46 protein-coding genes and 1 tRNA gene (2 of these 47 running past the window's edge) are annotated in these 57,671 nt (G+C 74.8%); 16 read left to right on the top strand and 31 right to left on the bottom strand.

The window, feature by feature from the left end; all coding sequences use genetic code 11:
- Window positions 1-247: the end of a LacI family DNA-binding transcriptional regulator gene (locus tag ACFVVU_RS13235; protein ID WP_355363843.1), read on the top strand. 767 nt of this gene lie to the left of the window's left edge; 247 of the gene's 1,014 nt are visible here — the last part of the coding sequence; its start codon lies off the left edge, out of view; its stop codon occupies window positions 245-247.
- A 76-nt stretch (window positions 248-323) separates the two neighbouring features.
- Here ACFVVU_RS13235 and def read toward each other — a convergent pair whose 3' ends face one another.
- From def to ACFVVU_RS13195, 8 genes are all read right to left on the bottom strand, one after another.
- The gene (gene def / locus ACFVVU_RS13230; protein ID WP_380681858.1) at window positions 324-935 is read right to left on the bottom strand and encodes a peptide deformylase; all 612 of its coding nucleotides are present in this window, start codon (window positions 933-935) and stop codon (window positions 324-326) included.
- Between the two features lie 51 nt (window positions 936-986).
- Window positions 987-1,976 (bottom strand): tetratricopeptide repeat protein, encoded by a 990-nt coding sequence (locus ACFVVU_RS13225; RefSeq protein WP_380681859.1) that lies wholly within the window; start codon window positions 1,974-1,976, stop codon window positions 987-989.
- A 259-nt stretch (window positions 1,977-2,235) separates the two neighbouring features.
- Window positions 2,236-3,525, bottom strand: a complete 1,290-nt coding sequence (locus ACFVVU_RS13220; RefSeq protein ID WP_387789829.1) for an HD-GYP domain-containing protein — start codon at window positions 3,523-3,525, stop codon at window positions 2,236-2,238.
- 143 nt (window positions 3,526-3,668) lie between these two features.
- A complete protein-coding gene (locus ACFVVU_RS13215; protein ID WP_387789828.1) occupies window positions 3,669-5,129 on the bottom strand; it encodes an HD-GYP domain-containing protein in 1,461 nt (486 codons plus the stop codon).
- Window positions 5,130-5,462: 333 nt separating this feature from the next.
- Window positions 5,463-5,834: a mycothiol system anti-sigma-R factor gene (gene rsrA, locus ACFVVU_RS13210; protein ID WP_355363828.1), complete on the bottom strand. Its 372-nt coding sequence runs from the start codon at window positions 5,832-5,834 to the stop codon at window positions 5,463-5,465.
- Complete coding sequence (locus ACFVVU_RS13205) at window positions 5,831-6,574, bottom strand: sigma-70 family RNA polymerase sigma factor (RefSeq protein ID WP_355364035.1); 744 nt, start codon at window positions 6,572-6,574, stop codon at window positions 5,831-5,833. Before ACFVVU_RS13205 ends, rsrA begins: the two co-directional genes overlap by 4 nt.
- Before the next feature lie 239 nt (window positions 6,575-6,813).
- Window positions 6,814-7,473: an alpha/beta family hydrolase gene (locus tag ACFVVU_RS13200; protein ID WP_387789783.1), complete on the bottom strand. Its 660-nt coding sequence runs from the start codon at window positions 7,471-7,473 to the stop codon at window positions 6,814-6,816.
- Window positions 7,474-7,509: 36 nt separating this feature from the next.
- A complete protein-coding gene (locus ACFVVU_RS13195) occupies window positions 7,510-8,268 on the bottom strand; it encodes an SOS response-associated peptidase (protein ID WP_387789781.1) in 759 nt (252 codons plus the stop codon).
- 134 nt (window positions 8,269-8,402) lie between these two features.
- Here ACFVVU_RS13195 and ACFVVU_RS13190 point away from each other — a divergent pair, with 134 nt between their 5' ends.
- The 5 genes from ACFVVU_RS13190 to hisN all read left to right on the top strand — a co-directional run bounded on the left by ACFVVU_RS13190 (window position 8,403) and on the right by hisN (window position 12,865).
- Entirely contained in the window at window positions 8,403-9,119 is a 717-nt protein-coding gene (locus tag ACFVVU_RS13190) for a M50 family metallopeptidase (protein ID WP_380687008.1), read from the top strand.
- Between the two features lie 79 nt (window positions 9,120-9,198).
- Complete coding sequence (gene aroA, locus ACFVVU_RS13185) at window positions 9,199-10,530, top strand: 3-phosphoshikimate 1-carboxyvinyltransferase (RefSeq protein ID WP_380687010.1); 1,332 nt, start codon at window positions 9,199-9,201, stop codon at window positions 10,528-10,530.
- Between the two features lie 16 nt (window positions 10,531-10,546).
- Complete coding sequence (gene rsgA, locus ACFVVU_RS13180; RefSeq protein WP_387789778.1) at window positions 10,547-11,602, top strand: ribosome small subunit-dependent GTPase A; 1,056 nt, start codon at window positions 10,547-10,549, stop codon at window positions 11,600-11,602.
- 114 nt (window positions 11,603-11,716) lie between these two features.
- Window positions 11,717-12,040 (top strand): DMT family transporter, encoded by a 324-nt coding sequence (locus tag ACFVVU_RS13175; protein ID WP_380687014.1) that lies wholly within the window; start codon window positions 11,717-11,719, stop codon window positions 12,038-12,040.
- A 27-nt stretch (window positions 12,041-12,067) separates the two neighbouring features.
- A complete protein-coding gene (gene hisN, locus ACFVVU_RS13170; RefSeq protein ID WP_380687016.1) occupies window positions 12,068-12,865 on the top strand; it encodes a histidinol-phosphatase in 798 nt (265 codons plus the stop codon).
- Between the two features lie 139 nt (window positions 12,866-13,004).
- Here hisN and ACFVVU_RS13165 read toward each other — a convergent pair whose 3' ends face one another.
- A complete protein-coding gene (locus ACFVVU_RS13165; RefSeq protein ID WP_380689158.1) occupies window positions 13,005-14,483 on the bottom strand; it encodes a catalase in 1,479 nt (492 codons plus the stop codon).
- Window positions 14,484-14,588: 105 nt separating this feature from the next.
- Here ACFVVU_RS13165 and ACFVVU_RS13160 point away from each other — a divergent pair, with 105 nt between their 5' ends.
- Window positions 14,589-15,011: a Fur family transcriptional regulator gene (locus ACFVVU_RS13160; protein ID WP_380689156.1), complete on the top strand. Its 423-nt coding sequence runs from the start codon at window positions 14,589-14,591 to the stop codon at window positions 15,009-15,011.
- Between the two features lie 112 nt (window positions 15,012-15,123).
- Here ACFVVU_RS13160 and ACFVVU_RS13155 read toward each other — a convergent pair whose 3' ends face one another.
- From ACFVVU_RS13155 to ACFVVU_RS13145, 3 genes are all read right to left on the bottom strand, one after another.
- Window positions 15,124-17,094, bottom strand: coding sequence for a sel1 repeat family protein (locus tag ACFVVU_RS13155; RefSeq protein ID WP_387789775.1), 1,971 nt, complete (start codon window positions 17,092-17,094; stop codon window positions 15,124-15,126).
- 357 nt (window positions 17,095-17,451) lie between these two features.
- A tRNA-Met gene (locus tag ACFVVU_RS13150) sits at window positions 17,452-17,525 on the bottom strand.
- Window positions 17,526-17,592: 67 nt separating this feature from the next.
- Complete coding sequence (locus tag ACFVVU_RS13145) at window positions 17,593-20,598, bottom strand: UPF0182 family protein (protein WP_387789825.1); 3,006 nt, start codon at window positions 20,596-20,598, stop codon at window positions 17,593-17,595.
- A 283-nt stretch (window positions 20,599-20,881) separates the two neighbouring features.
- On the opposite strand from ACFVVU_RS13145, the gene ACFVVU_RS13140 reads away from it, so the two are divergent.
- Complete coding sequence (locus tag ACFVVU_RS13140) at window positions 20,882-21,445, top strand: PPA1309 family protein (RefSeq protein WP_380687826.1); 564 nt, start codon at window positions 20,882-20,884, stop codon at window positions 21,443-21,445.
- A gap of 85 nt (window positions 21,446-21,530) precedes the next feature.
- On the opposite strand, the gene ACFVVU_RS13135 is transcribed toward ACFVVU_RS13140, so the two are convergent.
- The 4 genes from ACFVVU_RS13135 to ACFVVU_RS13120 all read right to left on the bottom strand — a co-directional run bounded on the left by ACFVVU_RS13135 (window position 21,531) and on the right by ACFVVU_RS13120 (window position 24,772).
- Window positions 21,531-22,607, bottom strand: coding sequence for a PDZ domain-containing protein (locus ACFVVU_RS13135; RefSeq protein WP_380687823.1), 1,077 nt, complete (start codon window positions 22,605-22,607; stop codon window positions 21,531-21,533).
- 66 nt (window positions 22,608-22,673) lie between these two features.
- Complete coding sequence (locus ACFVVU_RS13130) at window positions 22,674-22,862, bottom strand: hypothetical protein (RefSeq protein WP_380687821.1); 189 nt, start codon at window positions 22,860-22,862, stop codon at window positions 22,674-22,676.
- A gap of 184 nt (window positions 22,863-23,046) precedes the next feature.
- On the bottom strand, window positions 23,047-23,487 hold the full coding sequence (locus ACFVVU_RS13125) for a molybdenum cofactor biosynthesis protein MoaE (protein WP_380687820.1): 441 nt from the start codon (window positions 23,485-23,487) through the stop codon (window positions 23,047-23,049).
- 136 nt (window positions 23,488-23,623) lie between these two features.
- Entirely contained in the window at window positions 23,624-24,772 is a 1,149-nt protein-coding gene (locus tag ACFVVU_RS13120) for an NAD-dependent epimerase/dehydratase family protein (RefSeq protein WP_380690249.1), read from the bottom strand.
- 209 nt (window positions 24,773-24,981) lie between these two features.
- Here ACFVVU_RS13120 and ACFVVU_RS13115 point away from each other — a divergent pair, with 209 nt between their 5' ends.
- Together ACFVVU_RS13115 and ACFVVU_RS13110 are read left to right on the top strand one after the other, a co-directional pair.
- Window positions 24,982-26,532: a zinc-dependent metalloprotease gene (locus tag ACFVVU_RS13115; protein WP_387789771.1), complete on the top strand. Its 1,551-nt coding sequence runs from the start codon at window positions 24,982-24,984 to the stop codon at window positions 26,530-26,532.
- Window positions 26,529-27,119, top strand: a complete 591-nt coding sequence (locus ACFVVU_RS13110; RefSeq protein WP_380689052.1) for an NUDIX hydrolase — start codon at window positions 26,529-26,531, stop codon at window positions 27,117-27,119. Before ACFVVU_RS13115 ends, ACFVVU_RS13110 begins: the two co-directional genes overlap by 4 nt.
- A 170-nt stretch (window positions 27,120-27,289) precedes the next feature.
- Here ACFVVU_RS13110 and ACFVVU_RS13105 read toward each other — a convergent pair whose 3' ends face one another.
- Window positions 27,290-27,949, bottom strand: a complete 660-nt coding sequence (locus tag ACFVVU_RS13105; RefSeq protein WP_380689050.1) for a M48 family metallopeptidase — start codon at window positions 27,947-27,949, stop codon at window positions 27,290-27,292.
- A 324-nt stretch (window positions 27,950-28,273) separates the two neighbouring features.
- Here ACFVVU_RS13105 and ACFVVU_RS13100 point away from each other — a divergent pair, with 324 nt between their 5' ends.
- The 3 genes from ACFVVU_RS13100 (at window position 28,274) to ACFVVU_RS13090 (ending at window position 33,005) form a co-directional block, all read left to right on the top strand.
- Window positions 28,274-29,362 (top strand): ThiF family adenylyltransferase, encoded by a 1,089-nt coding sequence (locus ACFVVU_RS13100; protein ID WP_380689048.1) that lies wholly within the window; start codon window positions 28,274-28,276, stop codon window positions 29,360-29,362.
- 418 nt (window positions 29,363-29,780) lie between these two features.
- Window positions 29,781-31,325 carry an FAD-binding oxidoreductase gene (locus tag ACFVVU_RS13095; RefSeq protein ID WP_387789768.1) on the top strand — a complete coding sequence of 515 codons (1,545 nt, stop codon included), beginning with the start codon at window positions 29,781-29,783 and terminating at the stop codon, window positions 31,323-31,325.
- A gap of 141 nt (window positions 31,326-31,466) precedes the next feature.
- Window positions 31,467-33,005 (top strand): ABC1 kinase family protein, encoded by a 1,539-nt coding sequence (locus ACFVVU_RS13090; RefSeq protein ID WP_387789766.1) that lies wholly within the window; start codon window positions 31,467-31,469, stop codon window positions 33,003-33,005.
- Window positions 33,006-33,152: 147 nt separating this feature from the next.
- On the opposite strand, the gene ACFVVU_RS13085 is transcribed toward ACFVVU_RS13090, so the two are convergent.
- The 4 genes from ACFVVU_RS13085 to ACFVVU_RS13070 form a co-directional block, all read right to left on the bottom strand.
- Window positions 33,153-33,398: a hypothetical protein gene (locus ACFVVU_RS13085; protein WP_376092170.1), complete on the bottom strand. Its 246-nt coding sequence runs from the start codon at window positions 33,396-33,398 to the stop codon at window positions 33,153-33,155.
- A gap of 149 nt (window positions 33,399-33,547) precedes the next feature.
- On the bottom strand, window positions 33,548-33,913 hold the full coding sequence (locus ACFVVU_RS13080; protein ID WP_355363765.1) for a WhiB family transcriptional regulator: 366 nt from the start codon (window positions 33,911-33,913) through the stop codon (window positions 33,548-33,550).
- Between the two features lie 168 nt (window positions 33,914-34,081).
- Entirely contained in the window at window positions 34,082-34,558 is a 477-nt protein-coding gene (locus ACFVVU_RS13075) for a hypothetical protein (protein WP_380686441.1), read from the bottom strand.
- A gap of 288 nt (window positions 34,559-34,846) precedes the next feature.
- Window positions 34,847-37,114: an ATP-dependent DNA helicase UvrD2 gene (locus tag ACFVVU_RS13070; protein ID WP_380686439.1), complete on the bottom strand. Its 2,268-nt coding sequence runs from the start codon at window positions 37,112-37,114 to the stop codon at window positions 34,847-34,849.
- Window positions 37,115-37,377: 263 nt separating this feature from the next.
- On the opposite strand from ACFVVU_RS13070, the gene ACFVVU_RS13065 reads away from it, so the two are divergent.
- Window positions 37,378-37,635 (top strand): mycoredoxin, encoded by a 258-nt coding sequence (locus ACFVVU_RS13065; RefSeq protein WP_344345785.1) that lies wholly within the window; start codon window positions 37,378-37,380, stop codon window positions 37,633-37,635.
- Between the two features lie 91 nt (window positions 37,636-37,726).
- Here the strand turns inward: ACFVVU_RS13065 and ACFVVU_RS13060 are convergent, their stop codons facing one another.
- The 6 genes from ACFVVU_RS13060 to ACFVVU_RS13035 all read right to left on the bottom strand — a co-directional run bounded on the left by ACFVVU_RS13060 (window position 37,727) and on the right by ACFVVU_RS13035 (window position 45,916).
- The gene (locus ACFVVU_RS13060; protein WP_355363756.1) at window positions 37,727-38,581 is read right to left on the bottom strand and encodes a GntR family transcriptional regulator; all 855 of its coding nucleotides are present in this window, start codon (window positions 38,579-38,581) and stop codon (window positions 37,727-37,729) included.
- Between the two features lie 222 nt (window positions 38,582-38,803).
- A complete protein-coding gene (gene nudC, locus ACFVVU_RS13055; protein WP_380686437.1) occupies window positions 38,804-39,754 on the bottom strand; it encodes an NAD(+) diphosphatase in 951 nt (316 codons plus the stop codon).
- 102 nt (window positions 39,755-39,856) lie between these two features.
- Window positions 39,857-41,269: a dipeptidase gene (locus ACFVVU_RS13050; RefSeq protein WP_387789761.1), complete on the bottom strand. Its 1,413-nt coding sequence runs from the start codon at window positions 41,267-41,269 to the stop codon at window positions 39,857-39,859.
- Between the two features lie 214 nt (window positions 41,270-41,483).
- Complete coding sequence (locus tag ACFVVU_RS13045) at window positions 41,484-44,372, bottom strand: FtsX-like permease family protein (protein WP_387789759.1); 2,889 nt, start codon at window positions 44,370-44,372, stop codon at window positions 41,484-41,486.
- Window positions 44,369-45,142: an ABC transporter ATP-binding protein gene (locus tag ACFVVU_RS13040; RefSeq protein WP_387789757.1), complete on the bottom strand. Its 774-nt coding sequence runs from the start codon at window positions 45,140-45,142 to the stop codon at window positions 44,369-44,371. Before ACFVVU_RS13040 ends, ACFVVU_RS13045 begins: the two co-directional genes overlap by 4 nt.
- Before the next feature lie 135 nt (window positions 45,143-45,277).
- On the bottom strand, window positions 45,278-45,916 hold the full coding sequence (locus tag ACFVVU_RS13035; protein WP_380680587.1) for a PadR family transcriptional regulator: 639 nt from the start codon (window positions 45,914-45,916) through the stop codon (window positions 45,278-45,280).
- Between the two features lie 128 nt (window positions 45,917-46,044).
- Here ACFVVU_RS13035 and ACFVVU_RS13030 point away from each other — a divergent pair, with 128 nt between their 5' ends.
- Window positions 46,045-47,016, top strand: a complete 972-nt coding sequence (locus ACFVVU_RS13030) for an endonuclease/exonuclease/phosphatase family protein (RefSeq protein WP_387789755.1) — start codon at window positions 46,045-46,047, stop codon at window positions 47,014-47,016.
- 13 nt (window positions 47,017-47,029) lie between these two features.
- Here the strand turns inward: ACFVVU_RS13030 and ACFVVU_RS13025 are convergent, their stop codons facing one another.
- The 4 genes from ACFVVU_RS13025 to ACFVVU_RS13010 form a co-directional block, all read right to left on the bottom strand.
- Window positions 47,030-48,298, bottom strand: coding sequence for a PP2C family protein-serine/threonine phosphatase (locus tag ACFVVU_RS13025; protein WP_380680581.1), 1,269 nt, complete (start codon window positions 48,296-48,298; stop codon window positions 47,030-47,032).
- Window positions 48,299-48,489: 191 nt separating this feature from the next.
- The gene (locus tag ACFVVU_RS13020) at window positions 48,490-51,702 is read right to left on the bottom strand and encodes a UvrD-helicase domain-containing protein (RefSeq protein WP_387789752.1); all 3,213 of its coding nucleotides are present in this window, start codon (window positions 51,700-51,702) and stop codon (window positions 48,490-48,492) included.
- Window positions 51,703-51,797: 95 nt separating this feature from the next.
- Window positions 51,798-55,259, bottom strand: coding sequence for an ATP-dependent helicase (locus tag ACFVVU_RS13015; RefSeq protein ID WP_387789750.1), 3,462 nt, complete (start codon window positions 55,257-55,259; stop codon window positions 51,798-51,800).
- A gap of 125 nt (window positions 55,260-55,384) precedes the next feature.
- Complete coding sequence (locus tag ACFVVU_RS13010; RefSeq protein ID WP_380680572.1) at window positions 55,385-55,741, bottom strand: MGMT family protein; 357 nt, start codon at window positions 55,739-55,741, stop codon at window positions 55,385-55,387.
- Between the two features lie 134 nt (window positions 55,742-55,875).
- Here ACFVVU_RS13010 and ACFVVU_RS13005 point away from each other — a divergent pair, with 134 nt between their 5' ends.
- Window positions 55,876-57,671, top strand: partial view of a flippase-like domain-containing protein gene (locus ACFVVU_RS13005; RefSeq protein ID WP_387789748.1) — the 5' portion only. The gene runs 1,024 nt beyond the window's last position; only the first 1,796 of its 2,820 coding nucleotides appear in the window; it begins with the start codon at window positions 55,876-55,878; the stop codon falls past the right edge of the window.

Here is a 57,671-nt window from a genome sequence, read left to right as displayed (position 1 = left end):
CCAGGCCGCCCGCGAGGCCGGCCGCAGCGTCCCCGGCGACCTCTCGGTGATCGGCTACGACGACTGCTACCTCGCCGCCCACAGCAACCCGCCGCTCACCACCGTCCGCCAGCCGATCGACGAGATGGGCGCCGCCGTCGCCGACGCGCTCTGGCGCCAGCTGGAGGGCCACGGCGGCCGGGCCCGGGACTACCTGTTCACCCCCGTCCTGGTCGCCCGGGACTCCACCGCCCGCTCCCGCGGCTGACCCCGGACACCCGCCGGACACGCCGGAGGGCCGGTGAGCTGCTGCTCACCGGCCCTCCGTCGGCTTCCGGGCGGCGTCAGTCGTTCGGGACGGTCGCGTAGCGCGCGGTGCCCTCGGCCATCTGCCGCAGGGCGTCCTTGCGGTCCCGCTTCGACAGCTTGTCGATGTAGAGGAAGCCGAACAGGTGGTCGGTCTCGTGCTGCAGGCAGCGGGCGAAGAAGCCGGTGCCCTCGACCCGGACCGGGTTGCCGTCCTTGTCCTGGCCGGTCACCGCCGCGTAGTCCGGGCGGGGCAGCTCGGCGTAGGCGGTCGGCACCGACAGGCAGCCCTCGTTGCCGTCGTCCAGCACCCGCTTGCGGTCCTTCGGGAACTCCTCCAGCACCGGGTTGACCACGTGGCCGATGTGCCGCACGCCCTCGTCGTCCGGGCAGTCGTAGACGAAGACCTTGAGGTCCACGCCGATCTGGTTGGCGGCCAGGCCCACGCCCTCCGCCGCGTACATCGACTGGAACATGTCGTCGATCAGCGCGGACAGCTCGCCGTCGAAGGCCGTCACGTCCTTCACCTCGCGGTGCAGCACGGGGTTGCCGTAGACGGTGATCGGGCGCGCCGTGCCCTTGGAGAGGTCCGGCTGCTCGCCGACCACCTTCGGGGTCTCGTCGTGCTCGTGCTGGTCCTGCTCCGCCATGTCTTCCGCTTCCATAGGCCTACGCGTACCGCACCAGGGTACTCAGCGCGCTCAGCAGACCTCTTCGAGATCCCGGTAGGCCCGGCTTCCCGGCGACGCGGCGGCCCAGCGGTCCAGCAGTACCCGCACCAGGTGCGCCGGGGCGGCGATCCCGCACTCGCGCTCGGCCAGCCAGGACATCCCGCCCGCGCCGGGGCTCAGGTGGCTGAGGTGGCCGGGGTGCGCGGCGTCCCCGTCGTCGTGCGGGTCGTGGTGGGCGGTGTGCCCGTCGTCGGAGGCCATCCGGCTCTCCGAGCAGGCCCGGCACAGCAGCCGGACCGAGGACGTCCAGTCCTCCGCCGCGTAGCCGGCGTCGGCGACCAGCCGCTCCAGCGCGTCCCGGTCCGCCTCGGTCGCCGCCTGCAACAGCACCACGTACGTCGGCACCGGGGACGGCGCCCACAGCTCGATCTCGTCGAACACCGGGTAGGCGACCCCGTCGGTGACCCGCTCGCCGTGCGGGGCGCCGTCGTGCAGCACCACCTCGCCCCAGCGTCTGCCGGAGGACGGCAGCGGGATCGACAGCACCTCGATCCGGGCCGGGTCGAGCCGGCGGCCCCACACCACCTCGGACTCGCCGTCCGGGGAGAGCCGCACCGGGGTGGTCCCGAGGTCCAGGCTGACCGGCCCCTCCTCGCGCCCGCCCGGGCCGCCGGGCAGCTTCAGCCCGTACGCCTGCCAGGCCCGGCGGGCCAGCGGCCAGTCCTGCAGCGCGGTCGCGGTGATGCCGAGGTTCCACCAGTCCGGGGCGCCCTGCTCGCGGTCCAACAGCGCCACCGCCCGCAGCCCGGCCGCCCGGGCCTGCTCCCAGTCGCGCCGGAACTTGTGCAGCAGTGCCAGGTTGAACCACGAGTCCGACAGCCACGGCTCCAGGTCGGCCGCCATCACCAGCAGGGCGCCGGCGTCCTCGTAGCGGCCGTCGCCGATCAGCGTGAAAGCCCGGTCGGTCGTCTGCCGCCAGGTGGCGGACGGCCGGTGCCGTGCCCGGTGGAAGATCCTCACGTTCGTCCCTGCCGTCGTCGTCCGCTCAAGTCCCGCGACCGCTCCCGCGTCACGGGCCCGGTGTCCCGGGTCGGTTTTCCACGCTACGACCGCATCCAACCACGACGGCCGCCGCCCGCGCTCCCCACCGCCGGGGTTGCCCGGTTCCGTCCCGGCCCGTTTCCGGCCCCTCCCCCAGCCTGCCCGTCCGGTCCCGGCGCCTCAACCCCGGACGGCCCCGGCCCGGCCCGTCCGCGGGCGCCGGAGCCGCGGGGCGCGCTCAGCCGCGCACCCGCACCAGCGCGTCCACCACCCTCGCGTCGTACACCCGTCCCCGCTCCAGCCGCAGCGCCTCCAGCACCTCCAGCCGGCCCACCGCCTCCCCCACGCCGCGCCCCCGGGCCGCCGTGAGCAGGTCGTCGTGCGCGTTCGCCACCCGGATGATCCGCGCCGCCAGCGGCACCGGGCGCCCGCCGCCGTCCGGCCCGGGGAACGGGTCGGCCAGCCGGGCGACCTGCTCGGCCACCCGCCGCGGCACCCCGGTGCGCCGGATCACCTCGCTGCCCAGCCGGGCGATCCGCTGCTGCTCCTGGTCCGGCAGCAGCGCCGTCGCCCCGTCCGGCACCGGCTCCACCAGCGACAGCTGCCCGACGTCGTGCATCAGCGCCGCGTACTCCAGCAGCGCCAGCTCACGGGTGCCGAGACCCAGCTCGCGGCCGACCGCGCACGCCGTGTCGGCGACCCGCCGGGCGTGCCCCGGCGGCGTGTACCCGGCCACCTCGGTGGCCTTGGCCAGGCTGGCGATGGTCTGCCCGGTGGTGGCCCGCACCGCCGCCGCCCGCCGGAACGACACCTGGGCCAGCAGCAGCGGCGCGCAGAACAGCGGCAGCGCCCACAGCCCGACCTCCCCCGCGGCCAGGCTCACCAGCATGCCGGTGGCGGCGATCGCCGTGCCGACCCCGAACAGCGAGCGCAGCTCGTCCTCCAGCGCCGCCGGGAACCGCAGCCCGCCGCGGGCCCGCCGCAGCAGCGCCGCCAGCACCGCGTCGCAGAGCGCGGCCAGCGCGGCCACCGCCGTCAGGAACGCGCCGTACGCCGGGCCGTCGGCGGAGAACCGGTCGACCACGCCGCTGTTGTAGAGCGGCTGGAACACGGCGGCCGCGAAGCCCGCCCCGAGCAGCCGGCGCGCCGCACCGTCCCGCCGGGCCCACTCGTGCCACGGCGCCGGCCCGGACCGTCCGGCCCCGGGCGCACCGGCCGCCGACCGTCCCACCGCCCGGCCCGCCGCCGCCGGCAGCAGTGCCAGCAGCAGGCCGACGCCGGTCACGGCCACCACCTGGAGCACCCCGGGCCCGGCCGGCAGCCCGCGCAGCGGCCCGAGCAGCGCGTACGCCAGCGCGCCCGCCGCCCCGATCGGCGCCTGCTCGCGGTCGCCCGGAAGAGTGATCCGCACACACTCGCCGAGGGCGATCAGCGCGGTGAAGGCCAGCGCCACGCCCGGTTCGGCCGGACCACGCACCGCCACCGCCCCGAGGGACGCCGCCAGCAGCGCGAGCGCCGCACCGTGCACAGCGCACACCGCGCCGGCGCACCCAAGCCGCGCACCCGCACGCCCGGCGCCCGACTGCCGGCGCGCGCCTCCCGGTACGGCCGACGCGCCCGGCTTCGCGCCCCCCGGGCGCCCATCGCCCGGCCGCTCACCGTGCCGGGTGCTCATGAGGGCCCGGTCGTCGGCACGCCGCCACCCTGGGCGGGCACCCCGCGCGGCGCCGCCCGGGGCGCCGGTTCGGGCACGCCGAGCGGGATGTCCGGCACCGCCTTGATGCAGTCCGGGGGCGGCAGCACCGGCTGCCAGTCGTGCACGGCCAGCGCGTCCACCAGCGCCCGCACCATCACCGGGTCGAACTGGCTGCCCGAGCAGCGCTCCAGCTCGGCGACCGCCTCGGTGACCGGCCGGCCGCGCCGGTAGGACCGGGTGGAGGTCATCGAGTCGAAGGCGTCGGCGACCGAGATGATCCGGGCGAACTCGGGGATCTGCTCGCCGGCCAGCCCGGCCGGGTAGCCGCGGCCGTCCATCCGCTCGTGGTGGTGCAGGATCCCGGCGTGCGCCTCGCCGAGGAAGGCGATCCCACGCACCAGCTCGTACCCGTGCACCGGGTGCACCTCGACGGCCCGGCGCTCCGCCTCGGTCAGGGGACCGTTTCTGCGCAGCAGCTCGGTGGCGACGCCGAGTTTGCCGACGTCGTGCAGGATGCCCGCGTAACGCAGGGTGCGCAGCCGCTCGGCCTCCATGCCCAGCTGATCGGCGATCAGCACCGCCGCCCGGCCGACCCGTTCGCTGTGGCCCCGGGTGTAGGCGTCCTTGATCTCCACCGCCTGGACCAGCGCCCGGACGGTCGCCTGGTGGGCGTCGCGCTCCCGGTGCCCCTGGGCGAACACCCACGCCGAGACGGACAGCGGCAGCAGGGCCAGCAGCGCCGCGAACGCGCCGTACGGGCCCTGCCACAGCACGGCGAGCATCAGCCCGCCCGCCGCGTGCAGCAGCACCGGCACCCATGCGGCGGCGGACGCGTCGCGCAGCAGCTCGGCCGGTCGCCGGCCCTCCGCCAGCACCCGCATGCCGCCCACCAGAACACCGTTGACCAGGCAGAACGCCCCGAGCGCGGCAAACGCGGGCAGCAGCGCGGCCGGGAAGCGGGAGCCGAGCAGCAGCTGCGGACCGGCCAGCAGGTGGAACACCGCCGAGGCCGTGAAGGCGGACAGCGCGAGCTGCGCGCCGTTCCACGCCTGGCGCCGCGGGCCCTCCGACTCGGCGGCCCCGAGCAGCGCGGCCGGGACGGCCACCAGCCCGGCGGCGGCCGGCGGCAGCATCAGCACCCCGGCGAACAGCACCGGGAAGAAGGCGTTGACGCCGGGCCGCACCGGCCTGCGCGGTCGCAGCGGCGGACGGCGCAGCAGCAGCCGGGCCAACCGCAGGCAGGGCGTCGACAGGCCCTGGGCGAGCGACTCCCAGCAGGTGTGCAGGAAGGCCAGCAGCCCGACCTTCGGCCAGTCCACCGGGGCGCCCAGCCAGTGCGCCCGGGGCACCGGGGCGGGTAACGGCAGCAGCGGCAGCAGGCAGCACAGCGCCACCGCCGGCACGGCCACCAGGTAGCGCGCCGCGCCCGGCGGCAGGTCCGCGTCTCCACTGTCGGTAGCGATGGTGAAATCGACCTCCCCGCGTGCCGGCCCGCGTCGCCCTGGCCCGCCGTCCCGGGCCGCCGGCCGCCCGCGCTCGCCGAGGCGGCGGCGCACGGGCGGCGGTGAGCGTCCGTCAGGAGGATAGGGCGCCGCTCCCGCGCCGGGACGCGTGATCGCGCAATGCCGCTGCTGGCACGCCGCCAACTCACCCGAACGAGTGACGGCACGCCAGGGCCTCGGGGGACGCGGACGGACGACGGCCCCGGGAGCATCCGCTCCCGGGGCCGCTCACATCCGCATCGTCCGGCGTGCGCCGTCCGCCACGCCTCAGGTCCCGGCCGCCGCCTCCGCGGCGCGGCCCGGACCGGCCGGCTCACCGGCGGACTCGGCGTGCACCTCGACCGTCGTCTCGACCGCGACCACCACCGCCTCGCCCGACCGCTGCCCCGCCCGGATCGAGTCGATCCGGGCCAGCACCTTGCCGCGCAGGTCGGCCGGGGTGTCGTCGCAGCCGCAGGAACGCTTGATCAGCGCCTTGATCGCCTGCTCCAGCCCGTACTGCTTCAGGCAGGGCGAGCACTCCTCGAAGTGCACGCGCAGCTTGACGCAGTCGCCCTCGGCCATCTCGTTGTCGAGGAATTCGTAGAGGTGGTCGAGGACCTCGCCACACTCGGTGTCGTGCGGATCGCCGCAGCTCATGAGCCCGAGCCCTTCGCTTCCTGCCCTGCCCCGCTGCCGGCCGGGACCAGCCCGCGCTCGCGGGCGTAATCCTCCAGCATGCCGCGCAACTGACGGCGGCCGCGGTGCAGCCGGGACATCACCGTACCGATGGGAGTACCCATGATGTCCGCGATCTCCTTGTACGCAAAGCCCTCGACGTCCGCGAGATAGACGGCGATGCGGAACTCCTCCGGAATGGCCTGGAGGGCGTCCTTCACATCGCTGTCCGGGAGGTGGTCCAGCGCCTGGGTCTCCGCCGAGCGCAGACCCGTCGACATGTGCGACTCGGCCCGGGCCAGCTGCCAGTCCTCGATCTCCTCGGCGGCGGTGCGCTGCGGCTCCCGCTGCTTCTTGCGGTACGAGTTGATGAAGGTGTTGGTGAGGATGCGGTACAGCCACGCCTTGAGGTTGGTGCCCTCGCGGAACTGGTGGAACGACGCGTACGCCTTCGCGAACGCCTCCTGCAGGAGGTCCTCCGCGTCGGCCGGGTTGCGGGTCATCCGCAGGGCGGCCGAGTACATCGGGTCCAGGTAGCCCAGGGCGTCACGCTCGAAGCGCTCCCGCCGGGCCTCCTCGCTCTCCTCCGCCGACACCCGGAAGGTGTCCTCACCGATCGCCTCGGCCAGCTCCTCACCGGTGAGCGCCTCGCCCGCGGGCCGGCCCTCCTCCGGGCCCCGGCCCGGCTCGGCCTCGTGCTCGGTCCCGACGACCGGACCCACCTCCTCGGCATGACGGACACGGCCCACCGCGGGCCGTCCCGAAAGCGAGGATATCGGGCCGACGGGCTTCTCGCCCGCCGCCGGCCACTCCGGCCAGGACAGCGCGAAGGCCTCGCGCTCGTCCGGCCGCTCGGGGCACGCGATCGAACGCATCTGCCCTGCCTTCCACCGGGACGCCAACTGACGACCGTCACAACCACGCGGGTCCCGCCCGCATTCCCGGGCCCCGGTGACCGGTCTCACACCACCCGCAGCACCCAGTCACCGACCGCCGAGACGATCAGGTCCAGCAGCTCCCGCTGCCCCACCGCCGCCCGCTTCGGCACCTCGAACCCGTGGTTGCCGACCGGCAGCGCCACCAGCTCGTGCGAGTCCGGCAGCTCCGGGAACTCCGCGGGCCCGCCGAACGGATCCGCCGCCCCCTGCACCACCAGCGTCGGCAGCCCCGACCCCAGCAGTTCCTCGGCCCGGCTGCGCTCCGGCCGGCCCGGCGGGTGCAGCGGGAACGCCAGCGCCACCACGCCCACCGCCCCGCTCCGCGCCCCGGTCCGGCAGGCCACCCGCGCCCCGGCGCTGCGCCCGCCCACCAGCAGCGGCAGACCCGCCCCGGCCAGCCGCCCGGCCACCGTCTCCCAGCCCGCGTCCAGGGTCTTCGGCGCCGGCGCCACCTTCTTCCCCGCCACCCGCCAGGGCTGCTCGACCAGCGCCACCGACACCCCGCGGGCCGGCAGGGCGGCGGCCAGCGCGGCCAGGTCGCGGGCCTCGATCCCGCCGCCAGCGCCGTGCCCCAGGGCCAGCACCGCCCGTGGCGCGGACGCCGGGTGCAGGGTGATCCGGGCCTCCCCGGCGGGCGTGGTCACCGACTCGGTGGTCACGGGGGCCGATTTCGCGGCGGTCACGGCGGTGTTCCTCTCGGTGGTGCGCGACGGCGGTCGTCAGAACAGGGTGGTCTCGTACTCGGTCTCGGTGTACGGCGCGGTCAGCCCGGCGTGGTCGTTGCGGATGCTGCCGACGTCCGGCGACACCGGCGTCACCCGCAGCGCGCCCGGCGGCGGCGGTACCAGCAGCCGCCGCAGTTCCTCGGACCCGCCGTCGTCCAGCCGCGGGTCCAGCCAGGCGTCGAACGACCCCGGGTCCAGGAACAGCGGCATCCGCTCGTGGATCGGCGCCAGCAGCTCCTCGGCCTCGGTCGTCACGATCGTGAACGTCACCAGCCAGCCCTCCGGGTGGTCCGGGGGCACCGCCCGGTTGCGCCAGAACTCGTACAGGCCCGCCAGCGCCAGCGGAGCGCCGTCCGCCCGGGAGACGAAGAACGGCTTCTTGCGCGCCCGGCCCCGCTCCCCCGGCACGGTCTGCCACTCGTAGTAGCCGTCCACCGGCACGACGCAGCGGCGCGCGGCGAACGCCTGCCGGTACGACGGCTTCTCGTGCACCGTGTCCGCCCGGGCGTTGATCATCTTCACCGCCGCCTCCGGCGAGCCGGCCCACTGCGGCACCAGCCCCCAGCGCAGCACCCGCAGCTGGCGCACCGGCGCGGGCGCCCCCTTCGCCAGGCGCTCCAGAATCACGAAGGCGCTCTGCGTCGGCGCGACGTTCCAGCTCGGGTCCAGCGTCTCGGCCGGGTCCCACTGCTCGACGCCGAACATCTCGACGACGGACTCGGGCCGGGTACTCGCGGCGAAGCGACCACACATACCGTCAGCTTGCCACGGCCCCGCCCGCCCCCGTGCCCCCGCCCGCCCGCAGAACCACCCGCCCCCGGCCCGCCGTCCTCCCCGTGGCAGGCTGCCGTGCGCAGGAAGCGGCCGAACCGAGGCGGAGGAGAACCATGGACGCCAGGACCCTCGACGAGCTGTGGACCGCCGTCACCGGCACCCAGCCCGACCCGCCCGGCTGGCTCGCCCTCGCCACCGGCGCCGCCGCCCTGCTCACCGTCCTCGCCCGCCCGCTGTGGCGGATCGCCCGGGGCGCCGTCACCATCGCCCACGAGGGCGGCCACGGCCTCGCCGCCCGCGCCACCGGCCGCCGGCTCGCCGGCATCCGGCTGCACTCCGACACCTCCGGCCTCACCCTCTCCTACGGCCGCGCCACCGGCCCCGGCATGCTGCTCACCCTCGCCGCCGGGTACACCACCCCGGCCCTGCTCGGCCTCGGCTGCGCCGCCCTGCTCGCCGCCGACCGGATCACCCTGCTGCTCTGGCTCGCCATCGCCCTGCTGCTCGCCCTGCTCGTGCGGATCCGCAACGCCTACGGCCTGTTCAGCGTGCTGCTCACCGGCGGCGCCTTCTTCCTGGTCTCCTGGTTCGGCTCCCCCGGGGTCCAGGCCGGCTTCGCCTACCTCGGCACCTGGTTCCTGCTGTTCGGCGCCGTGCGCCCGGTCCTCGAACTCCAGCGCCAGCGCCGGCACGGCGAGGGCCAGGACTCCGACGCCGACCAGCTCGCCCGCCTCACCGGCGTCCCCGGCCTCGCCTGGATCACGCTCTTCCTGACCACCGCCCTGGTCTGCCTCGCCCTCGGCGCGAGCTGGCTGCTGAGCCCGCTGTGACCGGCCGGGGCCGCCCGGAGCCGGCCGACCACCCCCTCGGGTCACCGGACGGTTCCCGTACGGCCCCTAGACTTGGCCCATGACCGAGACCCTGTGGCCCGCCCCCGTCGCGACCACCCCCGTGGACGCCACCGTCACCATCCCCGGCTCCAAGTCGGTCACCAACCGCGCCCTGCTGCTGGCGGCACTCGCCGACGGTCCCGGCTGGGTGCGCCGCCCGCTGCGCAGCCGCGACTCCCAGCTGATGGCCGACGGCCTGCGCGCCCTCGGCGTCACCATCGAGGAGCAGGTCAACAACGACACCGGCGGCACCGGCGGCGGCGAGGCCTGGCGGGTCATCCCCGCCCCCGCGCTGCGAGGCCCCGCCTCGGTCGACGTCGGCAACGCCGGCACGGTCATGCGCTTCCTGCCCCCGCTCGCCGTCCTCGCCGACGGCCCGGTCCACTTCGACGGCGACCCGCGCAGCCACGAGCGCCCCCAGCACGGCGTCATCGACGCCCTGCGCGCGCTCGGCGCCCGGATCGAGGACGGCGGTCGCGGCACCTTCCCGCTCACCGTGCACGGCACCGGCGCCCTCGACGGCGGCACCGTCGAGCTCGACGCCTCCGCCTCCTCCCAGTTCGTCTCCGCGCTGCTGCTCTCCGGCGCCCGCTACAACAACGGCGTCGAGGTCCGGCACGTCGGCGGCCCGGTCCCCTCGCTGCCGCACATCCGGATGACCGTCGACATGCTGCGCCTGGCCGGCGTCCAGGTCGACGCCCCCGAGGACGGCGGGGAGAAGGACGTCTGGCGGGTCACCCCCGGCGCCCTGCTCGGCCGCGACCTGGTCGTCGAGCCCGACCTTTCCAACGCCGCGCCGTTCTTCGCCGCCGCCCTGGTCTCCGGCGGCCGGGTCACCGTCCGCGACTGGCCGAAGCACACCACCCAGCCCGGCGACCAGCTGCGCGACCTCTACACCCGGATGGGCGGCGGCTGCGCCTTCACCGACGAGGGCCTGCGCTTCACCGGCACCGGCCGGATCCACGGCATCGAGGCCGACCTGCACGACGTCGGCGAGCTCACCCCGGTGATCGCCGCGGTCGCCGCCCTCGCCGACTCCGAGTCCCACCTCTACGGCATCGCCCACCTGCGGCTGCACGAGACCGACCGGCTGGCCGCCCTCGCCAAGGAGATCAACGGCCTCGGCGGTGACGTCAGCGAGACCGAGGACGGCCTGCGGATCCGCCCGCGCAAGCTCACCGGCGGCGTCTTCCACACCTACGAGGACCACCGGCTGGCCACCGCCGCCGCGGTGATCGGCCTCGCCGTGCCCGGCGTCCAGGTGGAGAACGTGGCCACCACTGCCAAGACCCTGCCGGACTTCCCCGCCATGTGGGACGAATTGCTCGCCGGACCGGTGGCGGGCGGCTGAGCGGGGGACTGGGCACATGCGCCGCTACGGCAAGGACGCCGACGAGGACGACATCCGCAACCGCCCCGCGCGCCGGGGTTCCCGGCCGCGGACCCGGATCCGGCCCAAGCACGAGGACGCCGCCGAGGCGATGGTGCTCACCGTCGACCGCGGCCGGCTGACCTGCCTGGTCGACCCGGGCACCAGGCAGGAGCACGAGGTCGTCGCCATGAAGGCCCGCGAGCTGGGCCGCAAGGGCGTGGTCGTCGGCGACACCGTCTCCCTGGTCGGCGACCTCTCCGGGGACGCCGACACCCTGGCCCGGATCGTCCGGGTCGAGGAGCGCACCTCGGTGCTGCGGCGCACCGCGGACGACGACGACCCCTACGAGCGGATCGTCGTCGCCAACGCCGAGCAGCTCGCCATCGTCACCGCGCTGGCCGACCCCGAGCCGCGGCCCCGGCTGATCGACCGCTGCCTGGTCGCCGCCTACGACGCGGGCATGGAGCCGCTGCTCGTCCTCACCAAGGCCGACCTGGCCCCGGCCGGACCGCTGCTGGAGTCCTACGCGCCGCTGGGCATCCAGTACGTCGTCACCCGCCGCGACGAGCTGGAGACCACCGGCGCCGAGGCCGTCCGCGCGCACCTGCGCGGTCTGCGCACCGTGTTCATCGGCCACTCCGGCGTCGGCAAGACCACCCTGGTCAACGCCCTCGTCCCGGAGCGGCAGCGGACCACCGGCCGGGTCAACGCCGTCACCGGCCGCGGCCGGCACACCACCGTCTCCGCGCTCGCGCTGCGACTGCCGCCGCCGCCCGGCGCCAAGCCCGGCTCGAAGAAGGCCCTGGACGCGGGCTGGGTGATCGACACGCCCGGCTTCCGCTCCTTCGGCCTGTCCCACATCGACCCGTCCCGGGTCATCCACGCCTTCCCCGACCTGGAGCCCGGCACCGAGGACTGCCCGCGCGCGTGCAGCCACGACGAGCCGGACTGCGCGCTGGACGCCTGGGTGGCCGACGGGCACGCCGACCCCGCCCGGCTCTACTCGCTGCGCCGCCTGCTGGCCAGCAAGGAGGCCCGCGAGGGCGACTGACGGCCGGCGCCGGCGGTTTCCGCATTCGAGGTGTCACGGCGCCCTCTCCCGGTGATCATAGGAAAGTCGGGCCGGATCACGGCCCGGCCGGCCGACCGACAGGGAGAGCACGCGATGGCATGGGCCCTGGTGATCCTGGCCGGTTTCCTGGAGACCGGCTTCGCGATCAACCTCAAGCTCAGCGAGGGCTTCACCAAGCTCTGGCCCACCATCAGCTTCTGCGTCTTCGCCCTCGGCAGCTTCGGCCTGCTGACCCTCTCCCTGAAGACCCTCCCGGTCGGCCCCGCCTACGCGGTGTGGACCGGCATCGGCGCGGCCGGCACCGCCATCTACGGCATGATCTTCCTCGACGAGTCCACCTCGGTGCTCAAACTCGTCTCGATCTCCCTGGTCATCACCGGGGTCATCGGCCTCCAGCTCAGCGGATCCGCGCACTGACGGAGGCGGAACGCTAGGGTTTCGACCATGGCCGACTACCACGACGACCTCCGACTCGCCCATGTCCTCGCCGACTCGGCCGACTCGGTCACCCTGGACCGCTTCCGCGCGCTCGACCTGCGGATCGAGACCAAGCCCGACCTGACCCCCGTCAGCGACGCCGACAAGGCCGCCGAGGAGATGGTGCGCGGCGTCCTGCAGCGGGCCCGCCCGCGCGACGCGGTGCTCGGCGAGGAGTTCGGCCTGCAGGGCTCCGGCCCGCGCCGCTGGGTGATCGACCCGATCGACGGCACCAAGAACTACATCCGCGGCGTCCCGGTCTGGGCCACCCTGGTCGCGCTGCTGGAGGACGGCCCGGACGGCGTGGAGCGCCCCGTCGTCGGCATCGTCTCCGCCCCGGCGCTGAACCGCCGCTGGTGGGCGGCCAAGGACCTCGGCGCCTTCGCCGGCCGCAGCCTCGCCAAGGCGAGCCGGATCCACGTCTCCGGCGTCTCGCGGATCGAGGACGCGTCCTTCTCCTACTCCTCGCTCACCGGCTGGGAGGAGCGCGGCCGCCTCGACCCGTTCCTCGACCTCACCCGGGCCTGCTGGCGCACCCGCGCCTACGGCGACTTCTGGTCGTACATGATGGTCGCCGAGGGCGCGGTGGACATCGCCGCCGAGCCGGAGCTGTCGCTCTGGGACATGGCGGCGAACTGCGTCATCGTCGAGGAGGCCGGCGGGCGCTTCACCGGCCTGGACGGCATCCCGGGCCCGGGCGGCGCCGACGCCGTCGCCTCCAACGGCCTGCTCCACGAGGAGGCGCTGCGCCGCCTGAGCGTCTGACCTTTTTGGCGTTCGACGTGCATGGGGACTCTTCGAGGAATCCCCATCACATGGTGCGGGCCCCGGGTGCCGGTTCTCCTTCGGCACTCGGGGCCCGCCGCTCGGCGGGGCCCCTCACCGGGCCCCGCGCCGGGGTGCGTCAGCGCTGCTTGCGCAGCTCCCGCACCGCCGTCTCCAGCCGCTGACCGAAGTCGGCGTCGGCCTTGCGGAAGTTGCCCACCGCCCGCTCGACGATGTCCTCGCGGTCCGCGGAGACCTTGGCGATGAAGCCGGACAGGTTGCCGATCAGCCGCTGCTTCTCGTCCTCGCCCATCAGCCGGTAGAGGTTGCCGGCCTGCACGAAGTCGTTGTCCTCGGCGTGCGAGGGGGCCTCGTGGTTGCCGGTGGCGCCGTCGACCGGCAGCGGCGCCCACAGCGGGCGGCCGGTCTGCACCGGACCGCCGAAGCTGTTCGGCTCGTAGTTCTTGCGGCGCCCGTGACGGCCGTCGTACAGGTGGCCGTCCCGGTGGTTGGTGAGCGCCTCGGTGGCGTGCGGGCGGTTCACCGGCAGGTGGTCGGCGTTGACGCCGACGCGGTAGCGGTGGGCGTCCGCGTAGGCGAACAGGCGGCCCTGCAGCATCTTGTCCGGGGACGGGCCGATGCCGGGCACGAAGTGCGACGGCGAGAATATCGACTGCTCGACCTCGGCGAAGATGTTGTCGGGGTTGCGGTTCAGCTCCAGCTTGCCGAACTCGACCAGCGGGTAGTCGGCGTGCGGCCAGACCTTGGTCAGGTCGAACGGGTTGAAGCGGTAGTTCGCCGCATCCGTCGCCGGCATGATCTGGACGCTGACCGTCCAGGTCGGGAACTCGCCGCGCTCGATGGCCTCGCGCAGGTCGCGCTGGTGGCTGTCCGGGTCCTCGCCGGCGAGCTTGTTGGCCTCGTCCTGGGTGAGGCTCTTGACGCCCTGGTCGGTCTTGAAGTGGTACTTCACCCAGAAGTACTCGCCGGCCTCGTTCTGCCACTGGTAGGTGTGCGAGCCGAAGCCGTCCATGTGCCGGTACGAGGCCGGGATGCCGCGGTCGCCGAACAGCCAGGTCACCTGGTGGGTGGCCTCGGGCGACAGGCCCCAGAAGTCCCAGACGTTGTCCGCCTCCTGCGAGCCGGTGTACGGGTCCCGCTTCTGGGTGTGGATGAAGTCGGGGAACTTGCTGGCGTCCTTGATGAAGAACACCGGGGTGTTGTTGCCGACGAGGTCGTAGTTGCCCTCCTCGGTGTAGAACTTCAGCGCGAAGCCGCGCGGGTCGCGCACCGCGTCCGCCGCGCCGAGGTTGCCGGCGACGGTGGAGAAGCGCAGGAAGGTCTCGGTCTGCTTGCCGACCTCGGAGAGGAAGGCGGCCCGGGTGTACGCGGTGACGTCCGCGGTCACCGTGAAGGTGCCGTAGGCGCCGGCGCCGCGGGCGTGCACCACGCGCTCCGGGATGCGCTCGCGGTTGAAGTGCGCGAGCTTCTCGAACAGCTGCTGGTCCTGGATCAGCGCCGGACCGCCGACACCGGCGGTCTCGGTGTTCTGGTTGTCGGCGACGGGGGCACCCGCCTCCGTGGTGAGGGTGGGGCGCAGCTCGTCCTGGGTAGTCATGTGAGGGGGCCTCCGCGTGATCAGGTCGTGACGAACCGATCCTAACTTGGACTTTGTCTAAGTCAACACTGGAACCAAACTCGGAGTGTCACTTACCCTGAGTCCATGAGTGACCTGCTGGAGAGACTGCGCGGACGTGGATGGCGGCTGACTTCGCAGCGCCGGGTCGTGGCCGAGGTCCTCGACGGCGAGCACGTCCACCTGACCGCCGACGAGGTGCACGCCCGCGCGGTCGAGCGGCTGCCCGAGATCAGCCGGGCCACCGTGTACAACACCCTCGGCGAACTCGTCGGCCTGGGCGAGGTGTTGGAGGTCGCCACCGACGGCCGCGCCAAGCGCTACGACCCCAACGCCCACCACGCGCACCAGCACCTGGTCTGCTACGGCTGCGGCGCCATCCGCGACGTCCACCCGCAGGGCGACCCGCTGGCCGCGCTGCCCGCCGCCGAGCGGTTCGGCTTCACCGTCTCCGGCGCCGAGATCACCTACCGCGGCCTGTGTCCGGACTGCTCCGCCGCCACGCACTGAAGCACGGCCGCACCCCGAACCACCGCCGTGCCCTTGACCGCCCCCGCGCGCACGGCGCCCCCGCCGGAGCACACGCCTCCGCACCAGCCCCCGGGTCCGGCCGCGCGCCCGGCTACGCGCTCAGCTCCGCGTGCAGCGCGCCCAACAGCCGGCCCGCCCGCTCGGCCACCTCCGCCGGACCGTAGTCCGCGGCCCGCCGGCACCAGCCCTCCGCCAGCACCGGCTCGCCCCGGCGCAGCGCCAGCAGCGCCAGGCGCAGCGCCGCCCGCCCGTGCCCGGCGTCCGCCGCCCGGGTGTACCAGAGCATCGCCTCGGCCTCGCGGTCCTGCCGGGCCAGCAGCAGCCCCAGGTTGAACGCCGCGCTGCGGCTGCCCGCCTCCGCGGCCCGCCGGTACCAGCTCTCCGCGATCTCCGGCGCGCCCCGCTCGGCCGCCCGCACGCCCATCCGCACCTGCGCCCGGCGGTGCCCGGCGTCCGCCGCCAGCGCGTACCAGTGCTCGGCCTCCGCGTCCGCTTCCCCGCGCCGGTCCAGCACCGAGGCCAACCGGAACGCGCCCTCCACCGAACCGCCCGCCGCCGCCTGCCGGTAGCGCTCCAGCGCGCCCGCCGCGTTGCCGCGCTGCTCCTGCACCACCGCCAGCTGCAGCGCCGCCTCGCCGTGCCCCTCCGCCGCGGCGCGCGCGTACCACTCCTGCGCCTGCCGGTGCTCCCCGCGCCCGGCGTGCAGCACGCCCAGGTTGAACGCGCCGTCCACGCTGCCCGCCTCGGCGGCCTTGGAGAACCACGGCTCGGCGCCCGACTCGTCGCCGCGCTGCAGCAGCACCACGGCCAGCGCGTTGCACGCCTCCCGGTGCCCGGCGTACGCGGCCCGCCGGTACCACTGCTCGGCCTGCTGGGCCCGGCCCGCCCCCGCGCACAGCAGGCCCAGGTTGAACGCGCCGTTCTGGTCGCCGGCCTCCAGTGCGCTGCGGTACCAGTGCTCCGCCCGGGCGGCCTCGCCGCGCGAGGCGTGCAGCGCGCCCAAGGCGTTGGCCGCGTTGCCGTCCCCGGCCTCGGCGGCCTCCTGCCACCACTCGGCGGCCGCGACGAGGTCCCCGCCGTCGCGCAGCAGGTAGCCCAGCGCGCACGCGGCCCGCGGCTCGCCGTTCTGCGCCGACTGCCGGTACCAGCGGGCCGCCTCGTCCAGCAGCGACTGCTCGCCGCCGGCCCGGTCCTCCAGCAGCACACCCAGGCGCAGCGCGGCGCGGGCGTGGCTGCGGGCGGCCGCGATCCGGTACCAGGCCTCGGCGGTCTCCTTGTCCCCGGCCGCCTCGCGCATCCGGGCCAGCCGGTAGGCGGCCTCCCGGTGCCCGGCGTCCGCGGACACCTTGAACCAGCGCTCGGCGCGCACGTCCCGGCGGTGCTCCATGAGGTCGCCGAGCGCGTAGGCGCCCAGCGGGTGGCCGTGGTCGGCGGCGAAGTGCAGCCAGTACTCGGCGGCCTCCTCCTCGCCCTGGTCGCGCAGTTGCAGGCCGAGCGCGTGGGCGGCGGGCGCGCTGCCGGCCACCGCCGCCTGCCGCCACCACTGGGCGGCCTCGGCCCGGTGGCCGCGCTGGTGCAGCAGCACGCCGAGGTTGTTGGCGGCGGCGCGCAGCCCGGCGGCGGCCGCGGCGCGCAGGTACGGTTCGGCGTCCTCCAGGTCGCCGCGGCGCAGCAGCAGGGTGCCGAGGCGGGCGGCGGCGTCCGGGTCGCCGTCGTCGGCGGCGCGCCGGTGCCGGGACTCCAGGGCGGCCTGCTCGCGGGCGGCGAGCGCGGTCTCGAAGCTCGCCGAGTCGAAGCCGGTGTCGCCCTCGACGCCAGCGACGGCGGGGGCGTCGGCCGGTGCGCCGCGCGGGCCCAGGGCGGCGGCGAGGCCGCCGGCCGGGACGTGCACCAGGGAGTCCGGGCCCCAGCCGCCCGCGGGGCGGCGCTCGGCCAGGCCGCTGGTGCGCTGGGCGGGCAGGGCGCCGGGCTGCCGTTCGGGACTCTCCGCCCAGGCCTCGGTGTCCGCCTCGGTGGTCGCCGCCGGCTTCGCCCCTGCCCCGTTCCTGCCGATCAGCCTCATGCCGACTCCCACTCCCCCCGAGTGTCGCGGCGCCGTCCTCCGGCCCGGGGCCGGAGGGACCCCACGGGGAGCGCGCGGACCCGACGGCCGGTCAGCAACCGGGCAGCGTCCCCCGTGTGTCCCATCGTCGCATCACCCGCAACCCGCGTACACCTGCCCCGGCCGATTTCGGCGGAGCGGACCCGAAGCCGACGAAATTGCTTCGGCGCTTTGTCGATTTCCCGACACTTGGCCCCCACAAACCCCGCTGCCGTCGTCCTTGGCGACGCTCGATGGTACCGGAGCGCCCCGGCCCGTCCGCGCGCGCAAACGCCGGAGGCCCGGAGGAAGAATCCTCCGGGCCTCCGGGCTACTGAGTAGCGGGGACAGGATTTGAACCTGCGACCTCTGGGTTATGAGCCCAGCGAGCTACCGAGCTGCTCCACCCCGCGTCGGTGGTTGAACCATAGCACGGGCGCGGGGTGGAGCCGAAATCGGTTACCGCGGGATCGTCGCAGCTCAGGGGCCGCTGCTCGGGGCGGGTGAGGCCGGCGGGGTGGCCGGGGCGGTCGCCGGCGGGGTGGCCGGCGCCGTGCCGGTCGCCGTCGGGGCCGGGGTGATCCCGGCCTTCTGCTCGGCCGCCTCGACCGCCTTGAGCGCGTCGTTGAGCGCCTTCTGGGCCTGGCCCCAGGCCACCCAGTCGCCGTTCTTGAACGCGGTCTGGCTGTCGTTGTTGGCCTTCACCGCGTCGGAGATCGCCTTCTGCAGCTCCGGCGTCACGGCGCCGCCCGGCGTCGGCGCGGTCGGGGTCGGGGTCGTCGGACTGGTGGGCGTCGTCGGCGCGGTCGGGCTGGTCGGCGTGGTGCCGGGCGCGGTGGGCGTGACCGGCGCACCGGTCACCGCGCCGCCGAGCACCTTGGCCAGCGCCTTCTCCAGGTTGTCCTCCACCGCGACGACCGCGTTCTCGTTCCCGTACGTCGCCAGCACCTTCTTCAGCACCGGCACCTTGGCGCTGCGGCCGATGAGGTAGACCGGCTCGACGTTCAGCAGGCCGCCGCCGACCGGCAGGGTCAGCAGGTTGCCGTACTCGATGTCGGAGTCGGTACCGGTCTTCAGCAGGGTCAGCTGGTTGGCGACCAGCGGGTCCGAGTTGAACTTCGCCTGCACCTGCTTGGGGCCCAACGCCCCCGCACCGGTCGGGATCTTGGCGATCCGGATCTTCCCGTAGTCCGGCCCCGGGTCGGCGCTGACCGACATGAACGCGGCCAGGTTGTCCCGGCCCTGCGGCGCGAAGGTCGTGGTGAGCGAGAACGTCGCGTCCTGCGCGTCCGGCATCCGGACGGTCAGGTAGTACGGCGGCTGCACCTCGTTGGTGTTGGTCGTCGGGTCGGTCGGCACCTGCCAGATGTCCGTGCCGTTGAAGAAGCCGCCGGCGTCGGTCATGTGGTACTCGGCGAGCAGGTCGCGCTGCACCTTGAACATGTCCTGCGGGTAGCGCAGGTGGGGCGCCAGCCCGGACGGGATGTCGGCCTTCGCCTTGACCGTGCCCGGGAACGCCTTCATCCAGGTCTTCAGCACCGGGTCGTTCTCGTCCCACTGGTAGAGCGTCACCTCGCCGGTGTACGCGTCCACGGTGGCCTTGACCGAGTTGCGGATGTAGTTGACCTGGTTCGCGGCGGTCAGCAGCTCACCGCGCTGGTTGGTCAGCGAGTCCTTGGTGGCGTCGCCCAGGGTCGTCTTCGAGGAGAACGGGTAGCCGTCCGAGGTGGTGTAGCCGTCCAGCACCCACACCACGCGGCCGTTCTCGACCACCGGGTACGGGTCGGCGTCGATCGACAGCCACGGCGCGACCTTCTCGACCCGCTCCTTGGGCGTGCGGTCGTAGATGATCTTCGCGCCGTCCCGGATCGCGCTGGAGTAGAGGATCTGCGGCTCGGCGAACTTCACCGCGTAGGCGGCGCGGGTCAGCGGGTTGTCCAGTCCGACGCCGCTGCCGCCCTCGTAGGTGGAGTGCACCGGGGTGCCGTCCTCGGCGGTGTAGTCGATGTCCTGGTAGCCGCCGCCGACGATCGAGTACGTCGACGTCTTCTCGCCGTAGTAGATCCGCTGCTGGTAGTCGCCGAACGCGCCCTTCGTCGGCAGCGCCGACTCGGTGTAGACCGGGTTGCCGTTGGCGTCCACCTGGTTGCCCTTGGCCGCGATCACGCCGTAGCCGTGGGTGTAGTTGAAGTGGTCGTTGATCCAGTTGCGCTGGATGCCGTTCAGGTCCAGCTCGCGCACGCCCAGCACGGTGTCCTGGTCGCCGTACCGGTCGACGTCCAGCGACTTGGGGAACGCGTAGTACTTGCGCAGCGCCTCGTTCTGCTGGAACGTCGGGCCGACCACGTTGGGGTCCAGCAGGCGGATGTCCGAGATGGTCTGCGCGTCCGGCTTCAGCGCGTCCGCGTTGGTGCCGTTCGCCGGTTCGTACTGGACGACCTGGCTGTCGGCGATCCCGTACGCCTCACGCGTCGCGTCGATGTTCTTCTGGATGTACGGCGTCTCCTTGGCCTGCTCGTTCGGCTTGACCTGGAACTGCTGCACGATCGCCGGGTACACCCCGCCGATCAGCACCGCCGACAGCACCATCAGGCCCAGGCCGATCAGGGCCGGCGCCCAGGTGCGGCGCACCGGGGTCAGGAAGAACAGCACCGCGCAGATCACCGCGACGAAGAACAGGATCGTCTTCGCCGGCAGGAACGCGTTCGCGTCCACGTACCGCAGGCCCGTCCAGCCGGACACGCCCTTGTACGTACCGGTCTTCACCGCCAGTGCGTACCGGTCCAGCCAGTACGCCACCGCCTTCAGCAGCACGAACACGCCCAGCAGCACCGCCAGGTGCCCCTGCGCGCCCACGCTCGCCCGCCGGCCCGGCCCCTGCAGCCGCAGCCCGCCGTACAGGTAGTGCACCAGCGCCGAGGTCAGCAGCGAGACGATCACCGCGCTGAACGCGAAGCCCAGCAGGAACTCGTAGAACGGCAGGTCGAAGGCGTAGAACGAGACGTCCTTGCCGAACTGCGGGTCCTTGGTGCCGAACGACGTCCCGTTCGTCCACAGCAGCCAGGTCCGCCACTGGCCGGAGGCCGCGGCGCCCGCCACCAGCCCGATCACCAGCGAGATCCCGAGCAGCGCCCAGCGCTTGAACGGCGCCAGGCCGGAGCGGTAGCGGTCCAGGCTCTGCTGCTCCACCGACATCGCCGACAGCGGCGGCCGGAGCCGGTGCGCCAGCCACACGTTGAAGCCGACGATCACCGCCATCAGCACGCCGAACACCGCGAACAGGCCGATCTTCGTCCACAGCTGGGTGGTGAAGACCGACGAGTAGTGCACCGACCTGAACCAGAGCCAGTCCGTCCAGAAGCCGGCGAACATGACGAACAGCAGGAACAGCACCGCGAGTACGCCCAGGGTCAGCAGGAGCACCCGCGCCCGCCGGGAGGGTGGTCCTACTCTTCGCCGGAACCCCGGTCCTGAGCGTTCCGGCATCTGGAATACCACGGTGGCACCTCAGCTGTGTCGTCTTGGGTCAGTCGGTCTCCAGTGCAACTTAACCAGTCTTTGGCCGAGTTCCCACCGTTAGCAGACGGTTACGACAACCCCTCCCCCCGGGCCCTGCGACAACCCCTCCGGCAACCCCTCCCGGGGCCCTTCCCGCGGCCCCTCGCGCGGGCCGTCCCACCGGCCGTTCCGCCGGCCGTTCCGCCGGCCGTTCCGCCGGCCCGAGCGCCGGGCGCCACGCAGCGGGCGCCCGGCGTGTGAGGATTGAGGCATGTCCGATGGATCCAACCTCCCCGACGACGTCTCCACCCTCCCGGCCGGCAGCCCGCTGACCCGGGCCGCGCTGGAGATCGACGAGTACGCCGCCACCCTCGGCTGGGACCTCCCGGCCCGCCTCTTCGCCCTGGTGGACAGCGCCGCCCTGCGCAAGGCCGACCCCCGCATCGCCGAGCAGCTCGGCCTCGCCGACAGCAACGAGCCCGGCCTCACCCCGGTCGAGCAGGACGAACTGCCCGCCGGCATGGAGCTGGACAAGTTCCTCGGCACCATCGCCTGGCCCGGCGCGGTGGCCGGCTGCGCCCTGGTCGTCGAGCGCCTGATGCTGCCACCGGGCGCCGAGCAGTCCCGCCCGCGCAACGCCAGCGACGCCCAGCTCGCCGAGTGGGTGGCCAACCACCCCAAGCGCGAGGAGGTGCGGATCACCGCCGCCGTGCTGCGCGACGGCAGCAAGGAGATCGCGCTGCGGCTGCGCTCCAAGGACACCGCCCGCGAGGTGCTGACCGGCCCCGAGCTGGTGCCGGGCCTGACCGAGGCCCTGCTGGCGACCTTCGCCTGAGGCGCCCGCACGGCCCACGGGGTCCGGGCCCACGGGGTCCGGGCCTTGCGGGTACGGGCCTTGCGGGTACGGGCCTGCTCCGGGCCTACGAGGTGCAGGACGGCAGCGCGGAGGTCTGCCCGGAGCGGATCTGGTCCAGTGCCTTCAGCGCGCCGTCCAGCGTCTCCACCTTGATCAGCTTCAGCCCGGACGGGGTGTTCTTGCCGGCCTCGGCGCAGTTCGAGGCCGGGGCGAAGAAGTACTCGGCCCCCGCGTCCCGGGCGGCGATCAGCTTCATCGCTATGCCGCCGATCGGACCGACCTCGCCCTCGTCGGTGATGGTGCCGGTGCCGGCCACGAACTTGCCGCCGGTCAGGTCGCCCGGGGTCAGCTTGTCGATGATGCCGAGCGAGAACATCAGGCCCGCGCTGGGCCCGCCGACGTCCTGCAGCCCGATGTCGATCCGGAACGGGTAGGTGTGCCGCAGGCCCGGGCGGATGCCGACCATCGCGGCGCCGGTGTCCGGCGACTTCACGGTCGGGACGGCGATGTCGGTGCGCACCCCCGGCTCGGCGGAGCCCTCCTTGACCCGCGGCACCACGGTGAAGACCGCCTCCTCGCCGGGCTGGTGCCGGGTGACCGCCTTGGCGACCGCCTCCGCGTCGGCGACCGGGGTGCCGTCGACCGCGACGATCTGGTCCCCGGCGTGCAGCCGGCCCTCCGCCGGGGCGCCGGCGGTGACGCTCTGGACGATCAGCTCGCTGCCCATTGGGATGCCGAGCTGGCTCAGCGCCGCGGTGCGGGCGTGGTCCTCGGAGAGCGCGAACTCCTCGGCGTTCTGCCGCTTCGCGTCGGCGTCGGTCTGGCCCTTCGGGTAGACGTTGTCGTGCGGCACCACCAGCACGTCGTCGCGCAGCCAGCCGACCACCGCGTTGACCAGGCTCGGCTCGTACTTGGCGCCGGTGACCTGGACGGTCGTCATGTTGAGGTTCCCGCTCGCCGGGAAGGACTCGTGGCCGGTGATGGTGATCACCGGGGTCCCCGTCTTCTCCTGCACCCCGAGCGTGTTGTACGTCGGGCCCGGGCTCATCTCGGTGTACGGCACCTTCATCAGCACCGAGGCGCAGAGCAGCGCTATGAGCAGCAGGGTGGCGGCGAGCATCGTCGCAGAGCGGCGTGGCATGCCTCGACAGTACGGGACGCGCGTGACGGCGCGCCCGGCGGCCCGGGCCCCACCGGCCCGCGGCCGCTACCGCTCGCGGTGCTCGCGCGGGTCGCCGCCCGCGGTGGTGCGTTCCATCGCGGCCATGAACCGCTGGTGCTCGGCCAGCGAGGCCGGGTCCCCCGTCGCCTTCGGGGCCCGTTGGGCCCAGACCGCCCACACGGTGGCCAGCGCCCCGGCGACGCAGGGAATGCTCAACCAGGCGAGTACAGCCATCTCGGTACTCCCAGTTCGTCGTGTCTATGAGCAGATTAACCAGTCCGGCGGACAACGCCGCGGGCGCCGTCCGGGTTACGGCGCCGCCGATCGGCTCACTTCCAGGGAGTATCCGGCGCAGTGGCCCACACCCGTTCGTGTGAGCGACCGGCGCGCCTGCACGACACGGGGTTCCGGCGGGTGCTCAGCAGTCGCCGGCGCCGACCCACTCCTCGCCGCCGTCCGCGAACACCTGGTGCTTCCAGATCGGCACCTCGTGCTTGAGGTCGTCGATCAGCCGGCGGGCGGCGGCGAAGGCCTCGCCGCGGTGCGCGCACGACACCGCGACGATCACCGCCTTGTCGGTGATCCCCAGCCGGCCCACCCGGTGCACCGCGGCCAGCGCCCGGACCGGGAAGTCGGCGACGACCTTCTCGGCGACCCGGCGCAGCTCCCGCTCCGCCGACGGGTGGCAGCTGTACTCCAGCACCGAGACCGGCCGGCCGCCGTCGTGGTCGCGGACCGTGCCGACGAAGACCGTCGTCCCGCCGGCCGCGTCGTCGCCCACCGCCTCGTACACCTCGTCGAGCGAGAGCGGGGTGTCGCGGATCGCGAGCAGGCGGATCGGACCGTGGTTCTCGGACATGCCCCCATGATTGCCCATCCCTCCCGGGCCGGGACACACCCCCACCGCCCCACGACGACGGGCCCCCGCCGTGGCGGGGGCCCGCTCAGGACCGGGGCCGGCTCAGGACCCGGGCCGGCTCAGGGCCCGGGCCGGCTCAGAACCGGCGCCGCCTGCGCGCCCGCCGCACCAGCGCCGCCGTACCCACCAGCGCCACCGTCGCCCCCGCCGCGCCCAGACTGGTCGCCGCCTCCTTGCCGCCCAGGCGCCGGCCGGCCACCGCGTGCTTGCCCTCCACCTGCGCCAGCAGCTCCGCCAGCACCTCCTCGTTGGTGTGCGCCGGACGCCAGCCCGCCTCGTGCAGCCGGCTCCCCGACACCACCCACGGGTACATCGTGTACGCCAGGTCCCCGGCCGGCGCCGGCGTCAGCCCCAGCCGGTGCAGCCGTGCCGCCGTTCCCAGCGCCAGCGAGGCCGGCAGCTCCATCCGCCGGATCCCCGACAGCCGCTCCACGTCCTCCTGCTCCAGCCAGCCGTCACAGCCGACCGTCACCTCGCCCTCGACCAGGCCCAGCGCCGCGTACTCCAGCGCCGCCGCCAGATCGTCCACGTGGCAGAACTGCCAGCACGGGCGCGAACCCGCCACCACCAGCAGCCGCGGCGCCTCGAAGTGCCGCGTCAGCACCGTGTCCACCCCGGGGCCCACCACCACCGCCGGCCGCAGCACCGTGACCTGCAGCCCCGGGTGCGCCCGCGGCGCCCGCCGGGCCAGCCGCTCGATCTCCAGCAGGTCCCCGACCAGCGAGGCCTCCTCGGTCGCCCGCAGCTCCGAGTCCTCCGCCAGCGGCACCTCGTTGTCCGCCAGCGCGCCGTAGACCATCGCCGAGGTGCACAGCACCACCCGGTGCACCCCGGCCGCCGCGGCCGCCGTCAGCACCGTCTGGGCGCCCCGCACGTTGTAGGCGCTGCGCGCCCGCGGGTCCGACTCCATGCCCAGGTCCATCGCCAGGTGGACCACCACGTCCACCCCGGCCAGCCGCTCGGCGACCGCAGGGTCCCGGACGTCCAGGACCCGCCACTGCACCCCCGGCACCTCACCGCGCCGGTCGTCGACCGCCAGGACCCGCTTCACCCCCGGCGAGGCCACCAGCCGGGCCGCGACCCGTTCGCCGAGCACCCCGGCGGCGCCGGTCACCGCCACGGTCAGCGGTCTTCCGGCATAGGCTGGAGGCGGCGACGCCGTGATGTCCGGGGCGTCCTCTCCTCCGGTCAGCCCAGAGCGAACGTCCGAGGGCGGGGAACTCACCGGCCATCCTCCACGGTTAGCTTATGTGCGTACGTACGTGTGTCACGTACGTCCATCCTGCCCGAGGCGAAGGCCCGGCGGTGCACCCGGCGCGGGCCAGCCGCGCGGGAGCCGCCCGCCGGCCGGGAGTCCCCCACTCCACCGACCGCCCCGGGCACGCAGACTTCACCGCCACCACCCGTATGACGGCCGACCGGATCGAGGACCCCGTGAGCGACCTTCCCTTCGGATTCGGCGTTCCGCCCGAGGAGCCCGAGGACGGCAAGGCCAAGCCCGACGACGACCAGAAGAAGAAGGACGAGGGCGCCGACGCGCAGTCCGGCGGCCCGCAGCCCTTCGGCTTCTCCGGCGGCAACCCGCTCGGCGCCCTGTTCGGCATGGGCCTGCCCGGCATGCCCGGCACCCCGGGCGCGGGCGGTCCCGGCGCCGGCGACAACCCCTTCGCCGCGATGTTCGGCGGCCTCAACCCCAACGACCTCGGCGCCGCCTTCCAGCAGCTCGGCCAGATGCTCTCCTTCGAGGGCGGCCCGGTCAACTGGGACCTCGCCAAGGACATCGCCCGGCAGACCGTCGTCGCCGAGCCCGCCGAGGGCAAGAGCAAGGACCGCTCCGTCGGCGCCGCCGAGCGCTCCGCCGTCGCCGAGGCCGTCCGCCTCGCCGACCTGTGGCTCGACGGCGTCACCACCTTCCCCTCCGGCGCCGGCACCGCCGTCGCCTGGAGCCGCGCCGAGTGGATCGAGGCCACCCTCCCGGTCTGGAAGGACCTCGTCGACCCGGTCGCCGAACGCGTCGGCAACGCCATGGGCGGCGTGCTGCCCGAGGAGATGCAGGCCATGGCCGGCCCGCTGCTCGGCATGATGCGCTCCATGGGCGGCGCCATGTTCGGCACCCAGATCGGCCAGGCGCTCGGCGCCCTCGCCGCCGAGGTCGTCGGCTCCACCGACGTCGGCCTGCCGCTCGCCCCCGCCGGCAAGGCCGCGCTGCTGCCGCAGAACGTCGCCGAGTTCGGCGAGGGCCTCAGCGTGCCCGCCGAGGAGGTCCGCCTCTACCTCGCCCTGCGCGAGGCCGCCCACCAGCGGCTCTTCGCCCACGTGCCGTGGCTGCGCGCCCACCTGCTCGGCGCCGTCGAGGCCTACGCCCGTGGCATCAAGGTCGACAGCTCCCGCATGGAGGAGCTCGTCGGCCAGCTCGACCCGGGCAACCCCGAGGCGCTCCAGGAGGCGCTCGCCGGCGGTCTGCTCCAGCCCGAGGACACCCCCGAGCAGAAGGCCGCGCTCGCCCGCCTGGAGACCGCGCTCGCCCTCGTCGAGGGCTGGGTCGACGCGGTCGTGCACGCCGCCGCCGAACCCCACCTGCCGCAGGCCGGCGCGCTGCGCGAGACCGTCCGGCGCCGCCGCGCCGCCGGCGGGCCCGCCGAGCAGACCTTCGCCACCCTCGTCGGCCTCGAACTGCGCCCGCGCCGGCTGCGCGACGCCGCCCGCCTCTGGGCGCTGCTCGCCGACGCCCGCGGCACCGAGGGCCGCGACGACCTCTGGCAGCACCCGGACATGCTCCCCACCGCCGCCGACCTCGACGACCCCGACGCCTTCGTGCACCGGGGCAACGGCGACGACCTGGAGGGCGGCATCGACTTCGACGCGCTCGACAAGCTGCTCGGCGAGGCCGCCGCGGGCGGCGCCCCGGGCACCGGGAAGCCCGACCTGACGAAGAACGACGACGACCGCGGCGACGACCAGGGGAAGGGCGAGCCCACCGCATGACGGCCACCGAGACGGACCGCGCCGGAGCCCTGCACGCCGACGCGGTCCGCGCCCTGGGCGACTGGCGGGGCACCGACCCCGAGCAGGAACAGCTGCGCCTCGCCTACCTGCGGCACCTCGCCGAGCAGCCCGAGGGCCTGTTCCGCTCCTGCCTGCCCGCCCACATCACCGCCAGCGCCGCCGTCGTCGACCCCGCCGCCGGCCGCGTCCTGCTGACCCTGCACCCCAAGGTCGGCCGGTGGCTCCAGATGGGCGGCCACTGCGAGCCCGGTGACCGCGACCTCGCCTCGGCCGCCCTGCGGGAGGCCACCGAGGAGTCCGGCATCCCCGACCTCGCCCTGCTCACCCGCGACGGCGCGCCCGTGCCCGTCAAGCTCGACCGCCACCAGGTCCGCTGCACCGGCAAGGACCGTCCCGAGAACACCCACCTCGACGTCCAGTACGTCGCGGTGGCCCCGCCCGGCGCCCAGGCGCTGATCAGCGAGGAGTCGCTCGACCTGCGCTGGTTCGACTACGACCGCCTGCCCGAGCTCACCGACCGCTCCGTGCGCGACCTCGTGGCGCGCGCCCGGGAACTCACCGGCTGAAGCACTCCGGAGCGCCCGGACGACGGGAGGGGCACGGACCGATGTGGTCCGCGCCCCTCCCGTCGTCCGTTCCGTGCCTGCTCTGTGTGAGCTCCGCGCGTGCTCCGGGTGTGTTCCTGTGTGTTCCACCCGGGTGCCGCCGTGCTCCGCGCGGCCCGCCCGGCGACCGCTCAGCCGCAGGACTCCGCCGGACCGGCCTCCGACGGGGCCTCGTGCCGGGCCCCGGGGATGTGCGGCAGCCGGGCCGCCGACACCACGCCCTCCAGGTAGCCGCGCGCCCGCTCGGTCCGCGGATACGCCTCCAGCAGCGCCCAGAAGTCCGGCCCGTGGTCCGGCACCAGCAGGTGCGCCAGCTCGTGCAGCAGCACGTAGTCGACCACGTACTCCGGCATCCCCTGCAGGCGGTGCGAGAGCCGGATCGTCCGCTCGCTCGGGGTGCACGAGCCCCAGCGCGAATTCTGATTGGTCACCCAGCGGACCTGGGCGGGCCGGGCGCGACCGCCCAGGTAGGCCGCCGAGAGCTCGCGGGCCCGGGCCACCAGCGCATCGTCACCAAGCACCCGGCGGCTCTCCTGCGCGGCCAGCTTCTCCAGCATCTGGGCGACCCAGCGCTGCTCCTCCGCGTGCGACATCCGGGCCGGGATCAGCACGATCGTGCGATCGCCCTCGCGGTAGGCGGACACCGTCCGGCTGCGGCGGGCACTGCGCCGCACCTCCACCCGGGACCGGTCGACCGGCTCGCGCGCGGCCGTCGTCGGCGAGTCCGGGCGCTGTTCGGACCCCTGGTCGGGACGCTGCTCCGGACGCCCACGCGTACTCGGCGCCGCCACACGCGACCCGGACGCTGCACGGGCACGCCGAGGCGACGCCGAGGGATGGGAGTCCCGTTCGGCTGCCATGGCACACGACGTTACCCGCTCCCCCTGGCAGAAGTCCGCTGCCATGGCCGAAATGTTTCGTGGAGCGGTCGGGAACGAAAGGCCGACGGGAGGTGTCCGGAATCCGACTTCACGCCGGACGCCAAGTTATCCACAGGGTGTGCGAACGGATCATCTGATCATGTGCCCGTCCCTGTGGACAACACGCCGCACCCCGTCGCCCCGATCGGGCATGCTGCCGTCAGCCGTCCGGAAACCGTCGGAAGGAAGACCGCCGTGCGCCTCGCCCTCAAGCCCGCCCTCTCCCGCAGCTGGCGGGACTCGGACACCCTCCAGTTCGGCACCATCCCGCAGCACGCGGGGGTTCTCGGCCATGCCGCCGACGAAGCCCTGCGCACGTTCCTCGGCCTCGTCGACGGGACGCGCGACCGGCCCGCCCTGCTCGCCGAGGGCGAGCGGATCGGCTTCGGGCGCGACCCCGCCGACTCCCTGCTCGACCTGCTGGAGGAGGCCGGGGTGCTCGACGACGCCGAGGCCTCGGACGAGGCCCTGGCCCGCTTCCCGCAGCCGCACCGCGAGTTGCTCGGACCCGACCTCGCCTCACTGTCGCTGATCCACGCGCCGCCCGGCGCCGCCCCCGCGGTGCTGGCCCGGCGGCCCGAGCACGCGGTCGAGGTCCGCGGGGCGGGCCGGATCGGCGCGGCCGTCGCCGCCGTCCTCGCGGCGGGCGGCATCGGCACGGTCACCGTGGTGGACTCCGGCCGGGTCACGCCCGCGGACTGCTCCCCCGCCGGGCTGCCGGCGGTGGATGTCGGCCGGCTCCGGGCCACCGCCGCCCGCGAGGCCGTCGACCGGGCCACCGCCCGGCGCCCGGGCCGCCGCATCCGACGGCCGAGACCGGGGCTGCCCGACCTGGTGGTGCTCGCTCCCCGGGACGGCAGCGGCGCGTTCGCGGGCGGCACACCGCAGGCCCGCGAACTGCTCCGGGCCGGGGTCCCGCACCTGTACGTCGGGGTGGTCGAGGAGTACGGGGTGGTCGGACCGCTGGTCCTGCCGGGCGTCTCGGCCTGCGGCCACTGCCTGGTCCTGGCCCGGGAGGACGAGGACGCCGCCTGGCCGCGGATCCTCGCCCAGCTCGCCGAGGGCGGCTCGGGGCGGGCGCCGACCCCGGCCTGCGACACCGCGCTCGCGACGGCGGTCGCCGGGCTCGCGGCACTGCACGTCCAGGTCCTCCTGGACGGCGGCCGGCCGCCCAGCGTGGACGGCTGGTGCGAACTGTCCGCCGTGGACGGCATGGCCCGCCGGCTACGGCTCAAGGGCCACCCGGACTGCGGCTGCCTCTGGCAACCGACACCACCGCACTGAGGGCCCGGCCCGGGCACCGCCGTCGTGCCGCAGGCGGCAACCGTCGCCGCGGCCTGGGCGCCGGCGGCGCAGCCTCCGGCGGCGGTCGGTGTGCCCCGGCCTGCCTGCCGGAGGGCTCGGGCAGCGGTCGTGGAGCTCTGGGCAGTACCGAGCCCGCCCTGGGCACACTCCGGCAACGGTCCTGGGCCGTTGCCGGAGTGTGCCCAGGGTGCCGGCGGGATCGGCTGTGCCCCTCGGGAGCACAGCCGAGGAGGAGGCGGAGGGGAGGGGGGTGGGGGGAGGGGCCCCGAGACGGGGAAAGGGCGCCGCAGCGGGGCGCCCAACGACTACTGTGGCGTCGGCCATCCGGCCGACGCGGCCCGGGCGGCCGGCTCAACGATCGCAACGCTCGTGCACGACCTCACCGAGAGGTATCGACATGATCACTCGCAGATCGCTCATCGGCGCCGCCGGCGCCCTGGCCCTCCCGCTGACCGCCGTCTCCACCGCGCCCGCCGTCGCCACGGCGGCCGAGGCGCGGCGACGGCGCTGGTCCCGGCTCGCCGGTCATCTGCACGGCACCCTCGTCCTCCCCGGCGACCCGGCCTACGGCACGGCCAAGCAGATCGGCCAGGCCCGCTTCGACGCCGTCGAACCGGCCGCCGTCGCCTACTGCGCCGACGAGTCCGACGTCGCCCTCTGTCTCCGCTACGCGCAGGACCAGGACCTCCCGATCGCGGTCCGCGCCGGCGGCCACAGCGGCGGCGGCTACTCCACCGGCACCGGCCTGGTGGTCGACGTCTCCCGGCTCAACTCCGCCGTGGTGACCCCCGGTGCGGCCACCTTCGGCGGCGGCACCCAGCTCGTCGACGTCACCAACGCCGTCGCCCCGCACGGGCTCGCGGTCTCGGGCGGCTTCTGTCCCACCGTCTCCCTCGGCGGCTTCCTCCAGGGCGGCGGCATCGGCCTGCTGACCCGCCACGTCGGCATCTCCAGCGACAAGGTGACCGCGGCCCGCGTGGTGCTGGCCGACGGCAGGACCGTCACCGCCTCCCCCGAGCAGCACGACGACCTGTACTGGGCGCTGCGCGGCGGCGGTGGCGGCAACTTCGGCGTCGTCACGTCCTACACGGTGACCCCCGTCCCGCTGGCCACCCTCACCCTCGCCAGTCTCACCTGGTCCTTCGATCACGCGGTGGACGTGCTGGACGCCTGGTCGCACTGGCTCCCGGACGCCCCGCGGACGCTGGGCGGCGGCGCCGTGGTCGGCCTGCGGGACGCCGCGCCCGGCGCGACCCCGTTCGTCTCGGTGCTGATCGGCTCGGTCGGCACCGAGGCCGAACTCGCCGCCGAGATAGCCCGGTTGACCGATCTGGTGGGCGCGCTGCCGGCCACCAGGAACGGCTTCACCGCCCCCTACCTGTCGGTCATGATGGGCCTCTACGGCTGCGGCGCCTACACCCAGGACCAGTGCCACCGGGCGGGCACCGGCCCGGCGGCCGTGCTGGCCCGGCCGACCGCCGCCGTGGACCGGGGCCGGCTCTTCGACGCCCCGCCGCCGCGCTCGCTCTGGGACGCCGCGGTGGGCCTGGTCGACCGGGACCGGCCGGCCGGCCAGCAGCGCATGGTGCAGCTGAGCGCGCTGGGCGGCGCCGCCAACGACCCGGCGCGCACGGCCACCGCGTACGTGCACCGCACCGCGCTGTTCAACGCGAGCTTCGGCGCGGTGATCGCCACAGGCCCGGTGGACGAGGCCGCGCTGGCGGCGGCCCGCGGCTGGGCGGACGCCGGGTTCGCGCTGCTCGACCCGCACTCGGCCGGCGAGACCTACCAGAACTTCGTCGACCCCGGGCTGGCGGACTGGCGCCGCGCCTACTACGGGGAGAACTATCCGCGGCTGGTCGCGGTGAAGCGCCGCTACGACCCGTACCGCCTGTTCTCCTTCCCGCAGGCGGTCGGCGCGGCTCCCGGCTCCCGGGACTGACGCGGACGGGACTGACGCGGACGGGGCGGCCCCGGCGGGGCGGCGGATTACGGCCGGGGCCGCGCCGTCGAGCGGGCACAATGGCGTATGACGGTCGGCTCCCGCCCCGGGGGCCTTGGGCGTGTCGACTTGGAGGCCCGGGTGAGCGATCTTCCGCGCAAGGCAATGACCCGCACGGCAAGACTCGCCGCCCTGCCGCTGGGGATAGCCGGCCGTGCCACCCTGGGCCTCGGGAAGCGGATCGGCGGCCGGTCGGCCGAGGTGGTCACCGCCGAGCTGCAACAGGCCACCGCCGACCAGCTGTTCAAGGTCCTGGGCGAGCTCAAGGGCGGGGCGATGAAGTTCGGGCAGGTGCTGTCCGTCTTCGAGGCCGCCCTGCCGGAGGAGGTGGCCGGCCCCTACCGGGCGGCGCTGACCAAGCTGCAGGACGCCGCGCCGCCGATGCCGGCCGCGAAGGTGCACGCGGCGCTGGCGCAGCGGCTGGGCGAGGACTGGCGGAGCCTGTTCCGAGAGTTCGACGACCGGCCGGCGGCGGCCGCGTCGATCGGCCAGGTGCACCGGGCGGTGTGGCACGACGGCCGCGCGGTCGCGGTGAAGGTGCAGTACCCGGGGGCGGGGGACGCCCTGTTGGCGGACCTGTCGCAGTTGAGCCGGGTGGCGTGGCTGCTGGGTCCGCTGATTCCGGGCCTGGACATCAAGCCGCTGATCACGGAGTTGCGGGAGCGGGTCGCCGAGGAGCTGGACTACGGCCTGGAGGCGCAGGCGCAGCGCCGGCACGCCGAGGAGTTCGCGGGCGATCCGGAGATCGTGGTGCCGGGTGTGGTGGCGCAGGCGGACCAGGTGCTGGTGTCGGAGTGGATGGGTGGTACGCCGCTGGCGGAGGTGATCGCCTCCGGTTCGCAGGAGGAGCGGGACCGGGCGGGCCGGTTGCTGGCGCGGTTCCTGTTCGCCGGTCCGTCGCGGACGGGGTTGCTGCACGCGGATCCGCATCCGGGCAACTTCCGGCTGTTGAAGAACGACGGTCCGGTGGAGGGCTGGCGGCTGGGGGTGCTGGACTTCGGGACGGTGGACCGGTTGCCGGGCGGGTTGCCGGCGCCGATCGGGGCGTCGCTGCGGATGGCGCTGGCCGGGGACGCGGCGGGTGTGCTGGCGATGCTGCGCGAGGAGGGTTTCGTCAAGCCCTCGATCGCGCTGGACGCGGACGCGGTGCTGGACTACCTGGTGCCGATCATCGAGCCGGCGGCGGTGGAGTCGTTCCACTTCACCCGGGCGTGGATGCGGGCGCAGGCGGCGCGGATCGCCGATCCGCGGTCGCCGGCGTACAACCTGGGCAAGCAGTTGAACCTGCCGCCGTCGTACCTGTTGATCCACCGGGTGACGCTGAGCACGATCGGGGTGCTGTGTCAGCTGGGTGCGAAGGCGCCGTTCCGGGCGGAGATGCTGGAGTGGCTGCCGGAGTTCGCGGAGGCGGGGTCGCCGGGGACGCGGGCGGCCAAGAAGGCGGCGGCGAAGAGCCCCGCGGTGAAGGGCCCCGCGGTGAAGGGCCCCGCGGTGAAGGGCCCCGCGAAGAGCCCTGCGAAGAAGGCGGCGCCCGGGCAGGCGCGGACGCCGGCCGCCAAGCGGGCGGCGTCGGGGAGGACGGCGCCGGAGAAGCGCAGGAGCCCGTCGGCGGAGGGCTGATCCGCCGTCCGTCGCAACGGCCGCAGGCCGCCTCCCGGTGTCGGGGGGCGGCCTGCGGCGTGCTGTGGGTCCGGCGGGCCCGCGTGGTCGGGCCCGGTGGTGGGCCGGGCATGGCGGTGCGCCGGCGTCCGGGTCACCTCGGGGAGGTCACATCAGGGCGACGGCGAGTGCCTTGCGGGCTCGCAGCGAGGCGCGTTCGGCCTTCCGCTTGAGCCGGTGGGCGCGGGCGAGCCGGCCGACGAGCCGTTGGTGCTCGGCCTCCTGGAGGCGCTCTTGCATATGCGCCCGGGCCAGGGATTCGTGGAGGAGTTGCATTTCGAGGGTCCTGTTCTGGATCTGGAGTTCGGTGGTCTGCTCGGCGCGGACGGTCGGATCGATGGCGGCGGCGGTCATGTGGTGGTCCTGCTCGTGGTGCGTCGTCGGGAAGGGGTGGATGCGGGCGGCGTCGGCCTTGGCGGCGGCGAGGCGTACGGAGCGGCGGAGGGCGTTGTCCGGCGGGGGCTGCTCTCCCCGGCGGACGGTTCCGGCTCCGGACGCGGGGTTCACGCCGCGACCTCGGTCTTGCGCGGGCGGCCACGCGGCCGCTTGCGGGCCACGATGACACCCTGGACGAAGAGCTCGCCGCCCCAGACGCCCCAGGGCTCGCGGCGCTCCAGGGCGCCGGTGAGACAGGCGTCCTTGACCGGGCAGGTGCCACAGAGGGACTTCGCGTACTCGACGTCGGCGGGCGTCTCGGCGAAGAAGACCTCGGGGTCGAAGGCGCGGCACGGGATGGGGAGCCCGAGCTCCTCGGCCTGGTCGATCGAGGTGAACTGCATGGGGAGAACCTCCGGGGGGTCGGCCTGGTCGGCCTTGGTCTGGCTTGTCTGCGGTACGGACGGGGTGGGCGGTGTGATGACCGTGGACACTGTGGGCGTCTTCCTCGTCTTCTCAGTGGGTCCGGCTCAGCTGACTGGTGGGGCTGGGCCGGAGGCCCCGGGGGGCCTGGGTGGTCTTGCGTACCGGACAAAACAGAAGGGCCGCGGATCCCGGTGTGTGGGGTTCCGCGGCCCTGGAGGCGCCGACCTGAGGCTGGCTCAGGTTCGTTCTCTCCAGGGTTCGGGGCCGCGGAAGGCCCGCATCCGGATGGCCGTGGCGTCGGCAAAGACCGCCATGGCCTGCGTGATCTGCTGCTGCTTCTGCTCCTGGGCGTTTCCGGCACCGACGACCTGCTCATAGCCGCCATGCATGGCGAGGGCTACAGCCGCCTTCGGTGCCTGGGTCGGTCGCTCATCACGCAGGGAGCGCGAAGCATCGATCGAGGCCCAGTCGCCGGACAGACCGATCTCGACACGGGTGCCGTCGAGGCTGCCGCCCTGGATGCCATTGCTGCCGGGGCCAGTGTGTCCGAGGCCACTGACAGCGGGGGCGGGGGAAGCGGGAACGACGGAGACACCGGTGGTGTCGAGACCCAGACCGGTTCCGCACAGCTCGGCGGCGAGCCGCAGGCTGGCGGCACGCAGGGAGGCAGCGTCGACGGTCTGGCCAGTCATTTTGGTGATCATGGTTTCCACTGCCTTCGCCTCCTCTCGGCGCCTAGCGGAGCCTGGTCTCCCGGGCTCCGAACTGTTCGGATGTCTGTCTCGGTGATGCTGGTGAAGCTGTGTGAAGCTGATCGAGCGTGTGAGGCTCGTGGCTGCGGGGGCATGCGGTGACAGGCGTCACCCCGGACGACCGCGTCCCCTTGACCGCTCCGGCAGGCTATTGCGCTCCCGGTACGGCGCGCAAACTATTTTTCCGGCGAGTTTCCCGACGGTCTCCGCGACGCCCCTCGGCGTCGGCCGCGATCGCCCCGGACCGGCTCAGGCCGGTTCGTCCGGCCGGCCGTCCGTGACGTCCTCCGGATCCCTGACGGGCTCCTCCCCCGCACACAACGAGAGCACGGCCGCCCCGTATTTGTCCAACTTCATCGCGCCGACCCCGGAGATTCCGGCGAGCTCCTGGCGGTTGGCGGGGACGTCCTCGGCGATGGCCATCAGGGTGGCGTCGGTGAACACGACGTAGGCGGGGGCCCCCTGTTCGCGGGCCTGGGCGGCGCGCCACTCGCGCAGCCGCTCGTAGAGCGCCTCGTCCATCGTGGAGGGGCAGCTCTCGCAGCGGCGCAGCTTGCGTTCGACGGCCTCGGTGAGGGCCCGCCCGCAGACCCGGCAGGTGACCGGGCCGCGGACCCGGCGCCCGGCGGAGCGCTCGCCGCCCTCGGCGCCGCCCCGCCCGCCGCGCCCGGCGGGGCGGGTGCCCGGGGCGCTGGAGCCCGGGCGCAGCCCGTCGAGGAAGCGGCTGGGCTTGCGGGAGGCGCGGCCGCCCGGGGAGCGGGAGAGCGCCCAGGAGAGGGTGAGGTGCTTGCGGGCGCGGGTGACGCCGACGTAGAGGAGGCGGCGTTCCTCCTCGACCTGTTCGTCGGTCTTGGCGTAGATGATCGGCAGGGTGCCCTCGGTGAGGCCGACGAGGTAGACGGCGTCCCATTCGAGGCCCTTGGCGGCGTGCAGGGAGGCGAGGGTGACGCCTTCGACGGCGGGGGCGTGCTGGGCGGCGGCGCGGGCGTCGAGTTCGGCGACGTAGGCGGCGAGGTCGGTGGACCGCCCGTCGGCGGCGCGGCCGCGTTCGAATTCCTCGGCGAGCCGGACGAGGGCGGCGAGGGACTCCCAGCGGTCGCGGACGGCGCCGGAGCCGGCGGGGGGTTCGGCGGTGAAGCCGCGGGTGGCGAGGACGGCGCGGACCTGGCCGGCGAGGTCGGGGGCGCCGTCGGTGACGGGGTCGGAGGCGGCCCGGGCGGCGCCGCGCAGCAGGACGCCGGCGTCGCGGACCTCGGGGCGTTCGAAGAACCGCTCGGCGCCCTTGAGCTGGTAGGGGACGCCGAGGTCGGCGAGGGCCTGCTCGTAGACCTCGGACTGGCCGTTGGTGCGGAAGAGGACGGCGATCTCGCTGGCGCGCACGCCGGCGGCGAGCAGGTCCTTGATCCGGCGGGCGGTGGTCTCGGCCTCGGTGGGTTCGTCCTCGTACTCGGTGTAGACGGGGTCGGGGCCGGCCTCGCGCTGGGAGACGAGTTCGAGGCGGTGGCGGGCGGCCTCGCCGCGGGCCTGGGCGAGCAGTCCGTTGGCGAGGTGGACGACCTGGGGGGTGGAGCGGTAGTCGCGGACGAGCTTGACGACGGTGGCGTCGGGGTGGCGGGTGCGGAAGCCCAGCAGGTAGTCGGGGGTGGCGCCGGTGAAGGAGTAGATGGTCTGGCTGGCGTCGCCGACGACGCAGAGGCTGGCGCCGCCGCCGGGGCCGGTCCACTGGTCGAGCAGGCGCTGCTGGAGCGGGGAGACGTCCTGGTACTCGTCGACGGTGAAGTGCCGGTACTGGGAGCGGACCTGGTCGGCGATGTCGGGGCGGTCCTCCAGGATGGCGGCGGTGAGCAGCAGCACGTCCTCGAAGTCGATGTTCCCGCGGCGGCTCTTGGTCTCCTCGTAGACCCGGTAGACCTGGGCGGTCTCGGCGGGGTCGCGGGGGGCCTCGCGGCCGGACTTGGCGACGGCGGCGGGGTAGTCGTCGGGGCCGGTCTGGGTGACCTTGGCCCATTCGATCTCGGCGGTGAGGTCGCGCAGTTCGGTGCGCTGGACGCGCAGGCCGCAGCGGCCGGCGGCCTCGGCGACCAGCTGGACCTTGCGTTCGAGCAGCTGGGGGACGGGTCCGCCGACGGCGCGCGGCCAGAAGTACTGGAGCTGGCGCAGGGCGGCGGCGTGGAAGGTGCGGGCCTGGACGCCCTCGGCGCCGAGCTGGCGCAGGCGGCCGCGCATCTCGCCGGCGGCGCGGGCGGTGAAGGTGACGGCGAGGACCTGCTGGGGCTGGTAGACGCCGCTGCGCACGCCGTAGGCGATGCGGTGGGTGATGGCGCGGGTCTTGCCGGTGCCGGCGCCGGCGAGGACGCAGACGGCACCGTGCAGGGCGGTGGCGACGGCCCGCTGTTCGGGGTCGAGTCCGGCGAGGACGGCGTCGGGGCCGCCGGCGGCGAGGTGGCCGGGCCGGTGGGCGTCCTGGTGTCCGTCGAACGGGCTGCCGCTCAAGAGGTCTTCCTGCATGCGTTCCATCCTCTCAGCCCGGGCGGACATCGCGGGCGGGGTTGTCCACAGGTGCGGTGTGATCGCAGGATGATCGCGTTGCGGGCGGCGGATAGTGGCACGCGGGGGCGCGCACCTTCCGCCCCGCGCCGGTTCGGACGGGCGTGCGCGGGCGCGGCCCGGCCGGTCCGGGTGCGGAATGACCGCCGGTCGGTGGGCGTTGACCCCCCGGAGCCGCGTGACCCGCGCGGCACCCCCGTGCAGGCCCCTCCCCTACCGAAGGAGTCCCCTCGATGTCCGGCAGCGTGACGATGTACAGCACGACCTGGTGCGGCTACTGCAACCGGCTCAAGAGCCAGCTGCAGCGCGAGGGCATCGGCTACACCGAGATCAACATCGAGGAGGACCCGGCGTCGGCGGCCTTCGTCGAGTCGGTGAACAACGGCAACCAGACCGTTCCGACGGTGCTGGTGAAGCCGGCCGGCGGCGGCGAGCAGGTCGTGATGACCAACCCGAGCCTGCTGCAGGTGAAGAAGGCCCTGGCGGCCTGACGCCCCGCGCTCGACGCCCGGCGCCCCCGCGGCGCCGGGCCGGCGCACGCCCACCCGTCCGCGCGCCCGCACACCCGCCCGCCCGCCGCGGCTACGGCGCGTCCGCCCGGGCCGGGTCGACCGGCGCCGCCGGCGCCGGCAGCGAGGCACGCGCGCCGAGGTCGCCGACGCCGTAGACCAGCCGGCTGCGGTCGGCGGAGTAGCGGGTCTCGATGACCCGCACCGGCCCGCGCCGGTCGTAGGTGACCCGGGTCTGGACCACCAGCGGCACCCCCGGCCCGCCCTGGAACCACTGGGCCTCCTCGGGCCCGGGCATCCGGGCGACCAGGTGGTCGACGGCACCGACCTCGGTGCGGCCGAGGGCGGCGAGCACCGCCTCGTCGCCGCCGTCGATCTGGTCGGGCTCCATAAGCGGGGTGCCGGCGGCGAGGCCGGCCCGGTAGTGGCTCTCCTCGATGGAGTACGGCTCGCGGTCGAGCATGCGCAGCTGGCGGCGGACGACGATGGCCTCGCCGGGGCGCAGTCCGAGCCGTTCGGCGATGTCGACCCGGGCCCGGACGATCATCATCTCGAAGTCGACCCCGAGCTCGCGCCCGCTCTCCGCGGCCTCGCCGCGGTAGACCGCGCTGGGGACGGCCAGGCAGTCGTGCGGGGCGGCGCCCTGCGGGTCGAGGCGGGGGGCGGGACCGTAGGCGCGGTGGTCGAGCACGGGGTGCTCGCGCAGGTAGGTGCCCTTGCCCTGGAGGCGGACCAGCCGGCCTTCGTTGACGAGGACGTCGACGGCGAGGCGGACGGTGTTGCGGGCGACGCCGTACTGGCGTTCCAGTTCGCTCTCGACCGGGAGTGCGGCCGCGGTGGTGAACTCGCCCTCGGCGATCCGGCGGCGCAGGTCGGCGGCGAGGCGCTGGTATTTGGGGGATTGGGCGGTGCCCCGGGGGATTGTCACCCGAGTGAATGTAGCGAGCCGGGTGAGGGGCTTTCAGGCGTTTGCGGCAAAGTCGACCGGGATCGGTGACTCCGCTCGCCAAGGCCCCGCGGACCGTACTGGACAGGGCCGCTCCGGTTACGAACATCCTGGGGAGAAGGGTTCGAAAAGGAAATTGGGGGCGCGCAGATCAACTCCGCGCGCCCCCAATCCATGGAACGCTCCGTGAACCGCCCGCCGGAATTACCAGCGGGCCGCCGCCGGCAGCGGCTCCCCGAACCAGAGCTCGACCAGGTGACGGGCGATCGAGATCCCCGACGGCGGCAGGATCTCCCCCGCCTCCATGCCCGCCCGCAGCTCGTCCCGGGAGAACCAGCGCGCCTCCGCCAGCTCCTCGCCGTCCACGGTGATCCCGGTGCCCTCCGGGTGCGCCCGGCCCAGGAAGCCCAGCATCAGACTGGACGGGAACGGCCACGGCTGGCTGGCCACGTAGGAGACCTCGGCGACCCGCACCCCGGCCTCCTCGTGCACCTCGCGCACCACCGCCTGCTCGATCGACTCCCCCGGCTCGACGAAGCCGGCCAGCGTCGACCAGCGGCCCTCCGGCCACAGCGCCTGACGGCCGAGCAGACAGCGGTCCTGCTCGTCGGTGATCAGCATGATCACCGCCGGATCGGTGCGCGGGTAGTGCTCGGCCGCGCAGGAGGTGCAGCGCCGCACGTGCCCGGCACCGGCCTTCTCGGTCGGGTGGCCGCAGCGCGAGCAGAAGCTGTGCAGCCGGTGCCAGTGCTCCAGCGCGACGGCGTGCACCAGCAGTCCGGCGTCCCGGTCGGAGAGCAGCGCGCCCACCTCGCGCAGCCCGGCCGGACGGGCGTCGCCGTCCAGCCGGCCCGGCAGGCTCTCGCCGGCCAGCGCGAAGTAGGAGACGCCTTCCTCGTCGGTGCCGAGGAAGTACCGGTCGCCGCTCTGCGGCGCCTCGAAGGAGGGCAGCAGGACCAGCTCGGTCCCCTGCCCGGTGTCCACCACGAACGCCTCGCCGCCGGCGATCGGCAGCACCTTGGTGGACGGGTGGCTCCACGCGGCCGCCAGCCAGGGCTCGTCGAACCGGTGCTGGGCCGCCCGGTCCACCCCGGCCCGGGCCAGCGCCAGGTGCAGCGGGCGTTCGGTCTCAGGCACGGTGCTCAACTGTTCCATCCCCACGTGATGAGTCTTCCGGACGGTTCGGGTCCCACGGTCGGTTCACCCGGGCCACCGGGTCGGGACGTGCCCGACCCGGTGTGCCCGCGCGCCCGAGGTTCACGCGTGCTCGCCGCCCGGCCGCCAGTTCTCGGCCAGGTCGGCCCACAGGTAGGCGGCGGTCTCGACGCCCTTGGCCAGCAGCTCCAGCTCGACCTTCTCGTCCACCGAGTGCCAGCCGTCCGAGGGCACCGAGATGCCCAGGAACAGCACCGGCGCGCCGAGCACGTCCTGCAGATCGGCGGCCGGGCCGGAGCCACCCTCACGGGTGAACAGGATCTTCTGCTCGAACGCCCGGCCCATCGCCCGCACGGTGGACTGCAGCGCCGGGTGGTCGAGCGGGGTCAGGCAGGGGCGGGTCGCGCCCGGGAAGACCAGCTCGTACCGGATGCCCTCGGGCACCCGGTCGGCCACCCAGGAGCGGACCGCCTCGCGGACCTTCTCCACCTCCTGCCCAGCGACCAGCCGGAAGGAGAGCTTCAGATGGGCCGAGGCGGGCACGATCGTCTTGCCGCCGGGGCCCGTGTAGCCGCCCCAGATGCCGTTGACCTCGGCGGTCGGGCGGGCCCAGATCCGCTCCAGGGTGGAGTAGCCCGCCTCGCCGCGGGTGCCGTACGACTTGGCGGTCCGCAGCCAGGCCGCCTCGTCGAAGGGCAGCTCGGCGAAGAGCGCGCGCTCGCGGTCGGTCAGCTCGACCACGCCGTCGTAGAAGCCGGGGACGGCGACCCGGTGGTCGGCGTCGTGCAGGCCGGCGGCCAGCTCGGCGGCGACGGTGGCCGGGTTGGGCACGGCGCCGCCGAAGGAGCCGGAGTGGATGTCGGTGTCCGGCCCGTACAGGTCGATCTGGGCGTCGGCCAGGCCCCGCATGCCGGTGCAGACGGTCGGCGTGGTCTCGGACCACATGCCGGTGTCCGAGATGATCACGACGTCGGCGGCCAGCCGGTCGGCCTCGCGGCGGACCAGGTCGGCGAAGTGCGGCGAGCCGGACTCCTCCTCGCCCTCGACCAGCAGCTTGAGGTTGACGGCCGGCGCGGTGCGGCCGGTGGCGGCCAGGTGGGCGCGCACACCGAGGGTGTGGAAGAACACCTGGCCCTTGTCGTCGGCGGCGCCCCGGGCGTACAGCCGGTCGCCGACCACGGTCGGCTCGAACGGGTCGGTCGCCCAGCCGTCCTCACGGGCGGCGGGCTGCACGTCGTGGTGGCCGTAGACGAGGACGGTCGGCGCGTCCGGGTCCCCGGAGGGCCACTCGGCGAAGACCGCCGGCAGGCCGTCCGTCTCCCAGACCTCGGTCACCGGGAAGCCGGTGTCGCGCAGCTTGGCGGCCAGCCACTCGGCGGAGCGGCGCACGTCGTCGGCCCGGCCGGGGTCGGCGGACACCGAGGGGATGCGGAGCCAGTCCGCGAGGTCCGCGAGGAAGGCGGGCCGGTGCTGGTCGATGAAGGAGCGGACGACGCTGTCCGGAGTTCTCGTCATACGGACGACTTTAGTTCGCCCGGGTGCCTGCGAGCGGCCCCGGTCCCGAAGGGTGGGCACCCCGGGGCCTGTTACGTCCGTCACCCATGCCTCCGGCACCGGCCCCGGCACCCCCGACGGCACGGCGTCCGGCACCCCGGACGCGCGCGGGCGTCCGGGGTGCCGGGGACGGGTCGTCGGGACCGGTCGTCGGGACCGGGCCGGCGCGAGCGGCTCAGCCGGTGCGGCGCAGCAGCGAGATCCGCGAGCGGGTGAGCAGCGCGGCCAGCGCCACCGCGAGCAGCGGCAGCAGGATCAGGGTGCCCCCGATGTTGAGCCAGGGGAACACCAGGACGGCCTTGGCCGCCTGCTCCTGCGCGCTCATCCCGGGATAGGCGCCCGCGGCGGCCTCGACCTTGCGCAGGGCGATCGCGGGCACGACGCCGGCGACGGTGCCGAGCACGGCGCCCATCGCGGCGATGACGCCGCACTGGAAGCCGGACAGGGTGCGCCGGATCCGGGGTGCGGCACCGACCGCCGCGAGGGTGGTCAGGTCCCGCTGGGAGTCGGCGGCGGCGAGGCCGGTGGCGATGCCGGCGGCGCCGAGCGCGACCAGGCCGGCGAACACGGTGAGGCCGAGGGTGATCAGGTTGCCCGGAGACCGGTAGCCGCGCTCGATGTCGAACTGGATGCCGTCGGTGAGCTTGGCGAGCGCGGCGCGGGCCTTCTGCTCCGCGCCGTCGGAGGTCGCGGCCTCGGGCCGCCACACCGAGCCGGTGTCGCGGGTGGTGAGGCCGAGGCGCTGCGCGGTGTCGGGGTTGAGCACGACCTGGTCGAAGCGGCCCAGCGGGGAGTCGGCGAGGTGGGCGTCGACGGTGACGGGGTGGACGGCCGGCTCGGCCTCGGGGTTGTTCTGGTCCCTCGGCTCGGTGAGCTCCAGGATGGCCTTGCCGTCCTTGACGAAGCGCTCGTCGAAGACGACGGCCTTGCCGGCCGCGAGGGCCTGGACGGTGGCGGTGTCGGTGACGTCGTAGAGGTTGCGCAGGAGGGCGCCGTCACCGGCCTGGACCATGCCGAAGGGGCTTCCGCGGGAGATCCGGTCCGACTTGCAGCGCGGGTCCTCACGGCTGAGCCGGTCCAGCTCCTCCGGGCTGACCGCCAGGCTGTGGCGGCCCCAGGCGGGGCAGCGGCGCTCCTCGGGCAGCACGAGCGTGGCCCAGCCGCAGTTGCCGTTGCGGCTGACCATGCAGTCGCCCTGGTAGTTGACGCGCTGGACGTCGGCGCGGGTCCCCAGGCCGGGGACGCTGTTCTGCACGGCGCCGCGCATCTGCGGCAGCATGGAGCCGTCGGCGCCGGCGCCCCAGCCGGCGGCGAGGATGACGGAGTTGGCGGGGCCGGAGGCGACGTACTCCCGGCGCTGCTCCTCGTCGCTGCTGACGGTGTAGACGCCGACGGCGACGGAGCCGGCGACGGCGGCCATGACGGCGGCGACGGCGGGGGCGGTGCGGCCGCGGTGACGCACCGAGTCGCGCAGGGCGAGCCGGGGGCCGAGCGGCAGCCAGCGGCCGATCCGGCCGAAGAGGCCGACCAGGTAGGGGGCGAGGGCGACCATGCCGAGTTCGGCGATCGCCGAGCCGCCGAGGACGCTGAGGGAGCGGCCGCCGAAGTCCCCGGTGGCGCCGAGCAGGGCGAGGGCGGAGCCGCCGCCGAGCATCAGCAGGCCGAGCAGGGCGAGCCTGCGGCTGGGCGGCTTGAGGTTGTCACGGCCGGTGAGGGCGGCGACGACGTCCTGCCGGGAGGCCTGGACGGCGGGCACGACGGCGGCCAGCAGGCCGGTGACGAGGCCGATCGCGGCGATGCCGAGCAGGTCGAGCAGCTGGAGGTCGAAATGGCCGAAGCGCTGGCCGGAGAACTCCTCGGCCCGGGTGCGCAGCAGGGCGACCAGGCCGAGGCCGAGGCCCAGGCCGACGACGGCGCCGGTGAGGCCGAGCACCACGCCGCCGCCGAGGACGACGGCGCGCACCTGGGAGCGGTCGCCGCCGCCGGCGGCGAGCAGGCCGAGCTGGCGGCGGGAGCGGCGGGCGCCGACGGCGAAGGCGGGGCCGGCGAGCAGCACGATCTCCAGCAGGGCCATGCCCATGACGGTGCCCATGACGACGACCGAGGTCCGGTCGAGGAACGGGGTGGGGCCGCTGCCGCCGCCCTGGCTGTCCTGGTAGACGTAGAACGGAATCTCGGCGCGGGGCGGCGGGTCGAGGATCACGCTGCGGGAGGCGGCGAGGAAGCCGTACTTGTTGAGCTCGACGACCTTGGCCCAGTCGAGGGTGGTCCCGGCGGGCAGCTTGACGAGCCAGTTGTTGACCTCCTCGCTGACGGAGGTGCGCCCGCGCGGCGCGGACTCGGCGTTGCCGGGCAGCTTGGCGAGCGGGTCGAGCAGGGCGCCGGGGCGGGCGAACAGGGTCAGCCCGCGCAGGTCGCCTGGGTACTCGGCGACGCCGGTGATGGTGTACGGGGTGGCTTCGAGGCCGCGTGGCGAGGTCCGGTCGCCGATCTTCAGCCCGGACGTGTCGAGGAAGGCCCGGGTGACGGCGATCTCGTGGTCGGCGCTCGGCGCGCGGCCCTCGACCATGTCGTAGCGGCCCTGCCAGACGGGGTCGGTCAGGTCGAGTTCGGTGACCCGGACGTTGGCGAGGCCCTCGGCGGTGCTGGTGGTGAGGTAGGGGCCCTCGCGCAGCGGCACCAGGGTGGCGCCGGGCAGCAGTTGCCGGACGAGGTCGGCGGGCGGGGTGTCGAGGCCGCGCTGCTGCTCGGGGGTGAGGACGGGCTTGCCGTTCTCCTTCTTCGCCTCGTCGACGGTGGTGATCTTGCGGTCGACGGCGGGGTCGGGGGTCTGCAGCACGATGGCGCCGCGTTCGACGATCTCCAGGGAGGCGTCGGCCCGGCCCATGGTGCGCTCGATCTTCTCGACGGGGTCGAGTTCGGCGCTGCGGAAGAACACGTCGGCGCCGGTGACGCCGAGCACGGGCAGGGCGACCATGGCGACGACGAGGGCGCTGCGGCCCTTGGCGCGCAGGGCGTCGCGGCGGGCGATGCGCAGGGCGACCCGCCAGGAACCGAGCTTCACTCGCCCACCGAGCCCTTCGCGTTGGCGGCGGCGGCGACGAGCAGGCTGCCGGCGTCCTGGCTGGCGCTCTCGTCGACCATCCGGCCGTCGCGCAGGAAGACGACGCGGTCGGCCCAGGCGGCGTGGCGGGCTTCGTGGGTGACCATCATGGCGGCGGCGCCGGCGTCGCAGCGGGCGCGCAGTACGGCGAGCACGGCTTCACCGGTGGTGGAGTCGAGGGCGCCGGTGGGTTCGTCGGCGAGCACGAGGCGGCGGTCGCCGATGAGGGCGCGGGCGATGGCGACGCGCTGCTGCTGACCTCCGGACATGTCGTCGGGGAAGCGGTCGGCGAGTTCGGGGATGCCGAGCTCCTCCAGGGCGACGAGGGCCTCGCGGCGGGCGGCGCGGGCGGACAGGCCGTCGAGTTCGCGCGGCAGGGAGATGTTCTCGGCGGCGGTGAGGGCCGGTATGAGGTTGTAGTCCTGGAAGACGTAGCCGACGGAGCGGCGGCGGACCTCGGCGAGCCGCTTGCGGTTGAGTCCGCCGAGCACGACGCCCTCGACCAGCACCTGGCCGGTGCTGGGGGTGTCGAGGCCGCCGGCGAGCGTCAGCAGGGTCGACTTGCCGGAGCCGGAGGGGCCCATGACGGCGACGAACTCGCCGGGGTGGACCTTGAGGTCGACTCCGCGCAGCGCCTGGACCTCGGCGGCACCTTGTCCGTGGACGCGGGTGACGTTGTCCAGGTGCAGGACGGCGTTGGCGCCGTTCCCGCTCGGGCCGGTGTGGGACACGTTTCCCCCTGCTGTGGTGGGGCCGTCGCGCGGTGGCGCGGGCGGGCCGGTGATTCGGGTGGTTCGCACGGTTCGGGTGGTGCGGGTGCTTCGGGTCGTTCGGGCACGTCGGGCGGTTGAGGTGGTTCGGGCTGCTCAGGCCTTGCTGCGGCGGCGGCCGAACCGGGTGGGCGCGGCCGGGCCCGGGCCGTCGCGGGTCTCGGCGGCCCGGGCCTGCTCGATCTCGGCGCGCTGGGCCAGCCTGGTCTCGCAGTGGTCGAGCCAGCGGACCTCGGCCTCGGTCTGGAAGATCAACTGTTCGAGGACCAGCAGCCAGGCGAGGTCGGAGCCGGGCTGCTCCTCGGCGCCACCGGGGCGGGCCTCACCGGCCAGGGCGCGGGCCTTGAGCCGGGTGTAGTCCTGGAGCGCCTTGATGCTGTGCCGGCGCTGGCCCTGGACCACGGCGGGCACGTCGACGCCGGGGACGGTGACGGCCATCGCGAGCTTGATGGCGAGTTCGTCGCGGGGCGGGTTGGTGCGCGGCACCGGGGTGTCGAACCAGGCGCGCAGTTCGGCGCGGCCGGCGTCGGTGGCCTCGTAGAACTGGTGGCCCTCCTCGTCCTCCCCGGCGGGGGCGACCAGGCCGTCGCGCTCCAGACGCGCGAGGGTGGTGTAGACCTGGCCGACGTTGAGCGGCCAGGTGGCGCCGGTGCGCGCCTCGAACTCGGTTCTCAGTTGGTAGCCGTAGCGCGGCCCCTGGTCGAGCAGGGCGAGCAGGCCGTGGCGGATGGACATACCGAGTATGTATACCGGGTATGCTCGACGGGTCAAGCCGGAGGGGTCCGTCCGGGGGTGGCCAGGGAGCCGAGCGGGGAGCCGGCCGGGGGTCCGGCCGTCACCGGCGCGGGGTAACGTCGGGGGGCGTGAGCCAGTTGCGCATCGCCACCTTCAATCTGTTGCACGGTCAGCCGCTCGCGCCCGACGGCGCCCCGCGGCCCTTCCCCGCCGACCCCGGCGGGCCGCTCGCCGAGGCCGTGGCCGCGCTGGACGCCGACGTGCTGGCGCTCCAGGAGGTGGACCGCGGCCAGGCCCGCTCCGGCGGCACCGACCAGACCGCCGTCGCCGCCAAGGCGATGGGCGCCGCCGACTGGCGGTTCGCCGCCGCGCTGCACGGCCGGCCCGCGCCGGTGGCCGGCTGGCTGCCGGAGGCCTCGGCGCCGGCCGGGATCCGGGTGTACGGACCGGCCGAGGTCGGCGACGACGCGCCGCCCGCCTACGGCACGGCGCTGCTGACCCGGCTGCCGGTGCGGCACTGGCGGGCCCGCCGGTTCGCGCCGGCGCCGTTCGGGCTGCCGCTGCGGGTGGCCGGGCGGCGCGGGCTGACGCCGGTGCCGGACGAGCCGCGGGCCGCGCTGGCGGCCGTCCTGGAGGGCGCGCACGGCCCGTTCACCGTGGTGGCCGCGCACCTGTCGTTCGTGCCGGGCTGGAACATGGCGCAGCTGGCGGCGATCCGCCGGTGGATCGCCGACCTGCCGCAGCCGTACCTGGTGCTGGGGGACTTCAATCTGGTGGGCGCGGTGCCGCGCACGGTGCTGGGCGGGGCGAGCGCGCTGGAGCGTTCGGCGCCGCGGGTGCGGGTGCGGGAGCTGCGGGCGGCCCGCCGGGCCCGGCCGGCGCTGGTGGAGCCGCGACGGCGGCGGGTGCGGGAGCCGCGGGCGCGGCTGCAGGGCTGGTCGGACCTGGTGCGCACGCCGACGTACCCCTCGCACCGGCCGGCGGTGCAGTTCGACCACGTGCTGGCGGTGGGGGTGCCGCGCTCCGCGGTGGGGGCGGCGTCCGCGCCGCGCACGGGGGTGTCGGACCACCGGCCGCTGCTGGTGCGGGTGTCCCTCTAGGCCTCCGCACCGGTCACTGCCGGGACAGGTGCCCGTTCTGCTGGGGGACCATCGGCACGGGCGGGGCGGGCGGAGTGAGCGGGCGGTCGGGGTCGGCGGGGGCGTGCGCGGCGGTGAGGGCGGCGGCCGGGGTTCCGGCGGCCGGCGGGGGCTCGTACTGGAGGAGCAGCATGGCGGCGTCGTCGCCGAGCTGGCGCCCGACGTGGCGCACCACGTCCTCGTGCAGGCGGCGCAGCACGTCGACGGGGCCGCCGCCGTGGGCGCAGCGCGGGAGGCGTTCGGCGAGCGGGTAGAAGGCGCCGGCCCGGTCGCGGGCCTCGATGACGCCGTCGGTGAAGAGCAGCACCCGGTCGCCGTGGAGCAGCGGGACGCGGTGGACCGGGGGGCGGACGTCGGCGGGGTCGAGGACGCCGAGCGGGGGCACCGTCTCGGCGAGTTCGAGCGGGCGGGCGGCCTCGGTGCCGCGCAGCAGCAGCGGGGCGGGGTGGCCGCAGTTGACGATCTCGGCGGTGCCGTCGGGGCGCACGCCGATGAGGACCAGGGTGACGAACTCCTCCTCGACACCGGGGTGGTCGTTCTCGTGCAGGGCGCGGTCGAGGCTGTCGGCGAGCCAGCCGGCGACCCGGTCGAGCGCGGCCTCCTGGTGGGCGGCCTCGCGGAAGGCGCCGAGCACGGCGGCGGCGGTCTCGACGGCGCCCAGGCCCTTGCCGCGCACGTCGCCGACGACGGCGCGCACGCCGTGCCGGGTGTTGACGACCTCGTAGAGGTCGCCGCCGATGCGGGCGTGGGCGGCGGCGGCCGCGTAGTGGACGGCGGCGCGCACGGTGCCGATCCGGTCGGGGACGGGGCGCAGCAGGACGCGGCGGGCGATCGAGGCGACGAGCTGGGCGTCGGCGAGCAGGCGCTCCTGGCGCAGCCTCAGGGTGGCGCTGACCCAGCCGATCGCGGCGACGAGGACGATGGCGAAGACGGTGGCGCTGTGCACGGACTCGCCGAGCACGTCGTTGCGGAAGGCCATCAGGAAGGCGGCGGCCTCGGTGAGGGCGCCGATGGCGAGGGGGTACCAGGTGCGGCGGCTGACCACGGCGGCCAGCGCGGGGACGGCGGTGAGCGCCGGTTCGACGGTCACCGCGGCGTCGGTGAAGTAGTCGAGGACGACGACCAGCGCCATGCCGATGAACGGCAGCGACAGTGCCGTCCTCGGCCAGGTGCCGGTCGCGCCGGGTACGGATCCCGGGGTCGGCCCGGCGAACCGTTCTCTGATCCATCCGGTCGCGCTCAACTTCGGTTTCTCCAGCAGAAGACGCCGATGCCCTGGGGCACCTGCGGTGATGACTGAGGGTTAGGGAATGCGGGCGTCGCTGGCGGCCGGAGTTCGGGGGGTGACCGGTTACCGACCCCACAATATGCGCGAAACGTGCACTACGCACAGGTTTCGCCCGATGCCGTGATGACTTGAATGCTCTCCGTGACTCATTCTTCACTGTTCCCGATCAGGAGCCGTTCCAACTCTTTTCGGCCGGGAAGTCCTGCGGGTTGTTCGATCCGGCCGCTGCGGACGTACAGGAACGAGGCCGTGACCTGCTCCAGGGGGACGCCCGCCTGTTGGGCCCAGGCCAGCCGGTAGACGGCGAGTTGGAGCGGGTCGGCGGTCTCCTCCCGGTGCGTCTTCCAGTCCACCACTTCGTAGCGTGACGCGCCGCCCATTTCTGACCCGTCGTCACCGTCACGATAGACCGCGTCGATCCGGCCGCGCACCACCCGGCCCGCCAGTACCAGGTGGAAGGGCGCCTCGACCCGCAGCGGCTCGCGGTGCGCGTACGGGGTGCGCAGGAACGCCTCCTTGAGACGCTCCAGGTCCTGCTCGTCCTCGATGCCGTCGTCGTCGGCGCCGGGCAGCGCGCCCGGGCCGACCAGCATCAGCGGCTCGATCCGGGACTGCACCCAGGCGTGGAAGCGGGTGCCGCGCCGGGCTGCGGGCTGCGGCGGGCGGGGCATCGGGCGGGCGAGGTCGTGCGCGAAGCCGTCCGGGTCGGCGGCCAGCCGCATCAGCTGGGTGGCGGAGAGCGAGGCGGGCAGCGGCACCTCCCGCACCCGGGTGCGGGAGCGCTCCAACTCGCCGAGCAGCGCGGTCAGGTCGCGGTCCCAGGACTCCACCAGCCGGCGGTCCTCGGGGGCCATCGGCTCGGGCTCCGGGGCGGGCTCCCCGGCCAGCCGGCGGTGCACCACCCCGGCGACCCGGCGGCGGGCGTGCTGGGCGGCCGGGTCCAGCGGCAGCGGCCAGGGGCGTTCGACGGGCGCGGCGAGCGCCGGGTTCTCCTCGCCGTCGGCGGGCGGCTCGGCCCAGGCCGTGATCTCGCCGTTGCCGGGTCGCTCGGCGTGCTCGCGCAGCTGCTCCAGGAAGGCGGACGGGCCGCGCGGGGACTTCTGGCTGGGCCCCCACCAGTGGCCGGAGGCGAGCAGCAGGGCGCGCGGGCGGGTGAAGGCCACGTAGCCCAGCCGCAGTTCCTCGACGGCGGAGTGCTCGGCGAGGGCGGTCCTGAACTCCTTCACGGACTTGGCGTTCCAGCCGCCGCGCACGTCGGGCAGGGTGGCGGCGTCGCCGCGCAGGGCGTGCGGCAGGACGCGCTTGGTACTGGTCCAGCGCTCGCGCGGGGACGAGGACGGGAAGGCGCCCTTGACCAGGCCGGGGACGGCGACGACGTCCCACTCCAGGCCCTTGGACTTGTGCGCGGTGAGGACCTTGACGGTGTCCTCGCCGCCGGGCAGCCCGGCGTCGAGGCCGCGGTCGTGCTCCTGGGCGGCGCGCAGGAAGCCCAGGAAGGCTGCCAGGCCGGGGTCGCCGTCGAGGTCGGCGAAGGAGGCGGCGACGTCCAGGAAGGCGTGCAGGGTCTCCCGGCGGCGGGCGGCCAGCGCCTGCGGGGAGGCGGCGAGTTCGACCTCCAGGCCGGTGACGGCGAGGACCCGGTGCAGCACGTCCATCAGCGGCTCGGCGAGCGAGCGGCGCAGCTCGCGCAGTTCGCGGGCGAGCCGGGCGAAGCGGACCCGGGCCTCGGCGGAGAAGGGCAGCTCGTCGGCCTCCTGCGCGTCCAGGAAGGTCTCCAGGGCGTCGGCGAGCGAGACGACCTCGGTGGGGTCGGTCTCGGCGACGGCGGCGGCGAGCGCCTCGACGCCCTCGGGGCGCTCGGTGCGCACGAGTTCGGCGGCGCGCCGGCCGAGCAGGGCGAGGTCGCGCGGGCCGATCCGCCAGCGCGGGCCGATCAGCAGCCGCACCAGCGCGGCGTTGGCGGTCGGGTCCTGGAGCACCTCGCAGACCGCGACCAGGTCGGCGACCTCGGGCAGGTGGAGCAGCCCGCCGAGACCGACCACCTCGACCGGCACGTCCCGGGCGACCAGTGCGGCGTGCACGTCGGGGAAGGCCGCGCCGCCCCGGCACAGCACGGCGATCCGGCCGGGGGCGGTGCCGGTGCGCACCAGGTGGTCGATCTCGTCGGCCAGCCAGTCGACCTCCTCGGCGTGGGTGGGCAGCAGCGCGGCCCGCACCCGGCCGTCGGACTCGGCGCCGGGGGCGGGGCGCAGCGCCTCGACGCCCTCGTGCATGGCGCGCAGCGGCGCCGCGAGTTCGTTGGCGAAGGCGAGCAGCCGTCCGCCACTGCGGCGGTTCTCGCTGAGCGCGTACCGGTCGGCGGGGGTCCCGTCGGCGTTCGGGAAGTGGCGGGGGAAGTCGTCGAGGTTGGCGACGGAGGCGCCGCGCCAGCCGTAGATGGCCTGGCAGGGGTCGCCGACGGCGGTGACGGGGTGGCCGGGGGCGGTGCCGTCGGGGCCGGCGCCGAACAGTCCGGCGAGCATCAGGCGCTGCGCGACGGAGGTGTCCTGGTACTCGTCGAGCAGCACGACCCGGTACTGGTCGCGCAGCAGGGCGCCGACCTCGGGGCGCTGCTGGGCGAGGCGGGCGGCGGCGGCGATCTGGTCGCCGAAGTCCATCAGGCCGGCGGCGCTCTTGCGGCGCCGGTAGTCCTCGACCAGGCGCAGCAGTTCCAGCCGGGCGCGGGCGGTGGCCGGCACGGCCCGCAGGTCCTCGTTGCCGAGCCTGACGCCGGCGAGGGTGTCGAGCAGGTCCTCGTCGAAGGCGCGCAGGGCGGCGGGCTCGACGAGGTGCTCGGCGAGTTCGCCGTCGAGGGCGGTGAGGTCGGCGACCAGGTTGGTGAAGGTGCCGGTGAGCGCGGGGAACGGGCCGCGGGCGGTGCGCAGCACCTTGGCGGCGAGCTGGAAGCGGGTGGCGTCGGCGAGCAGCCGGACGTCGGGTTCGATGCCGATGCGCAGGCCGTGTTCCTTGAGCAGGCGGCCGGCGAACGCGTGGTAGGTGGAGATCTCGGGTTCGCCGAGCGCCTCGCCGTCCTCGGGGTCGGCCACCCCGGCGAGACGCAGGGCGGCGCGCACGCGTTCGGCGAGTTCGCCGGCGGCCTTGTTGGTGAAGGTGAGGCCGAGGACCTGTTCGGGGCGCACCGCGCCGGAGCCGACCAGCCAGACGACCCGGGCGGCCATCACGGTGGTCTTGCCGGAGCCGGCGCCGGCGACGATGACGGCCGGCCGCAGCGGGGCGCCGATGGCCGCCATCTGCTCCCGGTTGAAGGGGATGCCCAGCAGCTCCTTGAGCTGGTCGGGATGGCTGAGCACGGCGGTCACCACGCAACGGTAGCCGGGGCCGCCGACAGCCGGGGGCCGCTGTGGCGACGGCCACGTGCCGCGTCCGCCACATCCGGTGTCCACCGGCCGTTGCGCTACTCGACGAGTTGGGCGCCGTCGCGCTGGGCGGAGCAGCTGCGGCGGAAGGCGCAGCGGTCGCAGCCGCCACCGGTCTGCGGGACGAACCGCTCGGCGAGGATCCGCCCGGCGGCGTCGGCGAGCAGGTTCTCGATCCACGGCTCGCCGTCGGGCGGGTCCTGGCGCTGCACCTTGGGCGCGTCGGCGGCGCCCTTGTCGGGCTTGCGCAGCTGGACGAGTTCGGCGCCGCCGGACTCGGGGGAGGCCGCGTCGAAGCCGGGCAGCCCGTTCAGGGCGCCGGAGCGCACGGCGAGCTGGTAGACGGCGAGCTGCTTGTGCTCGGGCAGGGACTTGTCGGTGGGCGTCTGCTTGCCGGTCTTGAAGTCGACGACGTAGGCGCGGCCGGCCTCGTCCTTCTCGACGCGGTCCATCGAGCCGCGGATGCGCACCTGGACGCCGCCGGCGTCGAGGGTGACGTCGAAGCCGTGCTCGGTGGCGACGACGTCGCGGCCGCGGGCCATCACGTGCCAGGTGAGGAAGCGCTCCAGGGCGGCGCGGGCCTCGGTCTTCTCCTGCTGGGACTTCCACGGGGCGTCGAAGGCCAGCGCGTCCCAGACGGTGTCCAGGCGTTCCATCAGCACGGCGAGGTCGGCGGGGGTGCGGCCGGAGCCCACCTCGTCGGCGAGGGCGTGCACGACGTTGCCGAAGCCCTGCGCGGCGGAGGAGGTGCCGCGGGCCTTGACCTCCTTGTCGAGGAACCACTGCAGCGAGCAGTTCTCCAGCTGTTCCAGGCCGCTGCCGGACAGCCGCACCGGCAGGTCGGCGGAGCGCAGCGGGTCGGGGGCGGCGGTCGGGTCCTCCAGGCCCCACCAGCTCTCGGGGCGGGCGGCGGGCACCAGCGGGCGGTCCTCGTCGTCGGTGGCGAGGGCGAGGACGGCGAGCCGTTCGGCGGCGGCGCGGCGCAGTTCGGGCGAGCGGGCGGGGTCGACGGTGACCGCGCGCAGCTCGGCGACCAGCGCGGGCACGGCGAGCGGGCGGCGCGGGCGGTGGGTGACGTCCTCGACGGTGACCGGCGGGGTGCGCCTCAGCTTCTTGCCGTGCTGGGGGTACCCCCAGCCGGAGGCTGGGGGTACGTCGACGTCCTCGCGGTAGAGCTCGCGCAGGAAGCGGGAGGGCTGGTCGCCGTCGTCGGCGGGGGCCTTGACGGCGGTGACGACGAGCCGGTCCTTGGCGCGGGTGGCGGCGACGTAGAAGAGGCGGCGCTCCTCGGCGAGCAGCGCGGCGGGGGTGAGCGGTTCGGCGAGGCCGTCGCGGCCGATCCGGTCGGCCTCCAGCAGGGAGCCGCGGCGGCGCAGGTCGGGCCAGAGGCCGTCCTGGACGCCGGCGACGACGACCAGGCGCCATTCCAGGCCCTTGGCGCGGTGGGCGGTCATCAGCCGGACGGCCTCGGGGCGCACGGCGCGCACGGTGAGGGTGTCGGCGGCGATGTCCTGGGCCTCCAGTTCGGCGAGCAGGTCCAGGGCGCCGCGGTGGCCGGTGACCTGTTCCTCGGCGCGGGCGGCGGTCTCGAACAGGGCGCAGACCGCGTCGAGGTCGCGGTCGGCGTTGCGGCCGGCGGCGCCGCCGCGCAGGGCGGCCCGTTCCAGGCGCTCGCGCCAGCGGCGGGAACCGTCCCACAGCTGCCAGAGGGCGTCCTCGGCGGTGCAGCCGCCGGCCAGGGACTCGCGCACCTTGCGCAGCAGGGTGCCGAGGTCGTGGGCGCGGCGGGCGTACGGGGTGTCGAGGACGGCGAGGCGCTCGGGTTCGGCGAGGGCCTCGCGCAGGAGTTCGCCGGCCGGGCGGGGCACGGCGGCGGGCGCGCTTCCGGCGCCGTCGGCGGACCCGTCCGCGGATCCGGCGGCGGACCCGGCGCGCAGGGCGGCGCGCTCCTCCTCGCGCAGGGTGCGGCCGAGGCGGCGCAGGTCGGCGCCGTCGAGGCCGCCGAGCGGGCCGGTGAGCAGGGCGTGGGCGAGGTCGGTGGTGAGCGGGTCGGACGTGCCCGGGCCACCGCCGTCCGCGGCCCCGCCGTCGCCGCCGTCGCCGCCGTCCTCGCCGTCCTCGCCGTCGTCCTGCCGGTCCCGGACGGCCTGCTCGGCGCAGACCCGCAGCGCGAGCAGCAGCTGGGCGACGGCCGGCTCCTCGCGCAGCGGCAGGTCGTCGCCGTCGATCTCCAGCGGGACGCCGGCCGCGCCGAGCGCCCGCCGCACCCCGGGGATGGACCGGGCGCCGGCCCGGACCAGGACGGCCATCTCGCCCCACGGCACGCCGTCCTCCAGATGGGCGCGGCGCAGCAGGTCGGCGATGGAGTCCAGTTCGGCGCCGGGGGTCGGGTAGGTGTAGACCTCGACCCGGCCGCCCTCGCGGGCGGGCAGCGGGGCGCGGTGCTGGGCGAGCTTGTCGGCGGGCAGCCGGCCCATCGGCATCCGGCGGGTGAGTTCGCGGGCGGCGGCGAGCAGCACGGCGCCGGAGCGGCGCGAGACCCGCAGCACCTTGACGTCGGCGGGGCGGCCGTCGGCGTGCCGGAAGGTCTGCGGGAACTCCAGGATGCCGTTGATGTCGGCGCCGCGGAACGCGTAGATCGACTGGTCGGGGTCGCCGACGGCGACCAGTTCGCGCCCACCGCCGGCGAGCCGGCTCAGCAGCCGGACCTGGGCGGGGTCGGTGTCCTGGTACTCGTCGACGAAGACCGCGTCGTAGCGCTCGCGCAGGTCCCGCTCGACCTCGGGGCGTTCGGCGAGCAGCACGGCCCGGTGCACCAGCTCCGCGTAGTCGAGGACGCCGCGCAGGTCCAGCACGTCGAGGTAGTCGGCGAGGAAGTGGGCGGCGGCGGCCCAGTCGGGGCGCCGCACGCCCTCGGCGAAGCGGGCCAGCTCGGCCTCGCCGAGGCCGAGCTCGCGGCTGCGGGCGAGCACGGCGCGGACCTCGTCGGCGAAGCCGCGGGTGGTGAGGCAGGCGCGCAGGTCGAGCGGCCAGGCGATCCGGGAGCGGCCGCGCCGGGCGTCCTCGGCGCCGCCGGCGAGCAGCTCGCGGACCATGACGTCCTGCTCGGGGCCGGAGAGCAGGCGCAGCGGCTCGGCGTAGTCGGCCGGGTCCTGGTGGGCGCGGAGCAGGGCGTAGCAGAAGGAGTGGAAGGTGGTGGCCTGCGGGGCGGCGGCGCGGGCGTCGGCGGCGGTGGCGGAGAGCCGCCCGGCCATCCGGTCGCGCAGCTCCATGGCGGCCTTGCGGCTGAAGGTGAGGACGAGGATCCGCTCGGGGTCCGCGCCGTTCTCGATCCGCCGGGCGACGGCCTCGACGAGGGTGGTGGTCTTGCCGGTCCCCGGTCCGGCGAGCACCAGCAGCGGGCCGCCCGCGTGCTCGACCACGGCGCGCTGGTAGGCGTCGAGCTCGGGCGGGGCGGGCGGCACGAGGGGGCTGCGCACCAGACGGTAGGGGGAGGTCACGGACGTCCTGGGGGTCGTGCTCGGGCAACTGCGGGCGGGCCCGCCGAGGGGCCCGCCGTATCGAGCCTACGATCCTGCTCCGTCATTCCCGTCCGCGCACGGGGTTCCGCCGATCCCGGCCCGGGTCACCCGTCGGCCGGCCCGCCGTCCCAGCGGGCGCGCCGCAGGTCGACCCGGGGCGGGTCGGCGAGCTCGCGCAGCGGGGTGCCCTCCTCGCCGTAGTGGGCGAGGGCGCGGTGCTCGTGGCCGGGCAGCAGCCGGCCGTCGGCGCGGATCACCCGCCACCAGGGCACGGCGCCGCCGTACAGGGCCATCACCCGGCCGACCTGCCGGGGGCCGCCCTGGCCGAGGTACTCGGCGACGTCTCCGTAGGTCATCACCCGGCCGGGTGGAATCCGCTCGGTCAGGTCGAGCACCAGTTCGGCGAAGGGCGGCAGCTCGCCGGGGCCGGCGTCGTGGGTGTCGTCCGTCACCTGCGGCATTCTTCCGCATCCGGCCGCTCCGCGGGCACGCTGGGCAGGATCCGCCGCGCCCGATCCGGCCCCTGTCCAGCGCGGGGAGCCGAGGCATGCCACCATCTTCGGGGCGGTGAGTGGTGATACGAGGACAAGACCAGATGACCGGGACGGCTGACGTGGGTGTGGACGAGGGCTCCGACGAGTCCTCCGACGGCATGCCCGCAGGCGGCGGCGGTGACGCCGGCGCCACGACCCCACCGGAAGTCTCCCTGATCAAGGACCGGATGATCAAGAGCCCGAAGCCGGCCGGCCCCGCGACCGGGGCCCCCGCCGCCGTACCGACCCAGCCCACCGCGCCCGAGGCGGCGTCCGCGCCCGCCACGCCCGAGCCGTCGGTGCCGGAGCCGTCCGCGCCCGAGCCGTCCGCACCGGAGCCCACCGCGAACGCGGCCGGCCCGCCCGACGGGAGCGGCCCGCGCCCCGGGCACGACCCGCTGGACGACACCCCGCACCTGGACGTCGACGAACCGCTGCTCGCCGCCCGCGCGCACCGGCCCTCCGATCTCATCCGCTTCCTGGCCGGCGTCTTCGGCATCGTCGCGGTCTTCGTGCTCGCCGGGGTGGCGACCTCGACCACCACCGGCATCGAGATCGACATCGCCGAGAACGCGCCCCGCTTCTCCCCGGTGCTCTCCACCATCACCGGCCTGATCTCCAACGTCGCGGTGCTGGCCGTCCCGCTCGCCTTCGCCGTGGAACGGCTGATCAAGCGCGACGGCCTGCGGGTCGCCGACGGCGTGCTCGCCTCGGTGCTGGCCTACGGTGTCTCACTGGGCATCGACTGGTGGGTAGCCGAGGGCGCCTCCGACCACATCCGGGACGCCCTGACCCGCTTCCCGCTGGACTCCGTCGGCACCCTCACCGACCCGGTGCACGGCTACCTCGCCCCGGTGATCGCCTACATGACGGCCGTCGGCATGTCGAGCAGACCCCGGTGGCGGGTCGCCCTGTGGGTGGTCGTCGTCTTCAGCGGCATCACCGAACTGCTCGGCGGCTACACCACCCCGCTGTCCCTGCTGCTCACCGTGCTGATCGGCTGGTCCGTCGCCTACGGCACCCTCTACGCGATCGGCTCGCCGAACATCCGGCCCACCGGCCAGCACCTGATGATCGGCCTGCGCAAGGTCGGCTTCACCCCGGCCAGCGCCCACCGCGCCCCCGACGCCCCCGGCGGCACCCGCCGCTACCTGGTCGCCCAGCAGAGCGGCCCGCCGCTGGACGTCCACATCGTCGACCGCGAGCAGCAGGCCTCCGGCTTCTTCTACCGGGCCTGGCGCCGGCTGCGGCTGCGCTCGGTGGCCGTGCGGCGCAGCCCGCAGTCGCTGCGCCAGGCACTGGAGCAGGAGGCGCTGATCGCCTACGCGGCCGCCGCCTCCGGGGCCCGCGCCCCGCAGCTGGTCGCCACCTCCGAGCTGGGCCCGGACGCCGCGATCCTGGTCTACGAGAACGTCGAGGGCCGCACCCTGGACGACCTGACCGACGAGGAGATCACCGACCCGGTGATGGCATCGCTGTGGGAGTCGGTCGCCGCCCTGCACGAGCGCCGGATCGCCCACCGGCGGCTCACCGGCGAGTCGCTGCTGGTCGTCGACGGGAAGACGGCCTGCCTGGTCAACCTCTCCGGCGGCGACATCGCCGCCACCGACCTGACCCTGCGCATCGACGTCGCCCAGCTGCTCACCACCTTCGCGCTGCGGATCGGCCCCGAGCGGACGGTCGCCACCGCCAACGCGGTGCTCGGCGCCGATCGGGTCGCCCAGTCGCTGCCGCTGCTGCAGCCGGTCGGCATGAGCCGCTCGACCCGCATCGACCTGAAGAAGCTCAGCAAGGAGCGCAAGACCGCCGCCCGGGCCAGGGCGCTGGAGCAGGTCGCCGCCGGGGAACGCACCCAGCA

This window comes from Kitasatospora sp. NPDC057965, from assembly GCF_042887135.1.
Lineage (GTDB): Bacteria > Actinomycetota > Actinomycetes > Streptomycetales > Streptomycetaceae > Kitasatospora.
This window is presented reverse-complemented; position numbering and strand designations above follow the sequence as displayed.

Coding starts and splice junctions, on each gene's coding strand:
- ACFVVU_RS13125 (WP_380687820.1), bottom strand. CDS start 23,487: ATGTCCGAGAACCACGGTCCGATCCGCCTGCTCGCGATCCGCGACACC.
- ACFVVU_RS13085 (WP_376092170.1), bottom strand. CDS start 33,398: ATGACCGCCGCCGCCATCGATCCGACCGTCCGCGCCGAGCAGACCACC.
- ACFVVU_RS13175 (WP_380687014.1), top strand. CDS start 11,717: ATGGCATGGGCCCTGGTGATCCTGGCCGGTTTCCTGGAGACCGGCTTC.
- aroA (WP_380687010.1), top strand. CDS start 9,199: ATGACCGAGACCCTGTGGCCCGCCCCCGTCGCGACCACCCCCGTGGAC.
- ACFVVU_RS13135 (WP_380687823.1), bottom strand. CDS start 22,607: ATGCCACGCCGCTCTGCGACGATGCTCGCCGCCACCCTGCTGCTCATA.
- rsrA (WP_355363828.1), bottom strand. CDS start 5,834: ATGAGCTGCGGCGATCCGCACGACACCGAGTGTGGCGAGGTCCTCGAC.
- ACFVVU_RS13070 (WP_380686439.1), bottom strand. CDS start 37,114: ATGGAACGCATGCAGGAAGACCTCTTGAGCGGCAGCCCGTTCGACGGA.
- ACFVVU_RS13165 (WP_380689158.1), bottom strand. CDS start 14,483: ATGACTACCCAGGACGAGCTGCGCCCCACCCTCACCACGGAGGCGGGT.
- ACFVVU_RS13050 (WP_387789761.1), bottom strand. CDS start 41,269: ATGACGAGAACTCCGGACAGCGTCGTCCGCTCCTTCATCGACCAGCAC.
- ACFVVU_RS13010 (WP_380680572.1), bottom strand. CDS start 55,741: ATGCCGCAGGTGACGGACGACACCCACGACGCCGGCCCCGGCGAGCTG.
- ACFVVU_RS13095 (WP_387789768.1), top strand. CDS start 29,781: ATGATCACTCGCAGATCGCTCATCGGCGCCGCCGGCGCCCTGGCCCTC.
- hisN (WP_380687016.1), top strand. CDS start 12,068: ATGGCCGACTACCACGACGACCTCCGACTCGCCCATGTCCTCGCCGAC.
- ACFVVU_RS13160 (WP_380689156.1), top strand. CDS start 14,589: ATGAGTGACCTGCTGGAGAGACTGCGCGGACGTGGATGGCGGCTGACT.
- ACFVVU_RS13130 (WP_380687821.1), bottom strand. CDS start 22,862: ATGGCTGTACTCGCCTGGTTGAGCATTCCCTGCGTCGCCGGGGCGCTG.
- ACFVVU_RS13140 (WP_380687826.1), top strand. CDS start 20,882: ATGTCCGATGGATCCAACCTCCCCGACGACGTCTCCACCCTCCCGGCC.
- ACFVVU_RS13155 (WP_387789775.1), bottom strand. CDS start 17,094: ATGAGGCTGATCGGCAGGAACGGGGCAGGGGCGAAGCCGGCGGCGACC.
- ACFVVU_RS13110 (WP_380689052.1), top strand. CDS start 26,529: ATGACGGCCACCGAGACGGACCGCGCCGGAGCCCTGCACGCCGACGCG.
- def (WP_380681858.1), bottom strand. CDS start 935: ATGGCGGAGCAGGACCAGCACGAGCACGACGAGACCCCGAAGGTGGTC.
- ACFVVU_RS13065 (WP_344345785.1), top strand. CDS start 37,378: ATGTCCGGCAGCGTGACGATGTACAGCACGACCTGGTGCGGCTACTGC.
- ACFVVU_RS13195 (WP_387789781.1), bottom strand. CDS start 8,268: ATGTGTGGTCGCTTCGCCGCGAGTACCCGGCCCGAGTCCGTCGTCGAG.
- ACFVVU_RS13190 (WP_380687008.1), top strand. CDS start 8,403: ATGGACGCCAGGACCCTCGACGAGCTGTGGACCGCCGTCACCGGCACC.
- ACFVVU_RS13145 (WP_387789825.1), bottom strand. CDS start 20,598: ATGCCGGAACGCTCAGGACCGGGGTTCCGGCGAAGAGTAGGACCACCC.
- rsgA (WP_387789778.1), top strand. CDS start 10,547: ATGCGCCGCTACGGCAAGGACGCCGACGAGGACGACATCCGCAACCGC.
- nudC (WP_380686437.1), bottom strand. CDS start 39,754: ATGGAACAGTTGAGCACCGTGCCTGAGACCGAACGCCCGCTGCACCTG.
- ACFVVU_RS13035 (WP_380680587.1), bottom strand. CDS start 45,916: ATGTCCATCCGCCACGGCCTGCTCGCCCTGCTCGACCAGGGGCCGCGC.